This is a genomic window from Streptoverticillium reticulum, assembly GCF_047456005.1.
Lineage (GTDB): Bacteria > Actinomycetota > Actinomycetes > Streptomycetales > Streptomycetaceae > Streptomyces > Streptomyces reticulum.
Genome location: NZ_CP179755.1, coordinates 7,928,958 through 7,982,647, shown reverse-complemented (window position 1 = coordinate 7,982,647; position 53,690 = coordinate 7,928,958). Strand labels below are relative to the sequence as shown.

Annotated in this window: 60 protein-coding genes, 1 pseudogene and 1 riboswitch (2 of these 62 cut by a window edge); of the genes and pseudogenes, 35 read left to right on the top strand and 26 right to left on the bottom strand. The window is 72.6% G+C overall.

What is annotated here, in order from left to right:
- Window positions 1-1,507 carry the 3' portion of an alpha/beta hydrolase gene (locus tag ACMATS_RS36360; RefSeq protein ID WP_414170436.1) on the top strand. 101 nt of this gene lie to the left of the window's left edge, so only the last 1,507 of its 1,608 coding nucleotides appear in the window; its start codon lies beyond the left edge, outside the window; the stop codon is at window positions 1,505-1,507.
- 62 nt (window positions 1,508-1,569) lie between these two features.
- On the opposite strand, the gene metE is transcribed toward ACMATS_RS36360, so the two are convergent.
- A complete protein-coding gene (gene metE / locus ACMATS_RS36355) occupies window positions 1,570-3,894 on the bottom strand; it encodes a 5-methyltetrahydropteroyltriglutamate--homocysteine S-methyltransferase (protein ID WP_414170435.1) in 2,325 nt (774 codons plus the stop codon).
- Window positions 3,895-4,062: 168 nt separating this feature from the next.
- A riboswitch (cobalamin riboswitch) is annotated at window positions 4,063-4,228 on the bottom strand.
- Window positions 4,229-4,680: 452 nt separating this feature from the next.
- Here metE and ACMATS_RS36350 point away from each other — a divergent pair.
- On the top strand, window positions 4,681-5,277 hold the full coding sequence (locus ACMATS_RS36350; RefSeq protein ID WP_414170434.1) for a dihydrofolate reductase family protein: 597 nt from the start codon (window positions 4,681-4,683) through the stop codon (window positions 5,275-5,277).
- Between the two features lie 7 nt (window positions 5,278-5,284).
- Here ACMATS_RS36350 and ACMATS_RS36345 read toward each other — a convergent pair whose 3' ends face one another.
- Window positions 5,285-6,715 carry a helix-turn-helix domain-containing protein gene (locus ACMATS_RS36345; protein ID WP_414170433.1) on the bottom strand — a complete coding sequence of 477 codons (1,431 nt, stop codon included), beginning with the start codon at window positions 6,713-6,715 and terminating at the stop codon, window positions 5,285-5,287.
- Between the two features lie 134 nt (window positions 6,716-6,849).
- On the opposite strand from ACMATS_RS36345, the gene ACMATS_RS36340 reads away from it, so the two are divergent.
- The 3 genes from ACMATS_RS36340 (at window position 6,850) to ACMATS_RS36330 (ending at window position 9,307) form a co-directional block, all read left to right on the top strand.
- Window positions 6,850-7,407, top strand: coding sequence for a GNAT family N-acetyltransferase (locus tag ACMATS_RS36340; protein ID WP_414170432.1), 558 nt, complete (start codon window positions 6,850-6,852; stop codon window positions 7,405-7,407).
- Window positions 7,408-8,031, top strand: a complete 624-nt coding sequence (locus ACMATS_RS36335) for a LysE family translocator (RefSeq protein ID WP_414170431.1) — start codon at window positions 7,408-7,410, stop codon at window positions 8,029-8,031.
- Window positions 8,032-8,113: 82 nt separating this feature from the next.
- The gene (locus ACMATS_RS36330; RefSeq protein WP_414170430.1) at window positions 8,114-9,307 is read left to right on the top strand and encodes a GDSL-type esterase/lipase family protein; all 1,194 of its coding nucleotides are present in this window, start codon (window positions 8,114-8,116) and stop codon (window positions 9,305-9,307) included.
- A gap of 241 nt (window positions 9,308-9,548) precedes the next feature.
- Here ACMATS_RS36330 and ACMATS_RS36325 read toward each other — a convergent pair whose 3' ends face one another.
- The gene (locus tag ACMATS_RS36325) at window positions 9,549-10,064 is read right to left on the bottom strand and encodes a mycothiol transferase (RefSeq protein WP_390779482.1); all 516 of its coding nucleotides are present in this window, start codon (window positions 10,062-10,064) and stop codon (window positions 9,549-9,551) included.
- Between the two features lie 200 nt (window positions 10,065-10,264).
- On the opposite strand from ACMATS_RS36325, the gene ACMATS_RS36320 reads away from it, so the two are divergent.
- Window positions 10,265-11,167: an alpha/beta fold hydrolase gene (locus tag ACMATS_RS36320; protein WP_414170429.1), complete on the top strand. Its 903-nt coding sequence runs from the start codon at window positions 10,265-10,267 to the stop codon at window positions 11,165-11,167.
- Between the two features lie 47 nt (window positions 11,168-11,214).
- Here ACMATS_RS36320 and ACMATS_RS36315 read toward each other — a convergent pair whose 3' ends face one another.
- Both ACMATS_RS36315 and ACMATS_RS36310 read right to left on the bottom strand, forming a co-directional pair.
- The gene (locus tag ACMATS_RS36315) at window positions 11,215-12,738 is read right to left on the bottom strand and encodes an AMP-binding protein (RefSeq protein ID WP_414170428.1); all 1,524 of its coding nucleotides are present in this window, start codon (window positions 12,736-12,738) and stop codon (window positions 11,215-11,217) included.
- A 94-nt stretch (window positions 12,739-12,832) separates the two neighbouring features.
- Window positions 12,833-13,471, bottom strand: coding sequence for a DUF1275 family protein (locus ACMATS_RS36310; protein WP_391153485.1), 639 nt, complete (start codon window positions 13,469-13,471; stop codon window positions 12,833-12,835).
- Between the two features lie 343 nt (window positions 13,472-13,814).
- Between ACMATS_RS36310 and ACMATS_RS36305 the strand changes: the two genes are divergently transcribed.
- The 6 genes from ACMATS_RS36305 to ACMATS_RS36280 all read left to right on the top strand — a co-directional run bounded on the left by ACMATS_RS36305 (window position 13,815) and on the right by ACMATS_RS36280 (window position 17,652).
- A complete protein-coding gene (locus tag ACMATS_RS36305; RefSeq protein ID WP_390779486.1) occupies window positions 13,815-14,153 on the top strand; it encodes an ArsR/SmtB family transcription factor in 339 nt (112 codons plus the stop codon).
- The gene (locus ACMATS_RS36300) at window positions 14,150-15,883 is read left to right on the top strand and encodes a SulP family inorganic anion transporter (protein ID WP_414170427.1); all 1,734 of its coding nucleotides are present in this window, start codon (window positions 14,150-14,152) and stop codon (window positions 15,881-15,883) included. The genes ACMATS_RS36305 and ACMATS_RS36300 overlap by 4 nt, the downstream gene beginning before the upstream one ends.
- Complete coding sequence (locus tag ACMATS_RS36295; RefSeq protein WP_390779488.1) at window positions 15,880-16,341, top strand: pyridoxamine 5'-phosphate oxidase family protein; 462 nt, start codon at window positions 15,880-15,882, stop codon at window positions 16,339-16,341. Before ACMATS_RS36300 ends, ACMATS_RS36295 begins: the two co-directional genes overlap by 4 nt.
- A complete protein-coding gene (locus tag ACMATS_RS36290) occupies window positions 16,338-16,790 on the top strand; it encodes an ATP-binding protein (protein ID WP_414170426.1) in 453 nt (150 codons plus the stop codon). The genes ACMATS_RS36295 and ACMATS_RS36290 overlap by 4 nt, the downstream gene beginning before the upstream one ends.
- A gap of 14 nt (window positions 16,791-16,804) precedes the next feature.
- On the top strand, window positions 16,805-17,224 hold the full coding sequence (locus ACMATS_RS36285) for an anti-sigma factor antagonist (RefSeq protein ID WP_390779490.1): 420 nt from the start codon (window positions 16,805-16,807) through the stop codon (window positions 17,222-17,224).
- A 74-nt stretch (window positions 17,225-17,298) separates the two neighbouring features.
- Window positions 17,299-17,652: a zinc ribbon domain-containing protein YjdM gene (locus ACMATS_RS36280; RefSeq protein WP_390779491.1), complete on the top strand. Its 354-nt coding sequence runs from the start codon at window positions 17,299-17,301 to the stop codon at window positions 17,650-17,652.
- Window positions 17,653-17,743: 91 nt separating this feature from the next.
- On the opposite strand, the gene ACMATS_RS36275 is transcribed toward ACMATS_RS36280, so the two are convergent.
- The 4 genes from ACMATS_RS36275 to ACMATS_RS36260 form a co-directional block, all read right to left on the bottom strand.
- Window positions 17,744-18,211: an ATP-binding protein gene (locus ACMATS_RS36275; RefSeq protein ID WP_414170425.1), complete on the bottom strand. Its 468-nt coding sequence runs from the start codon at window positions 18,209-18,211 to the stop codon at window positions 17,744-17,746.
- A complete protein-coding gene (locus tag ACMATS_RS36270) occupies window positions 18,208-18,333 on the bottom strand; it encodes a hypothetical protein (RefSeq protein WP_414170424.1) in 126 nt (41 codons plus the stop codon). The genes ACMATS_RS36275 and ACMATS_RS36270 overlap by 4 nt, the downstream gene beginning before the upstream one ends.
- Window positions 18,334-18,670: 337 nt before the next feature.
- Window positions 18,671-20,803, bottom strand: a complete 2,133-nt coding sequence (locus tag ACMATS_RS36265; RefSeq protein WP_414170423.1) for a glycoside hydrolase — start codon at window positions 20,801-20,803, stop codon at window positions 18,671-18,673.
- Between the two features lie 75 nt (window positions 20,804-20,878).
- Window positions 20,879-21,637, bottom strand: coding sequence for a 3-hydroxybutyrate dehydrogenase (locus ACMATS_RS36260; RefSeq protein ID WP_390779495.1), 759 nt, complete (start codon window positions 21,635-21,637; stop codon window positions 20,879-20,881).
- A 202-nt stretch (window positions 21,638-21,839) separates the two neighbouring features.
- Between ACMATS_RS36260 and ACMATS_RS36255 the strand changes: the two genes are divergently transcribed.
- Window positions 21,840-22,247, top strand: a complete 408-nt coding sequence (locus ACMATS_RS36255) for a hypothetical protein (protein WP_414170422.1) — start codon at window positions 21,840-21,842, stop codon at window positions 22,245-22,247.
- Window positions 22,248-22,390: 143 nt separating this feature from the next.
- Entirely contained in the window at window positions 22,391-23,152 is a 762-nt protein-coding gene (locus tag ACMATS_RS36250) for an SDR family oxidoreductase (protein ID WP_414170421.1), read from the top strand.
- Window positions 23,153-23,344: 192 nt separating this feature from the next.
- On the opposite strand, the gene ACMATS_RS36245 is transcribed toward ACMATS_RS36250, so the two are convergent.
- A complete protein-coding gene (locus tag ACMATS_RS36245) occupies window positions 23,345-23,992 on the bottom strand; it encodes a response regulator (RefSeq protein ID WP_414170420.1) in 648 nt (215 codons plus the stop codon).
- A 172-nt stretch (window positions 23,993-24,164) separates the two neighbouring features.
- Here ACMATS_RS36245 and ACMATS_RS36240 point away from each other — a divergent pair, with 172 nt between their 5' ends.
- The 6 genes from ACMATS_RS36240 to ACMATS_RS36215 all read left to right on the top strand — a co-directional run bounded on the left by ACMATS_RS36240 (window position 24,165) and on the right by ACMATS_RS36215 (window position 28,000).
- Window positions 24,165-24,728: a LysR family transcriptional regulator gene (locus ACMATS_RS36240; protein ID WP_414170419.1), complete on the top strand. Its 564-nt coding sequence runs from the start codon at window positions 24,165-24,167 to the stop codon at window positions 24,726-24,728.
- Between the two features lie 9 nt (window positions 24,729-24,737).
- A complete protein-coding gene (locus tag ACMATS_RS36235; protein WP_414170418.1) occupies window positions 24,738-25,079 on the top strand; it encodes a hypothetical protein in 342 nt (113 codons plus the stop codon).
- 64 nt (window positions 25,080-25,143) lie between these two features.
- Window positions 25,144-26,058 carry a hypothetical protein gene (locus ACMATS_RS36230; RefSeq protein ID WP_414170417.1) on the top strand — a complete coding sequence of 305 codons (915 nt, stop codon included), beginning with the start codon at window positions 25,144-25,146 and terminating at the stop codon, window positions 26,056-26,058.
- The gene (locus ACMATS_RS36225) at window positions 25,953-26,249 is read left to right on the top strand and encodes a sensor histidine kinase (RefSeq protein ID WP_414170416.1); all 297 of its coding nucleotides are present in this window, start codon (window positions 25,953-25,955) and stop codon (window positions 26,247-26,249) included. The genes ACMATS_RS36230 and ACMATS_RS36225 overlap by 106 nt, the downstream gene beginning before the upstream one ends.
- A 387-nt stretch (window positions 26,250-26,636) precedes the next feature.
- Window positions 26,637-27,005 carry an MFS transporter gene (locus ACMATS_RS36220; RefSeq protein ID WP_414170415.1) on the top strand — a complete coding sequence of 123 codons (369 nt, stop codon included), beginning with the start codon at window positions 26,637-26,639 and terminating at the stop codon, window positions 27,003-27,005.
- The gene (locus tag ACMATS_RS36215; RefSeq protein ID WP_414170414.1) at window positions 26,996-28,000 is read left to right on the top strand and encodes an FUSC family protein; all 1,005 of its coding nucleotides are present in this window, start codon (window positions 26,996-26,998) and stop codon (window positions 27,998-28,000) included. Before ACMATS_RS36220 ends, ACMATS_RS36215 begins: the two co-directional genes overlap by 10 nt.
- A gap of 504 nt (window positions 28,001-28,504) precedes the next feature.
- On the opposite strand, the gene ACMATS_RS36210 is transcribed toward ACMATS_RS36215, so the two are convergent.
- The gene (locus ACMATS_RS36210) at window positions 28,505-29,200 is read right to left on the bottom strand and encodes a PP2C family protein-serine/threonine phosphatase (protein WP_414170413.1); all 696 of its coding nucleotides are present in this window, start codon (window positions 29,198-29,200) and stop codon (window positions 28,505-28,507) included.
- Entirely contained in the window at window positions 29,145-29,507 is a 363-nt protein-coding gene (locus tag ACMATS_RS36205) for a hypothetical protein (RefSeq protein WP_414170412.1), read from the bottom strand. The genes ACMATS_RS36210 and ACMATS_RS36205 overlap by 56 nt, the downstream gene beginning before the upstream one ends.
- Before the next feature lie 201 nt (window positions 29,508-29,708).
- On the opposite strand from ACMATS_RS36205, the gene ACMATS_RS36200 reads away from it, so the two are divergent.
- Window positions 29,709-29,900, top strand: coding sequence for a hypothetical protein (locus ACMATS_RS36200; protein WP_414170411.1), 192 nt, complete (start codon window positions 29,709-29,711; stop codon window positions 29,898-29,900).
- Window positions 29,901-29,916: 16 nt separating this feature from the next.
- Here the strand turns inward: ACMATS_RS36200 and ACMATS_RS36195 are convergent, their stop codons facing one another.
- Window positions 29,917-30,552 (bottom strand): hypothetical protein, encoded by a 636-nt coding sequence (locus ACMATS_RS36195; RefSeq protein ID WP_414170410.1) that lies wholly within the window; start codon window positions 30,550-30,552, stop codon window positions 29,917-29,919.
- Window positions 30,549-32,018 carry an alkaline phosphatase family protein gene (locus ACMATS_RS36190; RefSeq protein ID WP_414170409.1) on the bottom strand — a complete coding sequence of 490 codons (1,470 nt, stop codon included), beginning with the start codon at window positions 32,016-32,018 and terminating at the stop codon, window positions 30,549-30,551. The genes ACMATS_RS36195 and ACMATS_RS36190 overlap by 4 nt, the downstream gene beginning before the upstream one ends.
- Before the next feature lie 252 nt (window positions 32,019-32,270).
- Between ACMATS_RS36190 and ACMATS_RS36185 the strand changes: the two genes are divergently transcribed.
- Complete coding sequence (locus ACMATS_RS36185; protein WP_414170408.1) at window positions 32,271-33,035, top strand: hypothetical protein; 765 nt, start codon at window positions 32,271-32,273, stop codon at window positions 33,033-33,035.
- Between the two features lie 178 nt (window positions 33,036-33,213).
- Here the strand turns inward: ACMATS_RS36185 and ACMATS_RS36180 are convergent, their stop codons facing one another.
- Window positions 33,214-34,311, bottom strand: a complete 1,098-nt coding sequence (locus ACMATS_RS36180; protein WP_414170407.1) for an isochorismate synthase — start codon at window positions 34,309-34,311, stop codon at window positions 33,214-33,216.
- An 80-nt stretch (window positions 34,312-34,391) separates the two neighbouring features.
- Between ACMATS_RS36180 and ACMATS_RS36175 the strand changes: the two are divergent.
- Window positions 34,392-34,784, top strand: a pseudogene (locus tag ACMATS_RS36175) (FAD-dependent monooxygenase); the annotation flags it as partial.
- Between the two features lie 95 nt (window positions 34,785-34,879).
- Complete coding sequence (locus ACMATS_RS36170) at window positions 34,880-35,458, top strand: rhodanese-like domain-containing protein (RefSeq protein ID WP_414170406.1); 579 nt, start codon at window positions 34,880-34,882, stop codon at window positions 35,456-35,458.
- Here ACMATS_RS36170 and ACMATS_RS36165 read toward each other — a convergent pair.
- Window positions 35,427-35,894 carry an SRPBCC family protein gene (locus ACMATS_RS36165; RefSeq protein WP_414170405.1) on the bottom strand — a complete coding sequence of 156 codons (468 nt, stop codon included), beginning with the start codon at window positions 35,892-35,894 and terminating at the stop codon, window positions 35,427-35,429. The two genes, ACMATS_RS36170 and ACMATS_RS36165, sit on opposite strands and share 32 nt — an antisense overlap.
- A gap of 116 nt (window positions 35,895-36,010) precedes the next feature.
- Window positions 36,011-36,682: a maltokinase N-terminal cap-like domain-containing protein gene (locus ACMATS_RS36160; RefSeq protein WP_414170404.1), complete on the bottom strand. Its 672-nt coding sequence runs from the start codon at window positions 36,680-36,682 to the stop codon at window positions 36,011-36,013.
- Window positions 36,683-36,864: 182 nt separating this feature from the next.
- On the opposite strand from ACMATS_RS36160, the gene ACMATS_RS36155 reads away from it, so the two are divergent.
- A complete protein-coding gene (locus ACMATS_RS36155) occupies window positions 36,865-37,059 on the top strand; it encodes a hypothetical protein (RefSeq protein WP_414170403.1) in 195 nt (64 codons plus the stop codon).
- Window positions 37,060-37,121: 62 nt separating this feature from the next.
- Window positions 37,122-37,682, top strand: a complete 561-nt coding sequence (locus ACMATS_RS36150) for a CGNR zinc finger domain-containing protein (RefSeq protein ID WP_414170402.1) — start codon at window positions 37,122-37,124, stop codon at window positions 37,680-37,682.
- A gap of 22 nt (window positions 37,683-37,704) precedes the next feature.
- Here ACMATS_RS36150 and ACMATS_RS36145 read toward each other — a convergent pair whose 3' ends face one another.
- Together ACMATS_RS36145 and ACMATS_RS36140 are read right to left on the bottom strand one after the other, a co-directional pair.
- Entirely contained in the window at window positions 37,705-38,334 is a 630-nt protein-coding gene (locus ACMATS_RS36145) for a response regulator (RefSeq protein ID WP_391153447.1), read from the bottom strand.
- Window positions 38,331-39,617, bottom strand: a complete 1,287-nt coding sequence (locus tag ACMATS_RS36140; protein ID WP_414170401.1) for a sensor histidine kinase — start codon at window positions 39,615-39,617, stop codon at window positions 38,331-38,333. Before ACMATS_RS36140 ends, ACMATS_RS36145 begins: the two co-directional genes overlap by 4 nt.
- Window positions 39,618-39,772: 155 nt before the next feature.
- Here ACMATS_RS36140 and ACMATS_RS36135 point away from each other — a divergent pair, with 155 nt between their 5' ends.
- Window positions 39,773-40,330, top strand: a complete 558-nt coding sequence (locus ACMATS_RS36135; RefSeq protein WP_414170400.1) for a GlcG/HbpS family heme-binding protein — start codon at window positions 39,773-39,775, stop codon at window positions 40,328-40,330.
- A 124-nt stretch (window positions 40,331-40,454) separates the two neighbouring features.
- Window positions 40,455-40,742 (top strand): SHOCT domain-containing protein, encoded by a 288-nt coding sequence (locus tag ACMATS_RS36130; RefSeq protein WP_390779515.1) that lies wholly within the window; start codon window positions 40,455-40,457, stop codon window positions 40,740-40,742.
- 19 nt (window positions 40,743-40,761) lie between these two features.
- Here the strand turns inward: ACMATS_RS36130 and ACMATS_RS36125 are convergent, their stop codons facing one another.
- A complete protein-coding gene (locus tag ACMATS_RS36125) occupies window positions 40,762-41,922 on the bottom strand; it encodes an MFS transporter (protein WP_414170399.1) in 1,161 nt (386 codons plus the stop codon).
- 102 nt (window positions 41,923-42,024) lie between these two features.
- Window positions 42,025-42,621, bottom strand: coding sequence for a TetR/AcrR family transcriptional regulator (locus ACMATS_RS36120; RefSeq protein WP_391153441.1), 597 nt, complete (start codon window positions 42,619-42,621; stop codon window positions 42,025-42,027).
- A 239-nt stretch (window positions 42,622-42,860) separates the two neighbouring features.
- Between ACMATS_RS36120 and ACMATS_RS36115 the strand changes: the two genes are divergently transcribed.
- The 3 genes from ACMATS_RS36115 (at window position 42,861) to ACMATS_RS36105 (ending at window position 47,471) form a co-directional block, all read left to right on the top strand.
- Complete coding sequence (locus ACMATS_RS36115) at window positions 42,861-43,160, top strand: hypothetical protein (RefSeq protein ID WP_414170398.1); 300 nt, start codon at window positions 42,861-42,863, stop codon at window positions 43,158-43,160.
- A gap of 133 nt (window positions 43,161-43,293) precedes the next feature.
- Entirely contained in the window at window positions 43,294-44,664 is a 1,371-nt protein-coding gene (locus ACMATS_RS36110; RefSeq protein ID WP_414170396.1) for a pyridoxal phosphate-dependent decarboxylase family protein, read from the top strand.
- Complete coding sequence (locus ACMATS_RS36105) at window positions 44,661-47,471, top strand: pyridoxal-dependent decarboxylase (protein WP_414170395.1); 2,811 nt, start codon at window positions 44,661-44,663, stop codon at window positions 47,469-47,471. The genes ACMATS_RS36110 and ACMATS_RS36105 overlap by 4 nt, the downstream gene beginning before the upstream one ends.
- On the opposite strand, the gene ACMATS_RS36100 is transcribed toward ACMATS_RS36105, so the two are convergent.
- Together ACMATS_RS36100 and ACMATS_RS36095 are read right to left on the bottom strand one after the other, a co-directional pair.
- Window positions 47,440-47,976 carry a hypothetical protein gene (locus ACMATS_RS36100; RefSeq protein ID WP_391153437.1) on the bottom strand — a complete coding sequence of 179 codons (537 nt, stop codon included), beginning with the start codon at window positions 47,974-47,976 and terminating at the stop codon, window positions 47,440-47,442. The genes ACMATS_RS36105 and ACMATS_RS36100 overlap by 32 nt on opposite strands.
- Before the next feature lie 171 nt (window positions 47,977-48,147).
- Window positions 48,148-48,537, bottom strand: a complete 390-nt coding sequence (locus ACMATS_RS36095; RefSeq protein WP_390779522.1) for a VOC family protein — start codon at window positions 48,535-48,537, stop codon at window positions 48,148-48,150.
- 197 nt (window positions 48,538-48,734) lie between these two features.
- Here ACMATS_RS36095 and ACMATS_RS36090 point away from each other — a divergent pair, with 197 nt between their 5' ends.
- The 3 genes from ACMATS_RS36090 (at window position 48,735) to ACMATS_RS36080 (ending at window position 50,805) form a co-directional block, all read left to right on the top strand.
- The gene (locus ACMATS_RS36090; RefSeq protein WP_391153434.1) at window positions 48,735-49,082 is read left to right on the top strand and encodes a hypothetical protein; all 348 of its coding nucleotides are present in this window, start codon (window positions 48,735-48,737) and stop codon (window positions 49,080-49,082) included.
- 83 nt (window positions 49,083-49,165) lie between these two features.
- Window positions 49,166-50,026, top strand: a complete 861-nt coding sequence (locus tag ACMATS_RS36085) for an aminoglycoside 6-adenylyltransferase (RefSeq protein WP_414170858.1) — start codon at window positions 49,166-49,168, stop codon at window positions 50,024-50,026.
- A gap of 287 nt (window positions 50,027-50,313) precedes the next feature.
- Window positions 50,314-50,805, top strand: a complete 492-nt coding sequence (locus ACMATS_RS36080) for a hypothetical protein (protein ID WP_390779526.1) — start codon at window positions 50,314-50,316, stop codon at window positions 50,803-50,805.
- Between the two features lie 10 nt (window positions 50,806-50,815).
- On the opposite strand, the gene ACMATS_RS36075 is transcribed toward ACMATS_RS36080, so the two are convergent.
- Window positions 50,816-51,139 (bottom strand): nuclear transport factor 2 family protein, encoded by a 324-nt coding sequence (locus ACMATS_RS36075; protein ID WP_336415572.1) that lies wholly within the window; start codon window positions 51,137-51,139, stop codon window positions 50,816-50,818.
- A gap of 81 nt (window positions 51,140-51,220) precedes the next feature.
- Window positions 51,221-51,943, bottom strand: a complete 723-nt coding sequence (locus ACMATS_RS36070; RefSeq protein WP_391153427.1) for a TetR/AcrR family transcriptional regulator — start codon at window positions 51,941-51,943, stop codon at window positions 51,221-51,223.
- A gap of 196 nt (window positions 51,944-52,139) precedes the next feature.
- On the opposite strand from ACMATS_RS36070, the gene ACMATS_RS36065 reads away from it, so the two are divergent.
- Window positions 52,140-53,159, top strand: coding sequence for an alcohol dehydrogenase (locus ACMATS_RS36065; RefSeq protein ID WP_390779528.1), 1,020 nt, complete (start codon window positions 52,140-52,142; stop codon window positions 53,157-53,159).
- A 70-nt stretch (window positions 53,160-53,229) separates the two neighbouring features.
- Here the strand turns inward: ACMATS_RS36065 and ACMATS_RS36060 are convergent, their stop codons facing one another.
- A protein-coding gene (locus tag ACMATS_RS36060) for a hypothetical protein (protein WP_414170394.1) crosses the window boundary here: on the bottom strand, window positions 53,230-53,690 show its end. Its footprint extends 694 nt past the window's final position; the window shows 461 of its 1,155 coding nt (coding positions 695-1,155); its start codon lies off the right edge, out of view; the stop codon is at window positions 53,230-53,232.

The following is a 53,690-nucleotide window of genomic DNA, read 5'->3' as shown; positions in this document are numbered from 1 at the left end:
CCAGGGGAAGCTCACATGGAGCTCCTGCAACGACGCCGCCACTCCCGCGCTGCAGTGCGCCATGCTCGACGTACCCCTGGACTACGCGCACCCGAACGGCACCAGGATCAAGCTCAAACTGAACCGCCTCCCGGCCACCGCACCCAGGAGCAAGCAGCAGGGGCCGATCCTGCTGAACCCCGGCGGCCCCGGCGACTCCGGCCTGTGGATGCCCGCCTACATCTCCGGGAAGATCCCCCAGGACGTCGCCTCGACGTACGACTGGATCGGCTTCGACCCCCGCGGCACCAACGCCAGCGAGCCGCACGTCACCTGCGACGCGCACTACTTCGACGCCGAGCGCCCGGACTACCAGGTCAGCAAGGGCACTTCGCAGGCGTGGCTGGAGAAGTCGGCCAAGTACGCGGCCGACTGCGCCGCGCACTGGAGCTGGTTCCTCCCCCACATGACCACCGTCGACAACGCCCGCGACATGGACAGCATCCGGCGGGCCCTCGGCACCCAGAAGATCAACTTCTATGGCGGCTCGTGGGGGACCTCACTGGGCTCGACGTACGGCCAGCTCTTCCCCTCGCACGTGCGCCGGATGGTCCTCGACAGCATCGTCGGCCCCACCATCAGCTGGTACGACCACAACATCCTGCAGGACAAGGAACACCAGCGCCGGTTCGACGCCTTCGCGGCATGGACCGCCAAGGCCGACTCCGTCTACCACCTGGGCACCGACGCCGCCACGGTGAAGCAGAAGTACTACCAGGTCGAGGACGCGCTGCGCACCGCCCCGGTGGCCGCCGCCCCGGCCCCCGGCAGGATCGGTCCCGCCGAGTTCGAGGACACCTTCTACGGCGGCGGCTACAACTTCCTGCGCTGGCCGCGGATGGCGACCGTGCTGTCGGCCTACCTCACCCGGCACGACACCCGCCCGCTGGCGATCGCCTACAACAGCTACGCGGCACCCGGCGCCGACGACGGCACGTTCCCGGCGTACAACGCGGTTCAGTGCACCGAGAACAACTGGCCGCGCGACTGGGAGTTCTGGAAGAAGGACCAGGCCGAGGTGGACGCCGTCGCACCCTTCTACACCTACAACAACATGTGGTACAACGCCGCCTGCATGTTCTGGCCCTACCAGGGCGACCGGGCCGGCCGACTGAAGATCACCGGCAAGGGCCTGCCGCCCGTCCTGCTCTTCCAGGCCACGGAGGACGCAGCCACTCCGTATGAAGGCGGCGTGGCCATGCACAAGGCACTGCCCGGATCGAAGCTGGTCGTCCAGAACGGCGGCAGCTTCCACGAGATCCTCTTCCACGGCAACGCCTGCCTGGACGACGCCTTCACCGCCTACCTGCGCGACGGCAGCCTCCCCTCCGGCAAGGGCTTCGTCGCCAGGACCTGCGCTCCCGAGCCCGACCCGGCACCGGTCTACGTGACCCCGTCTCCTACCTCGTTGACGGCCGGGACCACGCTCGCACCCACCGACCCGCAGGCCGTGCACGGCGTCCGGTGAAGCTGCTCAAAGCCGGCTGACGGCCTGGACCGGCACCGCCCGCCGGTCCAGGCCTTTCCCGTTCAGGAGACCGTGCCGTCCAGCTCCTTGCGCACCACACGGGCCGCCGTCACCAGGTTCTCCAGAGACGCCCGCACCTCCGTCCAGCCGCGGGTCTTCAGACCGCAGTCGGGGTTGACCCACAGACGCTCGCCCGGGATCGCGGCCAGGCCCTTCCGCAGCAGGTCCGCCGCCTCGGCGGCACCGGGGACGCGGGGCGAGTGGATGTCGTAGACGCCGGGGCCGACTTCGCGCGGATACCCGGCCGCGGCCAGCTCGCCGGCGACCTGCATGTGGGAGCGGGCGGCCTCCAGGCTGATGACGTCGGCGTCGAGGTCGTCGATGGCCGTCAGGATGTCGCCGAACTCCGCATAGCACATGTGCGTGTGGATCTGGGTGTCCGGCCGGATGCCGCTGGTGGCGAGCCGGAAGGCCTCGGTGGCCCAGACGAGGTACGCCGCGCGGTCGGCCCTGCGCAGCGGGAGGGTCTCGCGCAGGGCGGGCTCGTCGGCCTGGATCACCGAAGCGCCCGCCGCCTCCAGGTCGTTCACCTCGTCGCGCAACGCGAGGGCGACCTGCCGGGCGGTCTCGGCAAGCGGCTGGTCGTCGCGGACGAAGGACCAGGCGAGCATGGTGACGGGTCCGGTCAGCATGCCCTTGACCGGCCGGTCGGTGAGCGACTGGGCGTAGCGGGTCCAGCGGACGGTCATCGGTTCGGGGCGGGAGATGTCGCCGGCGAGGATCGGCGGGCGGACGTAGCGGGTTCCGTAGGACTGGACCCAGCCGTGCTGCGTGGCCAGGTAGCCGGTGAGCTGTTCGGCGAAGTACTGGACCATGTCGTTGCGTTCGGGCTCGCCGTGGACGAGCACGTCGATGCCGGCCTCCTCCTGGAAGGCGACGACCTCGCGGATCTCGGCCTCGATGCGCTCCTCGTAGGCGGCCGTGCCGATGCGTCCGGCGCGCAGGCCGGCGCGGGCGGTGCGCAGCTCGCTGGTCTGCGGGAAGGAGCCGATGGTGGTGGTCGGCAGCAACGGCAGTCCGAGACGGTCGCGTTGGGCCGCTGCGCGCAGGCCGTAGCGCTGCGAGCGGTGCGTGTCGGCCTCGGTGACGGCGGCACTGCGGGCGCGCACGGCAGGGTCGTGGGTGATGGCGGATCCTGCCCGGGAGGCCAGATCCGCTCGATTGGCGGCGAGTTCGGCCGCGACGGAGTCGGTGCCGCGCTCCAGTGCGCGGGCCAGCGTGACGATCTCGCCCGTCTTCTGGCGGGCGAAGGCGAGCCAGCGGACGATCTGCGGGTCGATGTCCCGTTCGGCCGTGGCGTCGAGCGGGACGTGCAGCAGGGAGCAGGAGGCCGCGACGTCGACGCGGCCTGCGAGGCCGAGGAGGGTGCCGAGGGTGGCCAGCGATTTCTCCAGGTCGTTGATCCACACGTTGCGGCCGTTGACCACGCCGGCGACCAGGCGTTTGCCGGGCAGACCGCCGACGGCCGCGAGGTCGTCGAGGTTGGCGGCCGCGGACCGGGTGAAGTCGAGGGCCAGGCCCTCGACCGGAGCCTTGGCCAGGACCGGCAGGGCCTCGCCGAGGCGGTCGAAGTAGGAGGCGACCAGCAGCTTCGGCCGGTCGGTGAGGGCGCCCAGTTCGCGGTAGGCGCGGGCGGCGGCGTTCAGCTCGGCCGGGGTGCGGTCCTGGACCAGGGCGGGCTCGTCGAGCTGCACCCACTCGGCGCCGGCGGCCCTGAGGTCCGCCAGCACTTCGGCGTAGACGGGCAGCAACCGGTCGAGGAGCGTGAGCGGTTCGAAGCCGGGCCCGACGCCGGGCGCGGGCTTCGCGAGCAGGAGGTAGGTGACGGGACCGACCAGGACGGGGCGCGCGGCCAGGCCCAGGGCGAGGGCCTCCTCGAGCTCGGCGAGCTGCTTGGCGGAGTCGGTGGTGAAGACGGTGTCGGGGCCGAGTTCCGGGACCAGGTAGTGGTAGTTGGTGTCGAACCACTTGGTCATCTCCAGCGGCGCCACGTCCTGGGTGCCGCGGGCCATCGCGAAGTAGCCGTCCAGGGCGTCGGCTTCGACGGCCGCGCGGTGCCGGGCGGGGATCGCACCGACCATGACGCTGGTGTCCAGGACGTGGTCGTAGTACGAGAAGTCGCCGGTCGGCACCTCGTGGATGCCGGCCTCGGCGAGCTGCCGCCAGGTGGTGCGGCGCAGTCCGGCGGCCGTCTCCCGGAGGGCGTCGGCGGTGACGCGGCCCTTCCAGTAGCCCTCGATCGCCTTCTTCAGTTCGCGGTTGCGGCCTTGGCGGGGGTAGCCGTACACGGTGGCGCGGGCTGCCGCGGCTGCGGACTTGCTGGTCACAAAACTCTCCTTCGCGAGCTGCATCCTGGATCTCGGAACGCGGCGAGAACGCGAAGGGGTTGGCGGACGGACCACGCCACAGCCGTGGAGCGCCCGTTCGATGGATACGCCGACCCGCCCTCGAGGTCACCGAGATCTCCGCGCACGATCGGTCGCGCGCGGGCAACGGGCAGGTCTTCGGACTCACGGGCACATCTGCCGAAGGCAGACACCTACTGGCCGTCGCTTCCCGGACCCGTCACAGGGCCCAGTGCGTATGACGGCGGTCGTTCCCGCTCACCGCTGCGGGGCAGTCCCGGATTCCCACCGGGTTCCCTCTTACGACGCGCCTGCCTGGCGAGCAGGGCGAACCAGCTGCACGCGCCACCCTAGGGCGGGGATCCGGTACTTGAACAGCGGTGTTCACATGCCGGTCACGCAAGTCCGTGTGTCATGAACCACGTTTGGGCTCTCCTTGTGCCCGGCACCGAAGCGCCCCGTAAGGGGCGCGGGGAACTGCGCGACCGGCCACGACGCGCCCGCAGCCGAGGTTCTCGGGGCTGCGCCCCGGACCCCTGGGGTGGTGCGTCGGCTGCAGGCCGTCGGTGGCCGGTCGCGCCCACGCGGCGGAGCCGCATATGTCAACAGCCCCGCGCCCCTTACGGGGCGCACACCCGCACCCACGAGCGAAGATCCGCCGGACAGGCCCTGGCACCGCGGCGTTGTCAGTGGTCGGTGCGACGATCGTCCCGGCGGCGCGAACACGTGCCGCGTCCTGCGGTTTCGAAGAACGAGGAGTGAAATCCCGTGCGCATCGTGGTCAGTGAATTCATGAGCCTGGACGGCGTCGTGCAGGCACCCGGCGGAGCCGAGGAGGACACCGACGGCGGCTTCGCCCACGGCGGCTGGTCGCACCCGTTCTTCGACCCGGAGGTGATGGGCGGGGCCATCTCCGAGGCCCTGGGCAGGACCGAGGCACTGCTGTTCGGGCGCCGCACGTGGCAGACGATGGCCGCGGCGTGGCCGGAGCGGGCCGGCGATCCGTTCGCCGACCGGATGAACTCCCTCCCGAAGTACGTCGTGACCGGGACCCTGGGGGACGCCGAGCTGACGTGGAACAACACCACGCGCATCCCCGGCGACCAGGCACTGGCCCGCATCCGCGAACTGCGCGCCGCCGACGGCGGCGACCTGCAGGTCATGGGCAGCCCCACGCTCGTCCGCACCCTCCTGGGCGAGGGCCTGGTCGACGAGCTGCGGCTCATGATCACGCCGGTGCTCCTCGGCGGCGGGAAGCGGATCTTCACCGACGACGGGGTGCTGCGCACCTTCGAGCTGGTCTCCTCGGTCACCAGCGGCACGGGCGTGCACATGTGCACCTACCGGCCGGTCCCCCAGGGGTAGAGGTCGGCTACCTCCGTGCGTAGTCGGGCAGCGGCTCCCACACCTTCTGGTCGAACCGCCAGGTGTACTGCGGCCGGTCCTTGACCGCGGTCGTGCGGAACGGCTGCCCGTGGTCGTCGATCTTCAAGGTCCCGGACCGGCCGCCGCTGCTCCACTCCAGCTCCAGTTCCCAGGTCACGTCGTGGCCGGTGGTGCGGGCGACGATGTCCAGCGGCTGCGGGTCCGTCGAGGAGACCTTGTACGGGAAGTCGGTGGCCGGGATCTTGATGTCGCCCTGCTCCCCCGCCGCGGGACGGGCGGTGGGCCGGTCGCGGTCGAGGTCGACGTCGAAGAAGGCCGGGGTGAGACCGCCACCGCAGCCGTCGCCCATCGAATACCCCGACCAGGCCAGGGGCGCCGTGCTCTTGAGGACGCGTACGTGCAGGGCCCGCAGCACGACGGCCTGGCCGTTCTTGCCCTGCACGTCGACGGTGATGTGCATGCTTCCGCCGGGCACGGCCCGCAGCCCGGTGACCCAGGCACGCGCGTCCCTGTCGTTCGGCGGTTCGGGCACCTCTGCGGGTTTCCGTCCGGAGACGTACATGATGCTGCAGCGGTTGGCGAAGTCGTAGGGCTGGACGTCGGCGGTCAGCGGCTCACCGGAGTCGCTCCCGCGCCCGCCGCCGTTGTCCTTGCCGTCGGAGGTCCCCGCCTCCGGCGCACCGCTGTTGCCGTCGGCCTTCTTCCCTCCGGCCTCCGCCTTGCCGGTCCCGCCGGTCGGCGTGCTGCCGCCGTCCGGCGACGCAGTGCCATCCCGGCCCGGGCCGGTGCTGCCCGGGGCTCCGGACGGTGCGAGGGGTGCGCCGGAGACGTTCGGCCGGGCGCGGTGCGCGTCCGTCTCGTCCTGGCGCGCACCCGGCGGCGTCGTGGCCGCCCAGGCGACGAGGGCGGTGGGCACGGCTATGCCGACGGCTGCCGCGGCGACGACGCCCAGACGCACGCGGCGCGAGCGGCGGCCGCCGGCGGCGGCGGGTGCCGGTTCGGCGGACCGCGGCCGGGGCGCGGGCTCGGACTCCGGCGCGGGCGCGGGGAGTTCCCCCGCCACCGACTCCGGCTCGGCCGCGGGTGCGGGCTCGGGCAGTTCTGCCGCTACCGGCTCCGGCGTCCGCTCCGGCGGCTTCGCCTCCGCTTCGCCCGGCGCTCTGGACGACGAGCGTCGTGCGTCGTCCGCCAGGATCCAGCGGCGGTGCAGCTCCACCAGCTCCTGCGGGGTGGCTCTGCAGAGCCGGGCGAGGCGCTCGACGGGGGCGTAGTCGGCGGGCACGGCACCGCCGTTGCAATAGCGGTGGACGGTCGACGTGCTCATGTGCAGCCGCTTCGCCAAGGCCCCGTAGCTGAGCCCTGAACGGTCCTTCAGCTCGCGCAGCTGCTCCGCGAATTCCTCGATCCCCCCGGCCATGCCGGCATCCCCCTGCTCCGGAGCCGCGTTCCGGACCGCGGCGATTCATCAGGTCAGGCTATATGAGGGGATTACCGTGAGAGGATCCCGACGCGCTGTACACGGCGGCATCGGTTCGGCAGTGGAAGGTGAGCATGTACGCGATATCCCTGGGCGACGACGGCGCGGAGCTGTGCCCGCTGGAGCCCTGGCAGGCCGAGGAGTTCCTGGCCCACATGGACCGGGGCCGGGAGTTCATCGGGCAGTTCATCAACCTGCCCGACATCGTCACGGACCTGGAGTCGTGCCGGGCGTATCTCCAGCGGTACGCGGACAGGGCGGCGGCCGACGCCGGGCGCCTGTACGGCATCCGGACGGACGGCAGGCTCGTCGGCGGGGTCCTCTTCCGGACGATGGACGTCGGACAGGGCACGGCCGAGGCGGGCTGCTGGCTGGAGCCGTCGGCGGCGGGCAAGGGGCTGGTGACCCGGGCCGCGCGCGTGATCATCGACTGGGCCGTCGAGGAGCGGGGCATCCACCGCGTGGAGTGGTGGGCCGCCTCGGAGAACACGGCCAGCATCGCCGTAGCCCGGCGGCTCGGCATGACGAGGGACGGCGTGCTGCGGGAGAACTTCCTGCACCGGGGGAAGCGGCACGACGTGGAGATCTGGTCGGTGCTCGCCCCGGAGTGGCGAGCGGCCAGGGCGGCCTAGATGTTCACCTGGTTCCTCGCCTTTCTCGGGGCGTGCACGCTGATCGCCGCCTCGCCCGGCCCCAGCACGATGCTGATCATCCGTCAGTCCCTGCACAGCAGGCGGGCCGGCTTCCTCACCGTGCTGGGCAACGAGACCGGCGTGTTCGTCTGGGGCCTCGTCGCCGCCTTCGGGCTCACGGCGCTGCTCGCGGCCTCCCGGCTGGCCTACGACGTCATGCGGATCGGCGGTGCCGCGGTCCTCATCGGCTTCGGCGTCCAGGCGTTGCTGGCCGCCCGCCGCGGACACGCGCAGCCCGCGGAGCCGGAGGGGGCACCGGCCGTGCGGTCCGGATGGCGCGCGTACCGTTCCGGCCTGTTGCTGAACCTCGCCAATCCCAAAGCCGCGGTGTTCGCGATGTCGTTCCTGCCGCAGTTCGTGCCCGCCGACGCGCCCAAGCTGCCCACGATGGTCGGTCTCGCCGCGATCTGGGCCGTCTACGAGGTCGGTTACTACGGGCTGTACGTGTGGTTCGTCGGCCGGTTGCGGGGCCTGATCTCGCGGGCGAACGTGCGCAAGCGCCTGGAGCAGGTCTCCGGGGGCGTGCTGTTGCTGCTCGGCATCCGCATGGCCGTCGAGGGCTGACGGTGCACCGGGTCGGTCCCGCCGTGCCCCGGGGCGCGGCGGGACCGCGGATAGGGTGGCGGTGCCCGTTGCCCTCCGCACGATGCCCCCACCCCGCAAGGACGCCGACGTGCCCGACTGGATCACCCTCCCCGTCGACCCCCGTCTCCTGCGCGGTGCCCTGGACGTGGAGCGGACCGAGCGCGGCATCGTGCCGCACCGGCTGCCCGCCTGGGTCCGGGAGCAGTACCCCGACCCGTACTTGTGCAGGGCGGAGGCCCAGGCCTCCGGTGTGCGGCTGGCCTTCCGCACCCGGGCCACGGCGATCGATCTGGACGTGCTGCCCACGAAGACGGTCTTCAAGGGCGCGCCGCCCCCTCCGGAGGGCCTGTACGACCTGCTCGTCGACGGCCGTCCGGCGGGCGGTGTCAGCGTGTCCGGCGGCAACGTCCTCACCGTCGACCTGGTCACCCAGTCCGAGTCCGTCCACCCCGGCCCGCCCGTTACCGTCCGCTTCACCGGACTGCCCCCGGACGAGAAGGACATCGAGATCTGGCTGCCGCAGACGGAGGCGGTCGAGCTGATCGCCCTGCGCACCGACGCCCCGGTCGAGGCGGCGCCGGACCACGGCCGCAGGGTGTGGCTGCACCACGGCAGTTCGATCAGCCACGGCACCACGGCCGGGAGCCCGACCACGACCTGGCCGGCGCTGGCCGCCGGCCTGGGCGGTGTGGAGCTGGTCAACCTGGGCCTGAGCGGGAACGCCCTGCTCGACCCGTTCACGGCGCGGGTCCTGCGGGACACACCCGCGGACCTGATCAGCGTGAAGCTCGGCATCAACGTGGTCAACGCCGACCTGATGCGCCTGCGGGCCTTCGCCCCGGCGGTCCACGGTTTCCTGGACACCGTTCGCGAGGGGCACCCGACCACGCCCCTGCTGGTCGTCTCCCCTGTGCTCTGCCCCGTCCAGGAGGACACCCCCGGTCCCCTCCTGCCGGACTTCGGCGGCGGGAAGGTGCGGTTCCGTGCGCTCGGCGACCCGGCGGAGCGCGCCGAGGGGAAGCTGACGCTCCGTGTCGTCCGGGACGAGCTGGCCCGTATCGCGGCGCAGCGGGCGGCCGGCGACCCGAACCTGTACTACCTCGACGGCCGTTCGCTCTACGGCGAGGCGGACGCCGCCGAACTGCCGTTGCCCGACGGGCTCCACCCGGATCCGGCCGGTCACCGTCGCATCGGCGAACGCTTCGCCGCGCTGGTCCTCGCCGACGGGGGTCCGTTCGCCGTCGAGGGCGGCTGAGCCGTAGGGCCTGTCCGGCGGATCTTCGCCCCGTAGGGGCGCGGGGAACTGCGCGAGCAACCACCGACGGCCTGCAGCCGACGCACCACCCCAGGGGTCCGGGGCAAAGCCCCCTGGGGGTACCTCCTGGGGGTACCCCCAGCGGTAGCTGGGGGAGGTAGCTGGGGGACTCGACTGCGGGCGCGTCGTGGCTGATCGCGCAGTTCCCCGCGCCCCTTACGGGGCGCTGCGGCGCCGCGCGTCAGCGGCGCGCCAGCGCGCCCTGGACGAAAGCGGCCTGGCCGACGTGCTGGAGGTCGTCGTCCAGGATGCTGACCAGGCGGACGCCGAGGGTGACGGGCGGGTCCCAGGCGTCGTCGACGACGCGGGCGTAGTCCTTCTCGTGCAGGGTCCTGAGGTAGCCGACGGTCTGCTCGTGCACGGCGTCGTAGTAGCCGGTCAGTTTGCCGGCCGGGGCGGAGAAGGCGCCCACTTCGGTGCTGGAGGCGCCGTAGCCGTTGGCATCGGCGGGGTAGGGCAGGGCGAAGTCCTTCTGCCAGCCTTGCGCGTGCCACACCTCCGGCAGCCCGGCGACGTCGGCGATCTGGCAGTCCTGGACCCGTGCGAGGTGCCAGACGAGCCAGCCGATGGAATTGGCCCCGCCGTCCTCGCCGCGCCACGTCAGCTCCTCGGGCGCGAGCCCGTCCAGCACGCCGTGCACTCCCTCGCGGACCCGGCCGAAGCCGTCGATCAGCAGCTTCGCGCTCGTCGTGGTCATGGGCGGGCTCCTCTCGCCGTCGTTGCCCGTCGACCCGAGTCTCCCCCGCCGGCCGAAAGCCCGCCAACTCCCCCGCAATTCCAGTGTATGGCTTTTCTTTCCCCCTGTCCAATTCCAAAAAATTCACCACCCCATAGGCATTCCGATATCAATTCCCGCTATATTTTCTTTCTCTGCTTCGGTGAGGAGATGGTGCGGCAGTGGACGAAAAGAAGGCCTTCGGCGTCGGCCCGGCGGGGATCGAGATGGCCTACGAGAGTTTCGGTGACCCGGGGGCACCGCCGGTGCTGCTGGTGATGGGCGGCGGAGCCCAGATGATCAATTGGCCGGACGGTTTCTGTGCCGAACTGGCCGGCCGCGGTGTGCACGTGACCCGGTTCGACAATCGCGACGCCGGGCGGTCGACGCATTTCCACGACGCACCGGCGCCCGATGTTCAAGCGGCGCTGGCGGGCGATTTCTCGTCGGCGTCCTACACGCTGTCGGACATGGCCGCCGACACCGTCGGCCTGCTCGACGTCCTCGGGATCGGCAGTGCGCACTTCGTCGGCGCGTCCCTGGGCGGAATGGTCGCGCAGATGGTCGCGATCGAACACCCCGGACGGGTCCGGTCGCTGACGTCGATGATGTCCTCCACCGGGGACCCCGCCGTGGGCCGGGCGGATTTCGGCGCGCTGGGAGAGCTGGGGCCGCAGCCGGAGGACCGCCACGGCTCCATCGACTGGCAGGTGAGGGCCATCCGGGCGATCGGGTCCCCCGGCTTTCCCTTCGACGAGGCCGCCGTGGCCGAGCGGGCGGCACTCGCCTACGACCGGGGCCACGACCGCCTGGCCATGGCTCGTCAGGCCGTCGCCACCCTGGCCACCGGCGACCGCACGGAACGGCTGCGGTCGCTGGACGTCCCCACGCTGGTCGTCCACGGCAGCGACGACATCATGTGCGACGTCAGCGGCGGGCGGGCCACGGCGGCTGCCGTCCCCGGTGCCGAACTGGTCGTCATCGACGGCCTCGGCCACGGCTTCCCCCGCGGGGCGTGGTCCCGGCTCACCTCCCTGATCGCCGACCACGTCCACCGCACCGAGGCTGCCCCGAGCGGCAGTTGACCGCACGCCACGGTGTTCCGGCAGCCGCGGCGGCTGCCGGAACACCGTCACAGACCGAGTTGTTCCCGTGCCGCCTTCCGGTCCGGCTTGCCCACCGTGGTCAGCGGGACGGCCTCGACCACGTGCACCGCACCGGGCACGTACATCGGGCCCTTGTGGGTGGCGACGAACGCGCCGAGGGCACCGGGGTCGATCCTGTGCCCCGCCACGGGTACGACCGCCACGTGGACCTGCTCCGTCTCGTCGGCGCCGCGGACGCCGAAGGCCACGCAGGCGGCGACGTCGGGGTGGGTGAGCAGGAGCTCTTCGAGCTCGGCCGGGTAGACGTGGCCGCCCACGACGATGATCATGTCCTTGATCCGGTCGACCACGTACAGGTAGCCGTTCCCGTCGAGATACCCGACGTCGCCGGTACGGACCCGGCCGTCCTGCACCACCTCGGCGGTGAGTCCGGGCTGCTTCCAGTACCCGCGCATCACGCCGTCGGAGCGCACGGTGATCTCGCCCTTCCGCCCCGCGGGCAGGAGGGCGCCGTTCCCGTCGCGGATGGTGACCTCCACGCCGGGCAGCGGACGGCCGACGGTGATCTGCCCGTCGCGGCCGGTCACCGTGTGCTCCTGCGGGGCGACTTCGGCGATCGCGAGCGTCTCCGACTGACCGTAGACGCCGTAGAGGACGGGCCCGAACGCGTCGAGGGCCTCGCGCAGGCGGGTCGCGGAGGCGGCGGCGCCGCCGTAGGTGATCCTGCTCAGGCTCGACAGGTCGGTGGCAGCCCGGTCCGGGTGGTCGAGCAGCCGGTACAGGAGCGGCGGCACCAGCCAGACGTGGGTGATCCGTTCGCGCTCGATCGCGGCGAGCACCTCGCCGGCGTCGAAGCCGGGGAGCAGCACGACGGAACCGCCCTGGGCCAGGCACCAGTCGGAGAACATGCCCGCGAGGTGGCCGAGCGGGGTGCAGGCGAGATGCCGGGGCGGATCGCCCATCGCGGACCGCGGCGCGTCCATGGACCGCCGGTAGGAGCCGTGGGCCAGGCGGATTCCCTTGGGGATTCCGGTGGTTCCGCCGGTGTAGCGGATGGCGTAGTCGTCGTCGGGACCGACCACGGGTTCCGGCCGTCGCGCCGCGCGCCGCGCCGACCGGGCCAGGAGGTCCTCCCCGAACGGGGCGGGGCCGAGGGTGAGGACGGAGGGGACGGTGACCAGGGGCAGGAGCCCTTCGGCATCGGCATGCCGGAGGGAGTCGACGACCAGCGCCGTGGTCTCGGTGCTCTCGACGATGCGGGCCAGCGCTTCGGGGGCCATGCCGTCGTAGAGGAACACCACGCGCGCCCCGGCCAGGTTCGCCGCGTACCGGGCGCCGAGCGCTCCGGGGGTGTTGCCGGTGAGCAGGGAGACGGTCGCGCCGCGGCCGATGCCCCGGTCGGCCAGCTCCCCCGCCATGCGGTACACGGCGTCGCGGAACTCCCCAGCGGTGACGTGCCGCCCGTCAGGGCCCGTCAGCACGGTCCGGCCGGGGGTGCGCGAGAGCACGTCGAGGACCGTGGTGGCGTAGTCGGTGAATGGCTGTGTCATGTGGGCACATCATCGGTCAGAACTCGTGGCGGGCCCGGTCCGCGGAGCCGTGACCGACGCGGTTCACCCGATGGCCGGAGCCGGGCCGTGCCCTCTACGGCACCGCTGCGGTGAGTACGGCCGCCGTGACGAGCACGGGAGGCAGCGCGCCCGCCCAGGCCGGGACGGCCCGGTGCAGGGCCACGGCCGCTGCCGCCCCCGCGATCAGTGCGGCGAGGCGGACGGGCACCCACGGGCCGGAGCGCGCCGAAGTGCCGCCCGGTGCGCGCACGATGTACGTGGCGAGCGTGCCGGTGAGGTAGGTCGTGGGGGCCGCCGCCCGGCCCGCCGCGACCATCGCCGCGCACTGGCCGCCCATCGCCGCTGCCGCCCCGCACTGCAGCACGTCCCGGGTCACGCCGCCGGGCGCGCCGCCCGAGGCGGCCCACACGCCCGCGCCCACCGCGAGCAGCACCGCCTCGCCGACGAGGCAGGACAACACCGGTGCGGACCAACGCTCTTCGTCCTCCTCCCCGCCCCGGGTGACCCAGGCGCCCGCCGCCGTACCGGCACCGAAGCCTCCCAGGGCCAGCAGGGCCGCGGTCACCCCGGCGCCGCGGGCCTGGCCGGCCGCCATGCCCAGCAGGGCGAGGTTGCTGGTCATCACTCCGGCGAAGACGTGGTCGAGCGCGGTGAAGGACAGGGCTTCCACCGCCCCGGAGGCGGCCACCAGCACGACCACCGCGATGCGCATGCGCTGCGCGGACCTTCCGTCACGCTCCCGACCGGGCCGCATCACGTCTCCTTCCCGGACCGAGAGCGGGCTCACGCCGCGGAGGGACCCGTCGGGCCGGGTCTGCACCGTCGACGAAGCCCTCCCGGGCATCCCGAACGGCCGCTCGCAGGCGGCCATCCTGCCATCGGCCGCGGTGCCGGACGGGGACCTCGGCTTCGCCTCACCCTCACCACGGCTTGCAAATTGCACAATTCTTCAATTCGCTACATGATGTATCGGTCGTGCCCGCAGGTAGCCGCGGGCACGACACCCCGGTGTGCCGCCCCGCTCGGGGCTTTCGGACGCAGAGATCGAGGTCGTGGTGTCGGTTCCGCTGTATCAGGCGAAGGCCGAGTTCTTCCGGATGCTGGGGCATCCGGTACGCATCCGGGTGCTGGAGCTCCTCCAGGACGGGCCGATGCCGGTGCGGAAGCTGCTGGCCGCGATGGAGATCGAGCCGTCCGCGCTCTCCCAGCAGCTGGCCGTGCTGCGCCGCTCGGGCATCGTCACCTCCGCCCGTACCGGTTCCACGGTCGTCTACCAGCTGGCGGGCGGGGACGTGGCCGAGCTGATGCGCGCCGCGCGGCGGATCCTGACGCACATGCTCGACGGGCAGAACGCACTTCTGGAGGAGCTGCGGGAATCCGAGGGCGCCCGGTGAGCACGACGGCTGCCCGGTCCTGGTCCAGGGTCCGTTCCCTCCTGCCCGGCCGCGACGACGTCGCGGCGGCACGCCGCGATCCGAAGCGGGATCTGCTGGCGGGCCTGACCGTGGCGATCGTGGCGCTGCCGCTGGCGCTGGGTTTCGGTGTCTCCTCCGGCCTCGGCGCGGAAGCCGGGCTCGCCACCGCCGTGGTCGCCGGTGCCCTCGCAGCCGTCTTCGGCGGCTCGAACCTTCAGGTGTCCGGGCCGACGGGTGCCATGACGGTGGTACTGGTGCCGATCGTGGCCCGGTACGGCCCCGGAGGCGTCCTCACGGTGGGTCTCGTCGCGGGCCTGATGCTCATCGCCCTCGCGCTCGCCCGCGCCGGGCGCTACATGCAGTACGTCCCGGCCTCCGTCGTGGAGGGGTTCACGCTCGGCATCGCCGGGGTGATAGGGCTGCAGCAGGTGCCCAACGCGCTGGGAGTGCCCAAGCCCGAGGGCGACAAGGTCCTCGTGGTGACCTGGCGCGCGATCGAGGCATTCGTGCGCGCGCCGAACTGGGCGGCCGTCGCGCTCGCGGCCGTGGTGGCCGCGGTCATGCTGCTGGGCGCGCGGTGGCGGCCGACGGTCCCGTTCTCGATCATCGCCGTGATCGCCGCGACCGCCGTGGCCCAGGTGTTCCACCTGGACGCGGCCAGGCCGATCGGAGACCTTCCCTCCGGGCTGCCCACCCCCTCACTGTCCTTCCTCGAACCGGGCGCGCTGGGTTCCCTGCTCGCCCCCGCCCTCGCGGTCGCCGCCCTGGCCGCGCTGGAGTCGCTGCTGTCCGCGTCCGCCGCCGACGCGATGACCGTCGGGCAGAAGCACGACCCGGACCGGGAGCTGTTCGGCCAGGGCCTGGCCAACATCGCTGCACCGCTCTTCGGCGGCGTCCCCGCCACGGGCGCCATAGCGCGGACCGCCGTCAACGTCCGCACCGGCGCGGGCTCCCGTCTGGCGTCCCTCACGCACGCCGCCGTGCTCGCGGTCATCGTCTTCGCCGCGGCACCGCTGGTCTCGCGCATCCCGCTCGCCGCCGTGGCCGGCGTGCTGATCGCCACGGCGATCCGGATGGTGGAGGTCGGCAGCCTGCGGGCGATGGCCCGCGCCACCCGCTCCGACGCCCTCGTCCTGTTCCTCACCGCTGCCGCCACCCTCGCCCTGGACCTGGTCTACGCCGTCCTGATCGGCCTGGGCGTGGCCGGCATCCTGGCGCTGCGGGCCGTGGCCAAGCAGGCCCGCCTGGACCAGGTCCCCATAAAGGCCGACCTGCCCGGCGACCACAGCGCCGAGGAACACGCGCTGCTGGCCGAGCACATCGTGGCGTACCGGATCGACGGGCCGCTGTTCTTCGCCGCCGCCCACCGCTTCCTGCTGGAGCTCTCCGAGGTCGCCGACGTGCGCGTGGTCATCCTGCGCATGTCCCGCGTGTCCACCATCGACGCCACCGGTGCCCTGGTCCTCAAGGACGCCGTGACGAAGCTCGACCGTCGCGGTGTCGTGGTGCTGGCCTCCGGTATACGGCCCGGTCAGCGACAGACCCTCGAGTCCGTCGGCGCGCTGGACCTTCTCCGGCACGAAGGCCGTGAGTTCGCCACCACCCCCGAAGCCATCGCCGCTGCCCGCGCCCACCTCCAGGGCGCCGGGGTGCTGCCCCTCCCCGCGCAGAAGCCCGCCGCCGTCACCGAGGAGAAGCCCGCCCGATGACCCACCCGTCTCCATCGCCCCGCCGCATGCTCGACGTCTCCGGCGAGGAAGCCTGGTACCTGCTCGGCGGCGCCTCGCAGGGGCGGATGCTGTACGAGCAGCGCGACACCATCGCGGTCCGGCCCGCCTCCCACGTCCTGGAGTACGGGCGCCTGATCGTGCGCACGCCGGCTGCTCACACCGCGCTCACGAACCGGGTGAGCGTCACCTACCACTGCGACTGCCTCCACCCGAACACCGGGACCGGCTGGGCCGTGACCGCCACCGGCCCCGCAGAGCCGATCACCGACCCCGACGAGGCCGCCCACTACCGGCGCACCCTGCCCGGCTGGGCCCACGGCCCCCACGACGCGCTCCTGCGCATCCACCCGCAGAGCGTCACCGCGTTCCGCTTCGCCCACGCCCCCGATGACGCACCGACAGGCGCCGGCGGGACGAGCGGGCCCGTCGCGCCGTGAGGCAGCCCGTCGCCCTGCCGCACCGGCACGTGCTGACCAGCGATGCGGTCCCCGCAGCAGTGTCCCTGGCACGCCGCACGGCCGAGACGGCGTACGCCTCCTGGGGCATCAACCCCGGCCACCCGGTCATGGGGCCCGCTCTGCTGCTCCTCAGCGAGCTGGTGACCAACAGCGTCCGGCACGCCGCCACGGTGTCCCGGCAGCTCACCGTCATCTACGCCGCCGGGTCCGGCACGCTCGCCTTCGCCGTCCACGACCGGCACCCCCACCGCCCCGAACCGGCGCATTTCGCCGACAGCGCGGGCGGCCTCGCCACCGTCGCCGAACTCCTGGCGGAACTCGGCGGCGCCTGCACCGTCGTACCGGACGCCGACGGCGGCGGCAAGAACATCTGGATCACCCTGCCCCTGTGGCCCAAGGGCCACCGAACAGCCCGTCCCCGAAGCTGAGCGCGAGGAAGAGCATGACCATCGAATGGCGCTACACCATCCACGACGAGCTGAGCGTCCTGTCGGTCTCCGGCTTCCTCGGCGAGCAGGCCGTGGCCCGTTTCGGCGGAGCCGTCGGCTGGGTCGAAGCACGCGGCACCGGGCCGGTGATCGTCGACCTGAGCGCGCTGCACGGCTGGTCGGCCGAAGGCCAGAGGGCCATCGCCGAGGCCGCCGCCCGCCTCGCAGCCCTCGGGCGCCCGCTGGAGCTCGCCGCCATCCCCGCCGACGGCTCCCTCGTCCCCGACGCCGGGCAGCCGCACATCCCCGTCCACCCCGACCTGCTCTCCGGCCTGGCCGCCCACCACGTCCACCCGGGCAGGGCGGGCCGGCAATGGCGCTCCGGCACCTGGCCCGCGGACACGCCGACGCAGGTCGAAGCCCCGGCGGGCTGACGGCATTACACCTTTGCAACGGGCTCGAACGGCCCGCAACCCCCCATCCCGACCCTGAGATCGAGGCTGTCACCGTGAACGAGAACCTTCCGCCGTGCCCCCAGTGTGCCGGCGTGTACACCTACGAGATGGGCACGCTCCTGGTGTGCCCCGAGTGCGGCCACGAGTGGACGCCTGCGCCCGCCGAGGCCGCGGAGGAGACCGGGGAGAAGGTGATCCGGGATGCGGTCGGCAATGTCCTCGCCGACGGCGACACCGTCACGGTGGTCAAAAGCCTGAAGGTCAAGGGCCACCCGACCGGCATCAAGGCGGGCACCAAGGTGCGCAACATCCGCCTCGTGGACGGTCCGGACGGCCATGACATCGACTGCAAGGTCGACGGATTCGGCCAGATGCACCTCAAGTCCAGCGTGGTCAAGAAGGCCTGATCCACGGCGCGCACCTCCGCGCAGGCCGATGGCCCGGGGCGTCGGCCCCGGGCCATCGCGTTTCCGCACAAGGCCGTTGTGCGTGGATCCGTCAGTCGTCGGGGAGTGCGAACCAGACCAGCATCGTCTTGCCGCAGTGGTGCACGGCCGCCTCGACGCTGAGGCCACCCCCGTAGGCGGCGGTCAGCTCCGTCACCCCCTGCAGCCCCTCCCCCATCGCCGACCGCGCCAGGTCCGGCAGGCGCGGATCCTGGTCCGCGACGCCGATCACCAGACGCCCCGCCGCGAAGGCAAGGGTCACATCCACGGTGGGCGAGCGGTCGGCGGCGTGCCGCACGGCGTTGGTGACCAGCTCGCTGACCACCCACAACACGGCATCGGCGAAGGCCGAGTGGGAGCGCAGCCCGTACTCCCACAGTGCCATGCCCGTATCCCGCCGCACCTGGCGCACCGCCTCCGGTACCAGCGGCAGGGTGAGAAAGCGCCGCCACACCGGCGTAGCGGCCGGCCTGCATACGGTCGCCTGGACGGGGGCGTTGTGGCGGTGCCGCCGCTTCACCGCACCGCCTGCTGCAGCTCGGCGCCTTCGAGGAGCTCTTCGAGGAGCTCGTTCTGTCCGGCGAGCATCTGGGTGAGGATCCGTCGCGCGGCCCTCGCCCTCCGCAGCCACACCGTGCTCACGGGCCACGCGCAGGGCATCCTCCAGCTCGTCGGCTGCAACCGACACCGCGTACGCATCATCGACTTCATGCGCGGCATCCAGGGCAGCCTGTGCCCGGCTCACCCGTTCCCGTGCCGCTTCGACGAACCCGCCCACCCGAGACCTCCGCATCCGGCTTGACCATCATGACAAGTAATGAATTGAAAACTTCTTCAAGTCTAGGGCATCGGGATGGCCCCGACGCAGGAGAAGTGGTGAGGGGCTCCGAGGGGTCTATTACGCGCCCTTCTCCGCCGGCCGGAGGGCTCGCGGGAGGACGGTCGCCCTCCACCGGTCGGTCGGCCGCCTGTCGGCTGCTTACGAGATCACCTTGCTGGGGCACAGCCGTTGGGCCGGCTTCCCCTGCAGCTTCGCGTCCACGCAGCCGCCCGGCAGCCCGTCGTGGGCCTTGGAGCCGAAGTTCGCGGTGACGGTCAGCGTGCCGTCGCCGAAGACGGTCCGCTGGACCATGTGGTCATCGGTCAGCCGGCGGAAGGAGGTCAACTTGCTGGTTCCCGCCGCTTGGTGGAGCGGGGCGAAGTACTTCTGCAGTGCGGCCAGTTCGCGCAGGTTCTGGTCGTTGCGCTGGTCCTTGTCGCTGAGGACGAAGTTCAGCGGGGTATTGTACAGCATCGCCAGCAGGGCCCGGTTCTGCTTCTGGTCGGGGAGCTTGCTGAACGGCAGTTCCCAGCGTTCGGCGTTGACCAGCGAGCCGTGCAGCGCCGTTTCGTACAGCGGGACGCGGTACGCCGGGTCGTACATGGCCTTCAGTGTCGCGGCCACCCGGGCCCGGTGCTCCGGCTTGAAGTCGCTCACGCGCACCGGCTTGAAGAAGGTGGCGGCGGCCCCTTCCGGCATGTAGCCGCCCCAGGCGTCGTCGTCCTTGGGGTCTTCCTGCCTGGAGTCGAAGTGGCCCGTCTCCATGCCCCACAGCCGGCCGTCGACGGGTGTGGCCGAGCCGTGGCTGAAGGCCAGCACCTCGTTGGCCCAGGAGACGGCGGACTCCGAACCCAGGACCAGTGGACGGGGCTTCTTCGCGGACGGGTCGTAAGTGCCGTCCGCCAGGCGCTTCATGCGGGCGAGCCGGTTGGTGCGGTCCTCTGCCTTGGTCATGGGGTGCTTGGCGTCGAAGTCCTGGAAGAGCTCGCCGGCCGCGTCCACGTCGAGGAAGTAGCTGTCGGCCCCGTTGGCGACCAGCGGGCGGGTGCGGTCGGCCAGGTAGTGCTTCTTCCGCTCGGCCTGTTCGAAGGCCTGCGAGCTGAGGTAGCAGCCCTTCTTGCGGAAGCCGGGCTGCGGCTTCCCGTCGGCCTTCTGCACGCAGAAGGTGGGGTAGACGTCGTCGGGCCAGACGGTGTTGGGCGAGGAGTCGGGGGTCTTCTGCTGGCCGTCGGCGTAGGAGTCGTACGGGCTCGCCAGGTACCCGGCGGACCTGGCGGCGTCGACGTCCGCCTTCGTCATCGGCGCGTCGTCCGAGTCGTAGCCGAGCCAGAGGCGCGAAACCCCCAGCTCCTTGAGCCGCTTCACGTAGTCGGGCCGCCGGGCGCCGCCCCAGGCGTAGGCGTGGAAGGCGCCCAGCAGCTTCCCGGTCTCGGGGTTCTTCTTGATCTTCTCGCTCAGGCTGCCCAGCTGCCCGTGTTCGGAGAGCCAGTTGCGGTAGTCCACGGCCGGGGCCACCGGGGAACCGTCGGTGAGGGAGAGGGCCACGGTGTACTCGCGGGTGCCGCCGCGCGCGGAGAACTCGTGCTTGGCGGTGGCCCGCAGTCGCCCTGCCTGGGAGGTGAAGGTCAGCGAACTGCCGATGTCGGTCGGGGTGATGTAGCTGACGCCGCCGTGACCGGAGCGCAGCGAATGGCCCCACAGGGGCAGGGAGAGCTGCGAGCTGATGTCCTGCTCGTCGCCGACCAGGCCGCCGTCGGCGGAGTTCCAGAAGGCGTCGGCGACGGGGAGCGACAGCCCCTCGCCGCGCGGGAACTGGATGCTCTCGGCGGCCGGGTCGGTGGCGGTCACCGGCCACTGCAGGGAGGTGTTGCCGCCGGTGGCGGTGAAGGTGACCAGCAGCCGGCCGTGGTCCGCGCGGGCCTCCGCCTTCAGTCCGCTGCCCGGATACGACCAGGTGGCGCCGTGCTCCGTCCTGGCCAGGCCCGTCGGCTTGCCGGGGGCCCGGAGCGCGGGGGCGGACAGCAGGACGGTGCGGCCGTCCCGGGTACGGGCCTCGGCCCGCAGGGTGGCCGGGTCGATCGTGGCGGTGCCGCCGGCCATCGGAACGGCGACCCGGCCGTCGTGGATGCGCACCTCGGTGTCGGCGGAGGAGTGGGAGGCGGGCACCAGGCCGATGGCGGCCTCCACGGTGGTGGCCGCCAGGGCGGTGGCGATGGCGAGGGCGAGGACGGTGCGCCGGCCGTACCGGCGGGACGGACCTGCGGCGGGCGAGTTCCGGGGGGCGGAGTGCATGACACAGTGATACGGAGTGCTTCTAAGAGGGTTTTAAGAGGCGTCAGTTGCTGTCCGACATGTCCTGACTGATGGTCAACGTGCGGTGTGGCCGCCGTCGATGACGAGGGAGGATCCGGTCATGGCGGCGGAGTGCGGGCCGCACAGGAACAGGACCGCCTCGGCGACCTCTTCGGGCTCCACGAGCCGTTTGACCGCCGCACCCTCCAGCATCACGGTGGCGAGGACCTCGTCCTCGCCGATGCCGTGCACCCGGGCCTGCGCGGCGATCTGGCCGTCGACGAGCGGGGTCCGTACATAGCCGGGGTTGACGCAGTTGGAGGTCACCCCGCGCGGGCCGCCCTCCAGGGCGACGACCTTGGACAGGCCCTCCAGGCCGTGCTTGGCTGCGACGTAGGCGCTCTTGTACGCGGAGGCGCGCAGGCCGTGCACGGAGGAGATGTTGACGATCCGGCCCCAGCCCTGCGCGTACATGCCCGGCAGTGCGGCGCGGATGATCCGGAACGGTGCTTCGAGCATGATGCGCAGCATGAGCGAGAAGCGCTCGGGGTCGAATTCCTCCACGGGGCAGACGTGTTGGAGCCCGGCGTTGTTGACCACGATGTCGGCGCGCAGGTCCAGCGCGTCGAGGCGGCCGAGGTCGGACAGGTCCGCGACGAGCGCCTCGCCGCCGGTGAGTGCGGCGACGTCGCGCACGGCGTCGGCGTCGAGGTCGAGCGCGCGGACATACGCTCCGGCCTCGGCGAGTCGCAGGGCTGTGGCGCGGCCTATACCGCTGGCGGCGCCGGTGACGAGGGCGGTGCGTCCGCCCAGGTCGAGGGAGGTGGGGGCCATGGAGTGCTCCATTCGGTAGTGGTGAGGGCCAAGTGAAGCAATCGTGGACGAGTTTGGGGTGGGACGGAATGAGATGGGAGAGACCGGTGGTCACCTTGTCCCGGATGGCGAGGAGAGCCGGCAGACCCGACTAGTTTCTCCGGAACAGGGAAGAATGTCGCCAAGAGCAGGATCTGAACGGCATTGCTCCAGGGGGAATTTCATGCCGGACGACGACGCGAACGCGACACAGGGCAGCCCGGTCCGAAGCGAAAGCCCGGACTCCGCGGTGGACCGGGTGGCCGACTTCTACGGGGCGTACATCGACGCCGTCGACGACGGCACCGACGACCTGTCCGACGAACTGCGCGCCCACTACCTGACCGAGGACCTCCGGCAGCGGCTGGCCGCCTGGGAAGAGGCCAACCACGCCGACGGCGTCCTGCGCGCCCAGGACGTACCCACCCGCTGGGAGGTCCGCTACCACGACTCCGGCGCCGGGCACCTGTTCACCACGGTCACACTCACCTGGGGCATCGGCCCGGACGCCGGGCACACCCGACTGGCCGTGCAGAGCGACCTGAGCACCAAACTCGTCTCCGACATCGAGGACGCTCCCGCGGGGGGCTGAGCGGCCCGCGCGGTGCGTGGCGGCACGTCGTGCGCTTGCGACCCTCACCGCGGCGGCCAAGCCTGGTGAGGGTGGGGGCGCATGCGTCCGACGTTGCCGTTCGCCCCCTTCCGCAGGCGTTGCCGATGCCGGAGGAGGCAGCCGTGACCGGTGTGCTCGACGGCAAGACCGCCATCGTGACGGGGGCGTCCGCCAATCTGGGCCAGAAGTTCGCCACTGCCCTCGCGCAGGACGGCGCCGACGTGATGGTGCACTACAACAGCGACCACAAACGCGACCAGGCCGCGCAGGTCGCCAAGGACCTCGCCGCCCACGGCGTGCGGACCGCGACGTGGCAGGGGGACCTGACCGAGGTCGGCCGCGTCACCGCGCTGGTGGACGCGGCCCTGGAGGAGTTCGGGCAGTGGGACATCCTGGTCAACACCGCCGGAATGATCGTCCGTAAGCCGATCGCGGAGTTCACCGAGGACGAGTGGGACCGCATGTTCGCGATCAACGCGAAGATCCCCTTCTTCCTCATGCGCGAGGCCGCCACGAAGATGGCCGACCACGGCCGCATCCTCAACCTCATCACCACGATCGTGGCCGTCACCGCTCCCGCCTACGGCGGCTACGCCGGGAGCAAGAGCCCGCTGGAGCACTACACCAAGGCGCTGGCCAAGGAGATCGGCGGCCGGGGCATCACTGTCAACTGCGTTGCCCCGGGGCCGCTGAAGACCAGCTTCTTCTATCCGGCCGAGACGGCCGAGAACATCGCCTGGCTCAAGAGCATGAGCGTCAACGGCGACATCGGCGATCCCGACGACGTCGTCCCCCTCGTCCGCTTCCTCGCCTCCCCCGCGGCGAAGTGGATCACCGCCCAGACCGTCTACGTCAACGGCGGCCTCGTCGGCACCGCCAGCTGAGGGCCGCGGCTCATCGGCTTCGGCGGCACCGGCCGCCCGCTGGTCGCGCTCCACGGGCGCTCCACGGACACCACTGCGAAGGCGCCACATGGCCGACCGCCGCCCGGGCACCGTCACGGCCCCGGAGGCCTTCGCCACCGCGGTTCGCACCTTCCTGGCACTGGCAACGGTCCGACGCCTCAGGCCCGTTCGTCACTCCAGCAGGCCGTGCCGCATCGCCTCCGCCACGGCGGCGGCACGGTCCGACACCCCCAGCTTCTCGTAGAGCCGCTGCGCGTGCGTCTTCACCGTGCTCACCCCCAGGTACAGCTCCGCGGCCAGCTCGGGAATGCTCTGCCCCTTCGCGAAACCGCGCAGCACCTGGCGTTCGCGCTCGGACAGCACCACGGCGCCGTGGTCGGCGCGGAGTCGGATCTCGTCCGCCAGGCCGTCCGTCAGGTCCTCGGCCACCACCCGCTTGCCGCGCGCCACTTTGAGGACGGCGTCGACGATCTCGGAGCGCTTGGCGTCCTTCGCGAGGTAGCCGCAGGCCCCTTCCTCGATCGCCTTGTAGACGACGGCGCTGTCCGTCGTGGCGGACAACAGGAGGGGGCGGGTGCGCAGTCGGTCGCGGACCACCGCGTGGACGACGGCGATGCCGTCCAGTTTGGGGATCCGGTAGTCGATGAGCGCGACGTCCGGCTCGTGTTCACGGATCGCCTCCAGCGCGGCCTCGCCGTCGGCGGCCTCGGCCACGACCTCCACTTGTCCGCTCTGCTCCAGCCCCCGCGTCATGCCCTCGCGGAAGACGGGGTGGTCGTCGGCCACGACCACCGTCACGCGCGCATCGGAACGGGGCACGCCGACACCGCCTTCCTCGTGGACCGGGCCCGGTTCGACGATAGGCAGATTCCCGCTGCGCCGCACGAGGGAGGGACAGGCCCTCCGGCCCCTCCGCCGATCGGCGGACATCCGTGCGCGGCGGGCGGCGGCAGGCCGGCCGGGTGCCCGTGCGCGGAGGAGGTGAACGGCGGTGCGCGAACCCGAGGGCGTCAACGGCGCCGGCAGCCTCTCGCTGCGCCGGCTCGCATACCTGGTCGTCACCGTCGGCGAGGGCCGTCCGACGCGTGCCGCACAACGCCTCCACGTGACCGAACCGACAGTGTCGCAGCAGCTCAAGGCCCTGGAAGGCGCCGTGGGCACCCCCCTGCTCGTACGCGGCCCCGACGGCGTCCGGCCGACGCCCGCAGGCGAGGCGCTCCTGCCGCACGCCCGGACGGCACTGCGCAGCGCCGGGCAGGGGCGTGCGGCGGCCCTGGCCGAGGCCGGCGGTCACGAGGAGACCGTGCGGGTGGCCACGCTGCCCCCGCTCCTCACCGGTCTGCTCCCCGCCCTGCGCGCCTGGGCACTCGCGCCCGGGCGCCCGCCTCGTCGTCGGCGTGCACGAGAGCCGGCGGCTGCTGCAAGAGTCCGTCACCTCGGGCGTCGCCGACCTGGCCGTCGGCCCCCGGCCGGCGCGGTGGGACGGGCCGGTATGGCCCTGGCGCATGGAAGAACTCGTCGTCGTGTGCGGCGAGGACGATCCCCTGCGCGGTGAGACGGGCCGGTGCGGGATCTGCTCGACCGCCGCCGGATCCACTACCCGGGTGACGGACGGGCACCGCTGTCGCTCCTCGGCGAGGCCGGCACGGGTGACCCGGTTCCCCGCCCGGCGGCGCTCTGCGTGCCCACCGCGGACGCCGCGGTCGCCCTCGCCGCGTCCGGTGCCGGTCTCACCGCCGTTCCGCTCGGCTCCCTGCCGGCCCGGCTGCGCTCGCAGACCGTGACCCTCGTCCCGCGGGCCACCACGGACATCGTCCTCTTCGCGGCCCCGGGCGCCCCGGCCGGAACGCTCGCGCACGCCGCCGCCCTCTGCCGCTGCGCGGCGCAGGAGGCCCCGGACGGGTAGCGTCACCCGGGTAATGCGCCGGTGCCGCATGGGTGGTGCCCTGCGTGCCGTTCCGGATGGTGCGATGACGACTCGGTGGCGAGAGCAGCAGATCGGCAACGTGGTGGAGTTGTCGACGCGCTACGTGGCGTGGCTGCGGCTGCCCTTGCTGGTCCCGATCCTGCTCTCGGCCCTGGAACCGTCGGAGCCCGTGACGGTCCCCTGGTTCTACGTCGCTCTTGCGGCGTACGCCGGCTGGTCGGTCGCGCGGCTGGTCGGTGTGCACCGGCATCCGCTGGCCGGGGTGCACGGCGCGGTCCGTGCGGCGGCCGTCGACGTGGTGGCCGTCGGCGTCCTCGCCACCCTGTCCGGCGGTCCCCAATCGGCAGTGCGCTACGCCTACTTCGTCCTGCCCATGGCCAGTGTGCTGTGGCAGTGGCCGGCAGTCACCGCCTGGCTCGGCGCGGCCTGCATGTACGCCTACGCCGTCATGGCCCTCCCCCACCTGTTCTCCGACGCCACCCCGTCCGTCTGGCCGGTCGTCGTCGACGAGGCGTACCTGCTGTGGGACGTCGGAGCCGCTGTGCTGATCGCCGCGCTGCTCAAGCGCCGGAGCATCCGGGTGTCCGAACTCCTGGACAACCGGGAGGTGTTGCTGCGGAATTCACTCGCCGCCGAGGAGCGGGAACGCGCGGACCTGGCGGACGCGCTGCACGACAATGCCGTGCAGAACCTGCTCGCCGCCCTGCAGGACGTGGAGGAGGAGGCGGAACGGGCCCCGTCGGACACCCTGACGCGTGCCGCGGCCGAAGTCCGCGGCACGGTCCGAGAATTGCGCGAGGCCATCTTCGACCTGCACCCGCAGGTCCTCACCTCGGTGGGGCCGTCCAGGCGTTGCTGTACTCGACGGCCAGGGAGCTCCTCGCCAATGTCGTCAAACACGCCGGCGCCGACCACGTGTGGGTGTCCCTGGTGCGGGACGGAGGCGACACCGTCCTGACCGTGCGTGATGACGGCCACGGATTCGACACGGGCATCGTCCGGCAGCGGATGGCGTCCGGCCACATCGGGCTGGCCGGCCACTACGTGCGGATCGAGAGCGCAGGCGGCCGGTTCACGGTGGACAGCGCTCCGGGGCGGTCCACGACGGTCGAGGTCCGGCTGCCCTGCGAGGACGCCGGCCCGCTGTAGGCCGTGTCCGGCGGACCTTCGCGCCCCGAAGGGGCGCGGGGAACTGCGCGAGCAACCACGACGCGCCCGCAGCCGAGGTCCCCCAGCTACCGCTGGGGGTGCCCCCAGGGGCTTCGCCCCGGACCCCAGGGGCAGTGCGCCGAGTGCAGGCCGTCCGTGGCTGGTCGCGCCCACGCGGCGGAGCCGCATATGTCAACAGCCCCGCGCCCCTTCGGGGCGTACCGAACCCACGAGCGAAGATCCGCCGGGCAGGCCCTGGGCCCCTCTCCCCCGGTCCGTCCACCGCTCGGGGGACGGAAGAGGGCCGGTGCGACTGCCTACGGTCGAGGACGGGACCCGGATCCGGGTCTCGTCCGCCGATTCCGCAGCCGGACGGGAGGTCCGCACGTGATCACGCTGGATTCCGCCCGGGGCAGGCTGGTGCTGACGGTCAGCTGCCTGGCGACGCTCATGGTGGGGATCGACAGCACCGCGGTCGGCGTCGCGCTGCCCGCCCTGGAGAGGGGCCTGCACGCCTCCGTGTGCGGCATGCAGTGGGTGATCGACGCCTACAACCTGTCCGTGGCCTCGCTGATGCTGCTCGCGGGCTCGCTGGGCGACCGCTTCGGGCGCCGCCGTACGTTCCTGGCCGGGTTCGGCGTCTTCGTCCTCGGCTCGGCGCTGTGCGGCCTCGCGGCCCGGCTCGCCCCGGCCGTGCCCGGCCCGTCCGCACGGCCCTGCGGGAGGACCGCGGGTACTGTCGCACCGTGGCCGTGACTCCGCGCGGGCGCCGCCTGCGGCGGGCTGTCGGCCGTTGGGCGAGCGCGTTCGCCGCGCTCCTGCGCCCCCAGGGGAAGCCCGCGTACGCCGACGGCATCGCTGCGGGCGTGGCGCTGGCCGGTCCCCTGGTGTTCGGCCTCCGCACCGGCCGGCCCGGCATCGGTGCCACGGCCGCACTGTGCGCCGTGCTCATGGCCATGCCCCTGCCTCCCGGGGCCGGGACCGCCGAGCGGGCACGGCACCTGGCCGCCCGCGGCCTCTGGACGACGGCGGCCGGAATCTACGTGGCCCTGGCGGGCCGGTCCGTGGCGGCGCTGGCTCCCGGTGTGGCCGTGGCCGCTTTCGCCGGGGCGCTGCTGCCCCGGGTGGGGACGACGGCGGCACTGGCCGTCCTGCTCCTCGGCATCAGCGGCGACGGCGGAAGTCCCCTTCCCTGGCCGGGAGTCACGGAGGCGGCGGGCTGCGCGTGGACGGCCCTCCTGCTGCTGCCGCGCCCGGGGAAAGCGGTGGGGGACCGGCAACGCCCGAGCGCCGCTCCGCTCCGGCACGCGAGCCGCACCGGCCTCCTGACCGGTGCGGCCACGGCGGCCACCGGCTGGGAGGGCTCCCTGTGGGGCCAGGGCCACTGGCTGGTCACCTCACTCCTGCTCAGCCTTCGGCCCACCCGCGGGGAGACCCGCACGAAGGCCGTCAAACGACTGATCGGCAACGCGCTGGGCGGCGTGGTGGCGGCCTTGCTGCTGCTCGGCCACCCGGGCCCGGCGGCCGTCGCCGCCGTCGTCGGGGTGTCCGGCGCGGTGGCCTACACCTTCCGGCCGGCCAACTACGCCTACTGGTCGCTGGCTTCGCCCGTCCTGCTCCTCCTGCTCAGCGACTACGGCCGGCCTCTGCCCTGGTGGGCGGCCGCGGTCAGGGCGGCGATGGTCCTGGCCGGGGGCAGCCTCGCCGTACTGGCCAGCCGGTGGCTGTGGCCTGCGGAGGAGGGTGGGTAGGCCCGGACGCCACCTTGTCCGGCCACCGACACCCATCGAACATGTTGCCGACCCGCGAGTGTCTTGGTAGAACTCCAACTCGCCCTGACCGAGGCGCTATTGTGATCAGCGGCGCACCTGGTGCGCCTCCCTCCACGGACCTTCGTTTCCGGACCCCGCGCCTTCGGGGCCCGGCCCGAATCCAAGGAACAGCCGCCGACCGGGACTCTTGGCGGCCGGTCTGGAGGGAGGCGCCGATGGGGCGTCACCGGAGGAAGTCGTTTCTCGAGCGTTGCCTTGCGGCCATCCGCGAGCTCGGGAGGTGGTTGAGCGGCCGGTGACCCGCCGATCCCTATACCTGGTAGGGACCGACGGGTAGGCCGTCTTCGGTCGGGCCCTCGCCTCGGTGGTTCGCGCCACCGTGGTGGGGGCCTCTCTGCGCGGTCGGGGGCGCCCGGCCGGTCGAACATCAAGCTACCAGTCCCACCGGGCGCGCGGGGGGCACCCTTGCCGTACGAGGGCCCCTCAGCTCGACAAGGCCCCGCCCTCGTAGCGCAGGCACAGTGCGGCCGCGTCGTCGTCCGGGGCGTGACCGGCATAGGCCCGCACGTCGGCGTGCAGGCGCTGCAGAACGTCCGCGGGCTCGCCCGCACCGGCGTCCAGTGTCGTCAGACGCCGGGCCAGGGGGTAGAACTCCCCCTCGGCGTCACGCGCTTCGGTGATGCCGTCCGTGTAGAGCAGCAGGCTGTCTCCCTCCTGCACGAGGTGCCGCAGCAGCGGAGGACGGACATCCGCGGGCCGGAGCACGCCCAGCGGCGGGACCCTCTCGGGTGGTACGAGGGCCAGCGGGGCACGGCCGGGCCGCAGCAGGAGCGGTGCGGGATGTCCGCAGTTGACCACCTCGGCGCAGGAGGCCCCGGCCCGGACCGTCCCGGTGAGGCCGATCACGGCCAGCGTGACGAACTCCTCGGTCCCGGCGGGCAGATCGCGGTCGAGCGCGACCGCGATGCGGTGGACGACGCCGGTCAACTGCCGTTCGTCGTGGGCCGCCTCGCGGAAGGCCCCGAGCACGGCGGCCGCCGTGGCCACCGCCGGCAGTCCCTTGCCCCGTACGTCACCGATCAGCGCGCGCACCCCCCACCGGGTCATGCGCACGTCGTACAGATCACCGCCGATGCACGCGTGCGCGGCCGCCGCTGTGCAGTCGACGGCGATGCTCACGGGGGCCGAGGTGAGCGGGAACCGGGCGCAGCAGAACACGCTGGGCCAGATCGGCCGTTGTGCGGACCTGCGCCAGTTCGGCTTGCCTGCGCGCCCGGGAGGGCGCGATGGCCCAGCCGGTGAAGCTGGTCAGAGTGATGCCGATCAGGGTGGCCAAGTGGATGTCGGCCAGGACGTCGTGGTTGCGGCCGGCATTGATGAAGCTGGCGGCCAGGGTGACGGCGCCGGCCTCCAGCGGGTATCCGGGGCGGCGCCCCACGGCCGCGGCCAGGGCGGGCACCGCCGCCAGGGCGGGGGCGAGGATCATCCAGACCGGCAGCGCGTCATGTCAGCCTGGCCGGGCCCCGCGGATTCCGGCCTCGGCCACGGGTACGACGATGCGGTCCCGGCGGCGCTCCCCCGGTCGGCTGCCCCCGCGCCGATCGGAGGACGTCCACAGCGTTCCACGGGCGGTTACGCGCCACTCTCCCTGTTCCCGTTGTCGCCCGGTCGCGGAACGGATCCGCCGGTGCCCGCCGCCGGACCGTGCTGCGCCGACGGGGGAACCTCCACCTTCTCGGTCGAGGTGACGACGCGCGCATTGCGGGCGGCGCAGGACGCCTTCTCGTCCGCGGTCATGGGACGCGACTTGACGACCACGGCGCTCGTCCCGCCCGCCGGGAAGGACGAACCCGACCGGGGTGCCGCCCTCGCTTCGTGACCCACGGCTCGCGTCCTCAGTCCAGCTCGATGCTGAAGTCCCAGACGGCCACGGTCTTCCCGTCGTGGCGCCAGGTCAACTGGGCGGCGCCCGCTGCGAAGGTGCCGGTGAGCGCGAGGGTGGCCGGGTGGCCGGGGGTCGCGGTGGCGGTCGTCGCCCCGGACGGGGTCAGGGTGATGTCCTTGCCGTCCTCGTCGCGGGAGGTGAAGTCCCCGGCCTGCACGGTGAGCGGCGCCGTGGCCTGGTCGAGCGTGATGGTGAGGGCGCCGGTGACGTGCTCGGGAGGCTTGCCGCCAGGGGTGGGGTCGGGGAGGTCCTCCGTGGGTCCGGACGCGCGGACCACCGCGGTGGCTTCGGGGAGTTGGGCGCGGACCGGCGATCCCACGGCGACCAGCTGCAGGTGCTTTTCGTCTGCGGTGGGGGTCGCCCGGTCGGACGGGGGCGACGGGATCGGGACGGCGCCCAGGTCCTGAACGGTGCGGGAGCCGTCGTCGGCGGACCGGGAGGACGCGGCGTGACCGCCGCCGCAGCCGGCCGCGGCGGTGAGGACGGCCGCCGCCAGGGCGAGGCGGCAGGCCGTGCGGGTGAGGCGGCGGAGGCCGGGCAGGCCGAAGCCCGCCCGGCTCGGCGCCGTGCGGCGCGGGGTGTTCATCGCTTCTGAGAGCTCCCGGACGGGGACGGGTTCACGATCGGGTGCTCCGGTTCACCGGCCCGCGCGACGGCCGGGTAGACGATGCTGCCCGAGGGCGCGGGCGGCAGGGCGCGGCCGGAGGGGTTGTTGTAGACGTCGGCGCCGAAGGGCCACAGTCCGTCGGCGGCGGCGTAGCCGAGGTGTCCGTGCCCGTCGGTGCCACCGTGGCGGATGCCGAAGAGGTCCTCCATGCTGCGCAGCCAGCTGTAGTGGTTGTAGGGCTGGTCGCTGATCGAACCGGGCTTGACGAAGCGGGAGATGACCACGGAGCCCGTGATGCCGCCGCCGGGCGTGGTGTCCTGGCCGTACAGCTGGTGTCCCGGCTGGGCGGTGTTGGGCCCGGGCAGCTCGTTGCAGCAGGCCACGATCGACTGGGCGGTGTCGGTGGGCGTGTTGAGCTTCGGGTCGGCGTTGCCGGTGTAGTCACCGATGGAGTCGCCGTACATCTTGTAGGGCGGGACCGCCTCGTCGAAGATGATCTGGATCATGCCGTCGTGCTGGAAGGCCGGCGAGGACATGATCTGCGGGACGACCTTCTCCAGGAACTTGTCCGCGGCGTACAGGCCACCCTGGTGGTTCTTCGGGTCGCCGGAGAGGTTGTCGCCCTTGCACGTGGCGTCGTGGGCGTCGGAGCAGTTGTTGGGCGTGATCCAGTTGAAGCGCGGGGTGGTGGACTCCTTCTTCAGGTCCTGCGCCAGCCCGGTCAGGGCGGAGTGCCCGCCCTGCGCGGGCCTGCCGTCCAGCGGGACGACGCGGGCGCAGTCCTTCGGGTTGTCGATCACCGAGTGGAACCAGACGGCCGGGTTGTGCTTGGCCACGTACTGGTCCTTCGGCGTGGCCCCGCCGGGGCTGGGGACGCCGGATCCGGCCGGGTTCCCGGGAATGCCGCACTGGTAGGGCATTTCGCGCTTGTCGTCGTTGCCCATGTCCTGTGCGTAGACCTTCCACGGGACGTGGCGGTCGTCGAGCTGGTTGAACAGGGTCTTCACCCGCTTCGGGTAGACGCATCCGTGCGGGGCGAGGGTCTGTCCGTCGGCGGCCGGCGTACCCGGGGTGATGTCCTTGTACTGCGGGCAGTCGTCCATGTTGTCCGGGGCCGGGGACTGGCCGGAGACCGCGCTGATGTAGTTGTCGAGGCTGTAGTGGCCGGTGCCGTAGTACTGCCGCAGCAACTCCCCGTAGCCGGGCAAGGTCTTCCACAGGTAGCTGTTCTGGTTCAGGCCGGTGAACGTGGCCTCGTAGGACTTGTTCTCCAGGATGATCGTCCACACATGGCCCGGCCGCTTCGGGCCGTTCCCGTGCGAGCCGGTTGCGGACGCGGGCGACGCTGCGGGACCGGCGAACGCCAGCGCGGCGGCCGCGGCGGTTGCCGCAGCTGCTCTGAACGCCCCGGCTGCCGGCCAACGGCGGCGTGGGGAAGCTGACATGTGAGTGCTCCGAACTCTCCGATGGGCGGGGTGAACGTGACATGAACGCTACATGACAACTCTGCCCTGACCAGCGGCCCTGTATCCGTGTACGACCGCCCGATGGTCCCCGCCCACGATGCCGGATGTCCAGCCCGGCGCCGTCGAAGGGGAATTGCCGTGATGGCGGCTTGATCTGATAGGAATCCGGTCCGGTAAGGAAGGACCCGGATCCGAATGACTCTTCTGCTCGACCGCCTGCGGATTTTGTCCATGCGGCAGCGACTCTTGACCCGCCCTTGGTTCGCAGGACTGTCCGCTGCATGGCAGTGGCGCCTCACTTCTCTTCCGGTCGTCGTGGTCGGGGCGCTCTTCGCCGTCGTGGCGACGGTCGCGGTGCTCTGCGCGGGCACGACCGACCAAACGCTGGCAGCTTCCTCGCTGTTCGCCGTCTGGGGATTCAACTTCTCCGGCGCCGGGCTGGCGGAGCCGACCGACTTTCCCCTGCACCGCCTGCGAGGACGGCTGGTGCGGGCGGCCACGGCGCGGGTCTTCGCCCTGTGGTGCGGACTGGCCGGGCTGCTCCTGCTGACGTCGAGCAGCCATACCGCCCACACGTACCGGCCCTCCATGTTCGCCGCGAGTACGACGCTGATGGTGGCCGGAACAGCAGCCTCACTGAAGATCTTCGCCCGGGTGCGGAAACTGTCGACCGAACTCCACCGGCGTGCCCAGGACGTGATCCGCTCGCTGGAGGAGATCCGGGACGCCGCAGAGCCGGACGAAAGACGCAAGCTCCGGCCGGGCGCCCGCCGTTCCTGGGACGCTCTGCACGTCGTCCTGCGCAACCGGATAGAGACGGGATTCCATCTCCAGGGGACGTTCGTCCTGCCGGGCCCGGCGATAAGGAGCCTCGAAACGGCCGTCATGGCGGCGATCGATGCGCCGGAATTCGATGCCGTGAAACACCGCGTCGCGCTTTCCCGTCTCCGGGTGATCAGGGCGGCGTGCATCGGTCACATCGACACGCTGGTGTGAACAGGTGACCGCGTCCCGAAGGGGCGCGGGACGGTTACTCCCCCAGCTACCTCCCCCAGCTACCTCCCCCAGCTACCGCTGGGGGTGCCCCCAGGAGGTACCCCCAGCGGCTCCGCCGCGTGGGCGCGACCAGCCACAACGCACCCGCAGCCGACGCACTGCACTTCCCGCGGCCCGCTCAGCGCAGCGCCAACACCCCCAGCAGCGTGGAGAGTTTGACATCCGTCTCGGCGAGCTCCGCCTCCGGGTCCGATGCCGCGAGGATGCCCGCTCCGGCGTGCAGGAGAAGCCCTTGCGGCGAGAGTTCCCCGCAGCGCAGGGCGATGACCCACTGGCCGTCCCCGTGCCGGTCCATCCACCCCACCAGCCCGGTGTAGTAGCCCCGCGGCCCGGACTCCAGAGCCTCGATGAGGCGCCGGGCCCCTTCGCGGGGCGCCCCGCACACGGCCGGGGTGGGGTGCAGGAGGTCGGCGAGGGCGAGGGCGCTGGGGGCGGGGTGGCGGAGCCGGGCGCGGATCGTCGTGGACAGGTGCCACAGCTGACCGGTGGCCTTGAGCGAGGGCCGGGCCGGTATGTGCAGTTCCGTACACAGGGGATCGAGTTGCCGCCCGAGCTCCGTGACGACGATGCCGTGTTCGCACCGGTCCTTCGGTGAACCGAGCAGGGCACGCGCGGCTGCGGCGTCCTCGGCCGGATCGGCGTGGCGCCGGGCACTGCCGGCCAGGGGGTTGAGCAGCAGCCGGTTCCCGGTACGGGAGAGAAGGAGCTCGGGCGAGGCACCGATCAGCAGCCGGAGGTTTCCCACATCGACGCAGAAGACGTAGGCATCGGGCTGCTGCCGCAGGAGGCGGTCGAGCAGAGCGGGGGCGTCGTCCGGAGTCGGACCGGGAATCAGCAGGCTGCGCGCCAGGACGACCTTCTGCACGGTACGGGCCCGGCACGCGTCGATCGCCGCGCCGACGGCTTCGAGGTATCCGGGGTCGCCCCGGAGGTCCACGGCGGCGGGACCGGGTGCGTGACGACCGGCCGGAGGGCGCGGTCTGCACCTCGGGCGCGCCAACGCCAGGATCGCCGCCGTGCGTTCGTCGAACGGAAGGGCTCCGACGACCGCGCAGCCCGCGGGCGCGTGGCGGAGCGCCTCCTCCGCTGTGCGCGCGGCACGGGCGAACTGCCCGGGCCGGGGTTCGGCAGCAAGGGGCAGCGGCCGTCGCTGCTCGGCGTACAGGACGGCGCGCGGGGTGGCGAGCATCCAGGAGGCCGTGGGCATAGGGGGCATGGCCGCCAGTGGAGCACCGGCCCTGGTCCGCCGCCAGAGGAGGGGTCGCCTGTGCTCTCCCCCGCGGGCAGGATGCGGCCATGACTCTGCCGAGCATCACACCCTGCCCGCCGCCCGGCCCGCACCCCGAGGTGATCGTCGTCGGCGCGGGCCCGACCGGTCTGCTGCTCGCCTGCGAGCTGGCGCCGGCCGGCATACGCACCCGGGTCGTCGAGAAGCGCACCGCGCCGCACCGCGACTCCAGGGCACTGAACCTGCACCCGCGCAGCATGGAGCTGATGGACCAACGGGGGCTGGCCGGCCGCTTCCTGGCCGTCGGCCGGACGGTGCCCGGCCGGCAGTTCGCCGTCTCCCTCGGCACGCGTCCGGACTTCGCCGGACTGGACACCCGGCACCCGTACGCCCTGCTGCTGTCCCAGGCCCGCACCGAGGCCCTGCTGGAGGAACGGGCCGCAGAACTGGGCGTGCGACTCCGTGACTGCCAAGCCTGCTGGGCCGTTCGGCTCGGACGCAATGCCCTTGCCGGTACCCTGCACCCGGGCAGTCCAGGGAAGGAAAGGGGAAACCCGTGACCACCACCGCCGCCCTCACGCCGGAGCAGGCCCGCGCCCGCCTGCACGAGCTGACCGTCATCGACGTGCGCACCCCCGGCGAGTACGCCTCCGGCCATCTGCCGGGCGCCCACAACATCCCCCTCGACCAACTCGACCGGGCCGTGCACGTCTTGAGGCGCACCGCCCTGCGCGGCAGCCTCCTCGTCGTCTGCGCCGCCGGCGACCGTTCCGCCCGGGCCTGCAGTCGCCTCGCCGCGCACGGCGTCAGTGCCGCCACCCTCACCGGCGGTACGACTGCCTGGGCCGGGCGCGGTTACGACGTCGACCGCTCCGAGGGCGCCCGCGCCGTCTGGGCCATGGAGCGCCAAGTACGCCTGGCCGCCGGTTCCCTCGTCCTGTGCGGGCTGCTCGCCGGGCACCGCCTGCCGAAGGCCCGTCTCCTGTCCACGGCGATAGCGGGCGGCCTGGTCTTCTCGGCCCTCACCGACACCTGCGGCATGGCCCAGGTCCTCGCCCGGCTCCCCTGGAACCGGCCCCGGGCCGCCGGCCTCGACGCCGCCCTCACCGCCCTGGCCGGGCCGTCTTCCCCGTGAGTGCCGTGTCGGCGGCGTCGAGGATCCTGCCGAAGACGTGGCAGACGACGGGGCCGGCGAGCGCGCGCGTGACGGCCGCGCCCGCGCCGAACGGCAGACGGACCTCGGTGGTGGTCGTCCAGACGACGAGCGTGCCCTCGGCGACCTCGGTGAAGGTCATGCGGCCGAGCTCGTGCCGGGCGGGCGGGAAGCTGCGTTCGACGACGTAGTCGAAGGCGTACGGCGGGTTGTAGGCGGTGATCCGCTCGCGGAACCAGCCGATCAGCCACGTGTGCAGCCGGACGGCGCCCACCCCGTAGGGCGCACCCGCGCCCGGCCGGGCCAGGCGTGCCCTGAGGACGTACGGGGTGCGGGTGTAGTGGGTGCTGACGGCGCACCAGTCGAACACGTCGGCGATCGGTGCTGCAATGACACGTCGTACCGTCACGGTTTCCATGCCTCGTCCCTTCGCGTGTCCGCCGCCCCTGAGGCGGCCCGGCTCACAGGGGAGACGTCACGCGGCCCGGGACTGTGACACCGTCGCCGGTGACGTGCGTCACTCCGCGGGCACGCTCAGGACGTGCTCAGGACCGTGCTCAGGACGGCGAACAGGCCGCGGGCCCGGGTGGTGCCGTCGGGAAGCCGCCACCAGGACGTGACGTGCCCGGTGGCGCCCTGCGGGAGGGCCTCCGGGCCGGGGCGCAGGACGCGGTTCAGCCGGAGGGTCACGCCGTGGGCGGCGGAGGCGAGTCCGGTGGCGTCCTGGATCTCCTGGACTTCGGTGCCGGTGGCGAAGCCCGCCGGGACCGGGGTGTCGCCCGTGTACGCGAAGGCGACCTCGTGGTCGGGGGTGTTGCTGGCGCTCTGGGCCTGCGGCTGGGTGCGGCCCTCGATGAGGGCGAGCAACTCGGCGACGAGCACCGGGTCGTGACAGCCGTCGTAGGCCCAGCGCTTGCCCAGCACGCCGTGGTCCATCGTCCCGACGAGGGCGTCCTCGGCACCGTCCAGCGGGGCACCGCGGTAGGAGAGCGGCACCAGGTAGGTGACCGGTTCCGCGCCCGCGGTGTCGGTCACCGCCATGAACTCGATGCCGACCTCGCCCTTCGGGTCGTCCAGCCGGAAGCCGCCGGCCCTTTCCAACTGCGGCGCGCCGGCGCCGGGGCGGTACCACGGCCGGGTGGGCAGCCAGGAGGCGAGCAGTTCGTCCTTGGTGGGCGTGAGGGTGGTCCTGTGCACGACGGCCATGCCGGGAGGTCTCTTTCGTCGAGGGGGGTACTTCCGCTGACGCTTCATCATGCACAGCGGAACGGGGGTGCGGTCAAGCACCCCTGGCGTGCGAAGAGTTGGCGCGCGTCACCTGTTTGACTGGTGACGCATGCTGTGTCACAGTCGCCTGGCAGGCTGCCATTCCATGACGGAGGCCGACCATGCAGGACCGCAGCACCCAGGACAGCAACTCGGCGGCGCGCCATGCACGGTTCGGCGCCCTGCCCGAGCGGATCGCCTACGCGGACATGGTCGAGACGAAGGAGGCCTCGCCGCGGGACCCGGAACGGGACGCCTGCGCCCCCGGAGGGGCGAGGAATCTCCTCGCTTGTGCGGCATGGGACATGGTCCTCTGAAGCCCCCGTGGTGACGGCCGACGACCCTTGCGAGCACCACAGTCACCCGTCAAGATGGTGACGTGAACCTTGATCACGTCTTTATGTGCGGCAATCCGGCCCTGGACTTCGCGGCCACGCTCCGGGCACGCCGCACGGCGCGATACGAGATGTTCGCGGCACCGGACCGTCTGGACGCGTGGTACGTGGAGTCCGGCATCGTCGACTCCGTCTCGCCCGCCCGGCAGGCCGACGTGGGGCGGGCGACGACCGTACGGGAGGCCGTCTACCGGCTGATCACGGCCCGGCGTCTCGGCGCGGACTTCGACGACGAGGCGCTGGCCGTGGTCAACGACGCGGCCCGCAAGGCGCCCGCGGCACCGCAGTTGACCCGCTCCGGCCGCTGGACGGCGGCGACGCAGCGAGAAGCGCTGTCCACCGTCGCCCGGCACGCAGTGGAACTGCTGAGCGGCCCGGACGTCCCCCTGCTGAAGGAGTGCGGCAACCCCGAGTGCACCCGCGTCTACCTCGACCGCTCGCGCGGCAACCGACGGCAGTGGTGCGGCATGGAGTCCTGCGGCAACAGGATCAAGGCCGCCGCGTACCGCGCCCGCAGAAAGACCGGCGTCGCTCTCGCGGAGTGACCGCGGGTCACGACAGCAAACGTCACGGCAGCAGGCGTTGTTCCTTGGCCACCGCAACGGCCCCCGCCCTGGTGTCGACTCCGAGCTTGTCGTAGATCCGGCCCAGGTGGGTCTTCACGGTGGCCTGGCTGATGAACAGCGCGCGGGCGATGTCGCGGTTGCCGAGGCCCTGGGCGAGCTGGGCGAGGATGTCGAGTTCGCGGGCGGTCAGGGCGGGACGGGCCGCACCGCGCATGTGGCTCATGACGCGGCTGGCGACGGGCGGCGAGAGGGTGGTGCGCCCCTGGGCGGCGGAGTGGATCGCGGCGAAGAGCTCCTCGGGACGCTCGGCCTTCAGCAGGTAGCCGGTGGCGCCCGCGGCGATCGCACGCGTGATGTCGGCGTCGGTGTCGTAGGTGGTGAGGACCAGGACGTGCACACCGGTGGCCGCGATGCGCCGCGTGGCCTCGACCCCGTCGATCCCGGGGCCGAGTTGGAGGTCCATGAGCACCACGTCAGGCCGGAGCTTCGCGGCCGCGGCCACCGCCTCCTCGCCGCTGCCCGCCTCGCCCACCACCTCGATGTCGGGTTCGCTGCCGAGGAGGGCGAGCAGCCCGGCGCGGACGACGGCGTGGTCGTCGCAGAGCAGGATGCGGACGGGGGTCTGGGTCATGAGGGGGGTTCCAGGGGGATCGCGGCGGATACGACGGTGCCCTCGCCGGGCGCGGACTCGACGGTCAGGGTGCCGCCGAGCTGCCGGACGCGGGCCTGCATGGCGGGGAGCCCGTGCCCCCGCGGGCCGCGGGCGGGTGCGGTGGCGGCCGGGACGTCGAAGCCCCGGCCGTCGTCGGCGATGTCCAGGACCAGCTGGTCGCCGAGGAAGGTGAGGGTGAGCGTGGCCGTGCGGGCGCCGGCGTGCTCGCGGACGTTGGCAAGTGCGCCCTGGGCGATGCGCAGCAGCGCGGAGGCCGTCCGGCCGGGCAGGGGGAAGGCGGGGGCGCCCTCGACGATGCAGCGGACGGCGAGTCCGCCGGACTCCTGCGCGGCGCGGGCGGCCAGCGCGCGCAGGGCCTGCTCCAGGCTGCCGCCGTCGGCGAGGTCGGCGGGGGCGAGGTCGTGGACGAGGCGGCGCGCCTCGGCGAGGTTCCGGCCGGCGATCGAGGCGGCGGTGCGGACGTGCCGGTGGGCGGTGTCGGGCTCCGCCGTCCAGACCCGGTCGGCCGCCTGGAGCAGCATCTGCTGACTGGACAGGCCCTGGGCGAGGGTGTCGTGGATCTCCATGGACAGGCGCTGCCGCTCGGCGAGCGTGCCCTCTCGGCGCTCGGTGGCGGCCAGGTGGCGCCGGGTGCGGATGAGGTCGTCGATCAACTGCCGCTGCCGGTCGGCCTGGCTCTGCATGTGGACGAAGACGGCGGTGGCGATGGCGGCGACGGCGGGCGGGGCGAGGACCAGGTTCGGGTCGAAGCCGCCCGTCGACAGCTTCAGTTGGGCGGCGACCACGAAGGCGGTGAGCATGGCGACGAGGGCGAGCGCCGCACGCGAGGGCAGGGTGCGCAGGCCCGTGAAGAACAGCGGCACCGCACACCAGGCGAAGCTCGGCGCGAGCACCACCAGCACCATCCAGACGGCGACGACGGCTCCCAGCCAGGCGAGCCGGCGCGGTGTGGGCCGCGCGAGCGGTGCCGGGCCGAGCAGGTACAGCAGGGCCAGGACGGCGGAGAGCCCGATGATCCACGAGGTGTGGGGGTTGCCGGGGTGCCGGACGAGGAACCGTGCCAGCGAAGCGCCGAGCAGGAGGAAGAACGCGGCGTGCATGACGAGCGCGAGGAGGCGCTCCCCGGACCCCGCGGCCTCCTCGGGACCGTCACCGCCGGAGCCGTCGGGGCTGTCGGGGCTGTCGGACGCCGCCCGCACCGGATCCGCGGCCTCCTCCGCCGACGGCGTCGCCTGCCGCATCGCACTCTCCTCACCTGCGCATACGCACCCATCCTCGGTCGGTGCGGCCATCCTCGCATCAACCGATCGGTTGACAGGGGTGTCGGCCGTCGGGCACGGCACGAGCAGCCCGCAGGCCGAGGCACCACGAGAGGAACCGGCCGGAGGATCGGATCATGACCGACACCAAGAAGTTCAGCACCGCGAAGATCGTCACCACCGCCGCCGCCGTCCTCGCGGCCGGAGCCGTCGGCGCCGCTGCCGCGAGCGCCGCCGCCCCGGCGGCCGCGGCCAAGTCGACGGTCAAGGCCGACGCGTCCGACCGGAACCTCACCCAGTCCACCCACCTCACGATCGCCGCCGCCACCAAGGCCGCGCAGGCCAGCCTGGACGCGGCGGCGAAGGAGGGCCAGAAGGTCTCCGTCGCCGTCGTCGACCGCAACGGCAACACCCTCGTCACCCTGCGCGGCGACGGTGCGGGCCCGCAGTCGTACGAGTCCGCCGAGAAGAAGGCCTTCACCGCCGTCTCCTGGAACGCACCGACCTCGGCTCTGATGGGCCGCCTCTCCCAGACCCCGAACCTCAAGGACATCCCCGGCACCCTCTTCCTGCCGGGCGGCGCCCCGGTCCAGGCCAAGGGCGCCCCGGTCGCGGCCGTCGGCGTGGCCGGCGCACCCAGCGGCGACCTCGACGAGAAGTTCGCCCAGGCCGGCGTCGCCGCGCTGAACGGCTGACGTCCTCGTCCCGAAGGCCACCGGGCCGGACCGGTCCGGTGGCCCCTGCAGTGCGGCCGTTCCCGAGGCACAGTGGCAACAGGACGTCGAAACGCTCCGAATGGAGGTATGGAGGTGACACGCGATGATGTCCTGGTACGGCCACCACGTCGGCGGCTGGGGGCTGGCCGCCATGTCGATCAGCATGATCCTCTTCTGGGGAGTGATCATCGCTGCCCTCGTGCTGCTCTTCCGCGCCTTCGGCCGCCCCCGCGAGCACACCCGGCCGACCTCGTCCACGGCGCCCACGCCCACTCCCACGCCCGAGCAGATCCTCGCCGAGCGCTTCGCCCGTGGCGAGATCGACGACGAGGAGTACCGGCGCCGCCTCTCCGTGCTCAAGTCCCCCGGCGGACCCGCTCCACCGCCCTGACCCGCCGGGATGCCCCTGCTCAGGCGGCCTTCGGCACCCTCACCCGCGCCACCCGCACCACGTCCGGTATCAGCGTGAGCAGCCCGAGCACCGCCATGCCCGCGCCCAGCCACAGCGGTGCCCGGAGCCCGTAGCTGTCGGTGGCGGCGCCGCCGAGTCCGGAGCCGATCACCACGCCGAGCGTGATGAAGGACGAGTGGACGGTGTTGACCAGCGGGCGCGCGTTCGCCGTGCGCTGCACCCGGCTGATCATCGCCGGGTTGAGGGTGACCCCGACGAGCCCGATGCCCGTCATGGCGGCGACGGCGGGCGCCTTGAGGTCCGCGAGCAGTGCGAAGGCCGTGAGGAACACCGCGTTGAGGGCGAGGCCCGTCACGAGCACCCGGATGGTGTGGGAGTCCGCGAGGCGGGCGACGACCGTGTTGCCGACGACCGTTGCGGCGCCGTAGCCGAGGAGGAGCAGCGGGACGGTGCCGCGGGAGAAGCCGGTGACCTCGGTGAGGATCGGCGTGAAGTAGGAGAACGCGGCGAAGGTGGCGCCGATCACGAGCATCGAGGTGCACAGGACGAGCCAGAGCCTGCCGTTGCGGAAGACGGTGAGCTCGTCGCGGAAGTCGCCTGCTCCGTCGGCGTGTTCGAGGGACGGCACGGCGACGGCCGTGGCGACGGCGGCGACGACGGTGATGGCGCCGACGGCGACGAAGCCCGCGCGCCAGCCCCACTGCTGGCCGACGAGCGTGGAGAGGGGCAGCCCGAGGAGGGTGCCGACCATGAGTCCCTGCATGGCGACGCCGATGGCGCGGCCGCGCACCTCCGGCGAGGTGATCTGGGCGACGACGGAGAGCGAGACGCCGAAGAACGCGGCGGAGGCCGTGCCGGTGACGACGCGGGCGGCGAGCATGACGCCGTAGCCGGTGGCGGTGGCAGCCAGGACGTTGCCGGCGAGGAAGACGGCGAAGAGCGTCATCAGCGCGGTCTTGGGCCGGAGTCTGAGGACGGCGACCGTGGCGAAGGGCCCACCGAGGGCCATGGCGAGGGCGAATGCCGTGATGAGGTAGCCGACTTGGGCGATGCCGACGTGAAGGTCGTCGGCGATCTGCGGCATGAGGCCGCCGACCAGGAACTCGCTGGTGACCATGGCGAAGATGCCGAGCGCCATGAGATGGACGGACTTGGGCATGCGAAAGAACCCCCCTTGATTTTGTACTGATCAGACCAAAAAACGGATGTGAAAAAGCCGGCCCGCAGGAAGTACGGGCAGACAGCGGCCGAACGTCGAACGTCAGCGACCGAGGGCGTCGATCCCGGCAGCGGCGATCTGCTCCAGCGCGGCGCGGTCGGCACCGGACTGGGCGGCGACCCGCATCCCGGCGATCACCGAGCTCAGGTACCAGGCCAGTCCGGCGGGGTCGCGCGGCGAACGGACGGATCCGTCCCGCCTCCCCTCCTCGATCACGGCGCGGAACGCACCGAGACGCCGCTCCAGATCCTTGGCCAGGATCTCCGCGACGCCGGGGTCGTCCGCGGCCGGACCGGTGACGGTGTTCACGGTGAAGCAGCCGGAGCCGTGGCCCAGGCGGCGGTTCTCCATCTCCCCGTCGACGACCACCTCGAACAGGGCGCGGATCTTCTCCACGGCACTGCGCCCCTCCTCGCCGAGCAGGGCGAGCTGACGCGCCGTCATGGTGTCGGCGTAGTGCGCCAGGGCGCGCCGGAAGAGGTGGTCCTTCGAGGTGAAGGTGTTGTAGATGCTGCTCCGGCCGAGGCCGGTGGCCTCGCAGAGGTCCTGCGTGGACGTGGCCTCGTACCCCTTCGACCAGAAGGCGCCGCACGCCGCCGCCACCGCCTGCTGCTCATCGAACTGTCGCGGTCGACCCATGATCGTCACCGTAGCATGTTATGGAACGCGTGGACCAAAACAACGCATGGACCGGAACAGGGCCCGGCAGGCTCCGGCCCGAGGGGCGCGAGGGATCCGCACGGCGAGCGCCTGCACGCGCTTCAGCTCCCGGCGCTCCGACGAGCCTCCCCGCGCGCCATTGCCGCCGCCGTCGGGGCGGGGAGACCGTGAGGCGGCGTCCGCCGAACCCGGTGGAGAACGGACAGGAGCACCCGACCATGGCCCTCATCGTCACCTTCGACATGGAAAACACGCCTGCCGCCCAGGAGTTGTACGACAACTGCATCGACCGCGTCACCGAAGGCCGGGGCTTCGCCTCGCCGGCCGACCTGCCCGTGCCCGGACTGATCGCCCACATCGCCGGTCCCGTCGGAGGCTGTTGGCGGGTCACCGACGTGTGGGAGTCTCCCGAGTCGTTCGAGGCCTTCGCCAAGATCCTCGGACCCATCATCGCCGACCTGGGCTACGCGGACCTCCAGCCGGACGTCTCGACCGCCCACAACGTCGTCCTCCGCTGAGTCCGACGGCCGGGGAGGGGCGGTTCGTACACCCCTCCCCGGTTCGGGTGAGGCGGCGGCCGGTGGCCGCGGGCGGCGGAGAGCCCCGGCTACGGTTGCCCGGTCGGGTGGGCCGTGGCGCCGGGGGGCGGGCATGGAGCTGAAGCGATGGCTGGACCGTGGGGTCGACGCCTTCGAGGCGTGGGCCCGGTCGTACGAGGAGTACGCCGCCCACCCGGCCATGGCGGTCGGCGCGGAGGCCTGTGCCGCCGCGTTCGACGAGCTGACCGGCCGGCTGCACGGCAGTTACCCGTTCTTCCACCCCTGCTACGCGGGGCAGATGCTCAAGCCCCCGCACCCGGTCGCCGTCGCCGGGTATCTCGCCGCGATGCTGGTGAACTCCAACAACCATGCCCTGGACGGCGGTCCGGCCACGTCCGCGATGGAGGAGGAGGCGGTGGGGCAACTCGCCGCGATGGCCGGCCTGGAGACGCATCTGGGGCACCTCACCAGCAGCGGCACCCTGGCCAATCTGGAGGCGCTGTTCGTCGCCCGGGAGAGCCGGCCCGGCCTCTCCGTCGCGGTCAGTGCCGAAGGTCACTACACGCATGCCCGGATGTGCCATCTGCTGGGCGTGCGGGTGCACACCGTGCCGGTGGACGACCGGGGGCGGATGGATGTCCCCGCGCTGGAGCGGCTGTTGGCCACGGGGGACGTCGGCACGGTCGTCGCCACGACCGGGACGACGGCGCTGGGCGCCGTCGACCCCGTGCACCGCATCGTCCCGCTGGCGCGGCAGTACGGTGCCCGCGTCCACGTGGACGCCGCGTACGGCGGCTTCTTCGCACTGCTCGCCGACGACCCGCTCACGGAGGAGACCACCGGGCAGGCGCTGCGGGCCGTCGCGCAGAGCGACTCCGTGGTGATCGACCCGCACAAGCACGGCCTCCAGCCCTACGGCTGCGGCGCGGTGCTGTTCGCCGATCCGGCGGCCGCCCGGTTCTACCGGCACGACTCCCCCTACACCTACTTCACCTCCGACCGTCCGCACCTGGGCGAGATCAGCCTGGAGTGCTCGCGCTCCGGCGCCGCCGCGGCCGCCCTGTGGCTCACCCTCCGGCTGCTGCCGCTCACGCAGCAGGGACTGGGCGCCGTCCTCGCCGCCGGGCGCCGGGCCGCCGTACGCTGGGCCGGCCTGCTCGACGGCTCCCCGCACCTGGATCTCTACCAGCCGCCGGAGCTCGACATCGTGACGTACTACCCGCGCACGGAGCCCGCCGCGCTGTCCCGGGTGGATCCGGCATCGCACGAAGTGATGCGCAGAGGCATGGAGTCCAAGGAGCATCCGGTGTTCCTCAGCGTCGCCCGCGTCGACGCGCAGGCGTTCACCGGCCGCCACGGGGACGTTCTGCCCGACCTCGACCACGCGCACATCCTGCGCAGCGTCCTGATGAAACCGGAGAGCGAACCGTACCTGGAGCGACTCCACCACCGCGTGGAGGACCTCGCCAGGGGTGCGGCATGACCGCCTCCGAGGAATCCGGGCATGCCGAGGACATCGAGGGCGTCGACGCCCTGACGGGCCGGCGCCTGCTGGACGAACTGCTCGACGAGGCCGTGTGGCTGGACCACTGCCCGTTCGTCAGCGCCTCGTTCGGCCCGGCGCCGGCCTGGCTCCGCCATGAACCGGTCTCCGCGTTCCAGCCGTTGCCCGTACCGCCGCCCGGCGGCCCCCGGGAGCCTGCGGGCACCCCGGGCCCGCGCCGCGTCTGCGTCTCGTTCGCGCCCGAGCACGGCCCCAACGCCCGCACCTGGGCACGCACTCACGGCTACCGACTGCTCGCCCCCGACCCGGGCGTGACCGCCTGGGCGGCGGACAAGATCAGCGTCCTGGAGCTGTTCGCGGAGGCAGGGGTGGCCGCGCCGCCGTCCGTGATCGTCCCGGCGGCCGGGCGGGCCGCGGCGGGGGCGTACTGGAACGGCCGGTGGCCCGGGGCCGTGGCCCAGCGCAGGGAGAACAACCTGATCGGCCGCGGCACCGTCCCCGTCGACTCCCGGGAGGAACTGGCGCGTTGCCTCGCGGCCTGGCCCGACGAGCCGGTCCGGCTGAGCCGTCGGGCCCCCGGCATGTCCCTGACCGTGACGGCGTGCGCCGGGCCGGACCGCACCGTGGTCTCGGCCGTCTCCCACCAGCTGGTCGGGCTTCCCGAACTCGCCGCCTCCTGGGGCACGCACTGCGGCAACCAGCTCGTGCACCCCGGCGACCTGCCGGACGGACTGTACGCGCAGGCCCGCCGGGCGGCGCGGCGCGTGGGCGAGGTGCTGCGCGGCCGCGGCTTCCGGGGCATGTTCGGCATCGACCTCGTCGAGGAGGACGGGCGGCTCCTCGCCGTCGAGGTCAACCCCCGCTTCCAGACGGTGGTCTCCCTGGTCCAGGCCGCCGAGCGCGCGGCCGGGCTGCTGCCGTCGCTGGGGCTGCATCTCCTCTCCTTCCTCCTGCCCGCGCTGCCCCCGTCCGTGCCCGCGGCCTTGCCTCCGGGCTCCCGGCGCCCGAGCCAGCTCGTCGTCCACGCCGCCGAGGACACCGTGCTGCCCGGCCTCGCCCCCACCGGGCGCTACCGCCGCGACGGCCGGACGGCGACCGGCCCGCTGCCCGCAGCATGCGACCTCGCCGAACTCCGCGACGACGAAGCCCTGCACTGGGCCGTCGCCCGCCCGGGCCCGGTGACCGCCGGACAGGAGCTGGCCCTGCTCCAGTTCGGGCACACCGTGGCCGCCCTCGCGCCCCGGCCCCGCCCCGGTCCCGGCGCGCGGGCCTGGATCGCCGCCTTCCGCGAACGGGCCGACGTCGCCCCGCCCCTGCTGCGGCTCGCCGAGGAACCGATGCGCGAGGCGGGACGGCATGCGCTCGAACTCGTCATCCAGCGGTTCACCGCACCGCGCGAGCGGCCGCCCTTCCGTGTCCCCTCCCCCGACGCCCTCCGCGCCGCGCTGGACGAACCCCTGCCCGAGGACGGCACCGACGACCTGTGCGCCGTCCTCGACCGCGTCACGCGCGAGGCCCTCGGTGAGGCGACCCGCCTCGACCACCCGCGCAGCTTCGCCTTCACCCCCTCCACCGGCAACTTCCCCGCCGTGCTCGCCGACGCCCTCGCCTCCGCCCACCTCTCGGTGCCGGGGGCGTGGCTGGTCGGCGCCGGGCCCACCCGGCTCGAACTCACCACCCTGGACTGGCTCAAGACCCTCCTCGGCCTTCCCCGGGAGACCGGCGGCCTCTTCGTCAGCGGCGGCTCCGTCGCCAACCTCACCGCCCTGGCCGTCGCCCGCGACCACCACCTCGGCGACGACACCTCCGGCGCCCGCCTGTACTGCTCCAGCCAGGCCCACCCCTCCGTCGCACGCGCCGCCCACCTCCTGGGCCTCCCCCGCACCCGGCTCTCCGTCGTACCGGCCGACCACGACCTCCGCCTCGACCCGGCGGAGGTCGCGCGCCGCGTCACCCGCGACCGGGCCGCCGGCCTGCGCCCCTTCGCCGTCGTCGGCACGCTCGGCACCACCGGGACCGGCGCCGTGGACCCCCTCGACGACCTCGTCGGCCTCTGCGCGCATGAAGGCCTCTGGCTGCACGTCGACGGCGCCCACGGCGCGGCGGCGGCCGCCACGGCCCGGGGCCACGCGCTGCGTGCCGCCCTGCGGCGCGCCGACTCCCTCACCGTCGACCCGCACAAGTGGCTCTTCCAGCCCTACGAGATCGGCTGTGTCCTGCTGCGCCGTCCGGAACTGCTGCGCGCCACCTTCGACCTGGAGCGCCACGCGCTGGACACCGGCTACCTGGACCCCACCGCGTCCCGGGGCGCCGAGGTGAACCTTTCCGACCACGGGCCCCAACAGAGCCGCGGACTGCGTGCGTTGAAGCTGTGGCTGTCCCTCAAGGCCTTCGGCGCGCGGGCGTTCCGGCAGGCGATCGAGCACGGCATGGACCTGGCCGAGCACGCGGCCGCCCTGGTCACGGCCCACCCCGAGCTGAGGCTGGTCACGCCGCCCAGCCTCGCCGTCCTCACCTTCCGCTACGAGCCGGCCGATGTGCCGTCCGGCTGGGATGCCGACGCCGCGCAGGAGGAGATCAGCCGGGCGGTGTGCACGGAGGGCGAGGCCCTGCTCCTCACGTCCCGGGTGCGCAAGGCCACGGTGCTCCGCATGTGCACCGTCAACCCCGCCGCCACCCGGGACGACGTCGCGTACGTCCTCGGCCTGGTCGCCCGGTACGGCCGCCGGTCGCTGGACGCGGCCGAGGCCGAGGTCAGGGAATCAGCAGCGCCGACGGACCGCTGATCCGCTGCACGCCCCGGTCCGTCGCGCACGATGGGACGTCGAGGGCGAGCTGGACCCCGGGAGAGGCGACCGTCCGCCCGTGGAACCTCCCCGACACCACCTTGCCGACCACCAGCACCACGGCCTGTGCGGCGACTTGCCGGACGTCGCCCATGGGGTAGACCACCACGCTCCGCTCACCGGTGCTCCAGGTGATCTTCTCCACGGTGGTGGCGTCGGAGGCGAAGCAGCCGTTCACCCCGCCGCCGCTGATCTCGGACGTCCCGGCGGTGAGCCCGGGGTCGGCGGCGGACGTGCAGCGGTAGGAGCCCGTCCCGGTGATCCTGGTTCGTCTCGCCCGCAGACTCAGCCCCGGGGAGAACCCGATGGTGTTGGTTCCCGCGCAACTGACGCCGCCTGTCGGTGTGTTCGCCTCGACCGGTGCCACCGCGGGCCCGGCCGCCACCATCCCCACGGCCAGGGCCGCACTCCCGTACGCCCTCGCCCACGACCACATGCTGCGCATGGCCCACGCTCCCGTTCCAATCCGACAGACCCGACTCCCGGAATCGGAATTGTTCCGGCCGTGCGGGGCTGCGGGAGCCGAACTCCCCTCTGTTCACCGGGGAATCGGCAGCACGGGCGGAGCGAGGGGCGCGCGTGGAGCGGTTTCGCATCGGGTCGGGTGCATGCCCGACTACCGGCCCGGCCCCTCACCGACCGCGGGCGGCGCGTCGGGGAGCGCGAAGTGGGGATTCTCGATCAGCCCGACGACGGAGCCGGAGGGGTCGGCCACGGCTGCGACGCGGATCGCGCCGCCGACCTCGCGGACCTCCTGACGCACCGTCGCGCCGGCGGCGAGGAGCTTCTCCAGCGCCTTGTCGGCGTCCGGGACGCCCCAGTAGGTCACCGGCCCTGCCGAGGGGTCGGCGTGCGGGTCGAGCGCCAGCTCGTATCCGCCGACGGTGAAGCCGACGTAGAACGGCTCGTCGAAATAGGGCTCGACACCGAGCACGGAGGTCCACCAGACCTTGGCGGCATCGAGGTCCGGGGCCGGATAGATCACGGTCCGCAAGCCGAGAAACATGTGACAACCCTTCAATCGAACACCCGTTCTGCATGCAAGGGTAGCGGACCACCGGCGCACGGACAGGGCGCAGACAGCGCCACCCATGGCGTTCCGGACGCGCGCTTTACGCCCTGATGCCGCTGCGGGACACGTCGGTAGCGTGTGGGGCGCTCCGGGGGAAGGAGCCCCGCATCCACACCGAGGAGGGCACGAGTATGGCTGATGCCAAGTTCCCGGCCGGTACCAGGATCGTGCAGAACCAGGCGCTGACCAACGGAAGGGGCGACTCGTCCCTGCGTCTGCAGGAGGACGGGAACTTCGTCCTCTATCAGGAGGACAAACCCACGTGGCAGGCCGAGAACGTCTACCCGAACGGGCGTGAGGCCCTCTTCGCGTACGACGGCAACCTCGTCGTCTTCGACGAGGACCAGAACGTCGCCTGGGAGTCGGGAACCGGGTCGGAGGACAACCGCGGCTCCATTCTGGCCCTGCAGGACGACCACAACCTGGTGATCTACAACCGGGACGGCCAGCCGATCTGGGCCACCGGCACCAACACCTGATCCCGTACGGGGGCGCAGGCCGTGGTGCGACGGACCGGATCCGTCGCACCACGGCCCGACGGGTCACGTAGGGTCGTGAGGTGATGCGTTCCACGACCCACGAAGAGGCCGAAGAAGAGTTCGTCGTACGGGTGCTGGAGTGGGCACGACCCCGGCCCGACGTCCGTGCCGTGCTGCGCACGGGCTCACGGGCCCGGCGCGACGGCACGGCCGACGCCGTCTCCGACCACGACATCGAGCTGTACACGACCGACCCGGAGCAGTACGCGGAATCGGAGGAATGGGTCGGCGCCATCGGCCCGGTGCTGGTCTCGGTCGGGCTGGACGGGCCGTGGGACAACCCGGCGCGGCTGGTGTTCTTCGAGGACGGTGTGAAGGCCGACTTCCAGATCCTGCCGGTGTCCCGGCTGGCCGAGTTGGCGACGGCAGGGCTGGACGACGTGCACGTGCGCGGCTACGAGGTGCTCTTCGACCGCGACGGGACCGCCGCCCGGCTGCCCGCGGCCCCGGGCACACCTCCGGCCGCCGCACTGCCCGATGCCCGGGAATTCCACGAACTCTGTGCGGAGTTCTGGTTCGAGACGGCGCACCTTCCGCGCTGCCTGGCCCGTGGTGAGCTGTGGGTGGCCAAGTCCCGGGACTGGACGGCAAAGGAGCTGCTGCAGACCATGATCGAGTGGCACGCCCTGACGCGGCACGGCGCCGGCCACGACGTCTGGTACGGCGGCACGCGCATGCGCCGGTGGGCGGCGCCGGGAGTGTGGGAGCGCCTGCCGGAGACCTTCGGCGGATTCACCGCCGAGGACATCCTCCGCAGCGCCCGCGCCACCGCCGACCTCTTCGCCGAGCTGGCCGCGGAAGTGGCCGGGGCCCACGGCTTCCCGTACCCGGAGAAGGCCGAGCGATCCATCCGGCCCGCACTCGACGAACTGCCCCCGCTCTGAGGCCGGTTCGACGGCACGCGGGGGCGGATCCTCAGTGGCCGCCAGCCGTCACGCTTTACAGCGTTCGGCTCGACCGAACCGGCCACGCCCGAGGCCCACTTGCCGAGGCGCGCATGCCGTACCGCGCGCCGTGCGGTCGGTACGTGCTGCCGTCCGACCCGGCTTTCCTCGCGAATCCCGCAGAACGCCCAAGCGGAATCGGCATGATGCGGAGCGGATTGCCGGTTCCCGAGATGAAAAGGTGGAATGTGAAGCGTTCTTGGCGCAGGGCCTGGGGATGTGTGGCCATGACTTCGGCTCTGCTTGCGGGGCCCGCGGTGCTCCTCGCGTCGGCCCATGACAAGCCCCACTCCGTGATGGCATGTGCAGGCAGCGCCACCGTCCGCTTCTCCCCGGGGCTGTCGCTGTGGACCAGACATTCGCAACTCGGCGGCAGCGCCCACTACACCTGCACGGGCACCGACCCCGACGTCAAGTGGGCCGAATCGAAGATCGAGGGCAGCGGGGAGACCAGTTGCCTTTCGATCTCCAGCACGGCGGTGGAGATGGTCACGTGGAACACGGGTGAGCACAGCAAGGTGCTCTACCGGCAGCAGCCCCTCGTCCAGACAGCGGGCGGCGAGGTCGTCTCGCTGGTCGACGGCACGGTGGTCGAGGGGAAGTACAAGGGGCGGTCGGTGAGTTCACCCGGGGCGCAGATCACACTCAACCCACTGGACTGCGCCACGAAGAAGGGCGTCGAGCTGATCGACGGCCCGACGACACTGGTGATCGTCTGAAACGCGGCGCTCACGCCTGCCCGGTCTCGAACCGGCCGACCTTCCCGCCGTCCACCGTGAAGCGCCAGGCGGTGCGCATCTCTCCCCACGTGTCGTTGCGGTAGTTGACGACCAGCCCGAGCCCGTCGCCGGTCTGCGACACGATGTCCATGTGTCCGGCGGAGGAGAAGATCTCCTTCTCGGTCCAGTCGTCGACGTCGCGGTCGCTGCCGTCGTCGGACATGGTGGCCCCGGGCGTGAGGGCCGCCGCGAAGGCCTCGCGGTCGCCTGCGTTGACGGCGGCGACGAAGGCTCGTACAGCCGGTTCGGTCAGCTTGTCGAGGGCGATGCTCACGGTGCCTCCAGGGGGTACGGGGTGCTCGCTCCCGCACCAGCACACCGCACGCGGTGCCGCCCCGCCACCGGGAGCCGGCTCTCAGTCGCCCGGAGCCCCGTTGTCGGTGATGCGGCGCAGCCAGTCGCGCAGCAGCAGCGTCTCGTTCGCGGTCAGGCCCGGCGCGTCGCGGTGGGCGAGGGCGGCGGCGAGGGTGGCGGCGGCGCTGTGCGGTCCGGCGTCGGACGGGCCCGTGCCGGTGCCCGCGGCGCCGGTCCCCGCGGTCGTGACGGCGTCGATGATCGCGTCGCGGGTGCGGCGGGAGAGCCGGTCGGCGTCGGGGGCGGGGTCGGCGATCAGGGACAGGGTGACGCCCGTGTTGGCGGCGAGCACCATCTGCGCGGCCAGTTCCGGGGCGGTCCGCAGCCGTCCGGCGAGGGCGATGCGGCGGCACAGTTCGAGCAGGGCGCCGTGGGCCTCCCGGGCGGCGGCCGGGGGCGGGCCGGGGCGCGGGGTGCCGTACATGAGGGCGTAGAAGGCGGGGTGGGTGCGGCCGAACTCGACGTGGGCGTCCCAGCCGCGCCGCAGGTCCTCGACCGGGTCCCCGGTGGATCCGGCGGCCTTCTTCCCGGCCAGGTACTGCTCGAAGCCGTGGGCGACGACGGCGTCGAAGAGGCCCTGCTTGTCGCCGAAGTGGTGGTAGAGCGTCGGGGCCCCGACACCGGCGGCCTCACAGACCGCGCGGGTGGACACGGGGGCCCCGCCGGAGGCGGCGAGCAGCCGGGCGGCGGCCTGGAGGATGCGTTCTCGGGGGCTGGCGGTCATATAGCAACGATATAGGGAGCCGGGGTGGGCCGGTAAAGAAACCCGCCCCGCGATATAGCGACGCTACACAGATGGGTGTACCGTTGATGCCACAGCGGGCGCCGCTACGCCCCTGCCCGGCCCGGCCCACAGCGGCCCGGCCTCCCCCTCCCCCAGCGCTTCATCGAGTGCTCCATCGAGGAAAGAGACCTCTGCCATGACGTCCATGCGTGTTGCCCAGGTGAGCTCCCCGGGCGGAAAGTTCGAGATCGTCGAGCGCGAGCTGCCCCAGCCCGGCCCCGGCCACGTCCGCATCACCGTCGAGGCGTGCGGGGTGTGCCACACCGATGCCGCCTTCGTCCACAACGCCTTCCCCGGCGTCGGGTTCCCCCTGGTCACCGGCCACGAGGTGGCCGGGCGCATCGACGCCCTGGGCGAGGGCGTGACCGGCTGGCAGGCCGGCGACCGGGTGGCGGTCGGCTGGTTCGGCGGCCACTGCGGCCACTGCCGCCCGTGCCGGGAAGGCGACTTCATCGACTGCGCCAACCTGCAGGTGCCCGGCTGGGCCTACCCCGGCGGCTACGCCGAGGCCATGGTCGCCCCCGTGAGCGCGCTCGCGCGCATCCCCGACGAGCTCTCCGCGGCCGAGGCCGCTCCCCTGGGCTGCGCGGGAGTGACCACTTTCAACGCGCTGCGGCACTCCGCCGCCCGCCCCGGCGACCTCGTCGCCGTGCTCGGCCTGGGCGGGCTGGGCCACCTCGGCGTCCAGTACGCGACCGCGCTCGGCCTCGACACCGTCGCCATCGCCCGCGGCGCCGACAAGAAGGACCTCGCCCACAAGCTCGGTGCCCGCCACTACATCGACAGCACCGCGACCGACGTGGCCGAGGCCCTCCAGGCCCTGGGCGGCGCGAAGGTGGTGCTGGCCACGGCGGCCAACTCCGCCGCGATGTCCGCGACCGTCGACGGCCTCGCCCACCGCGGCGAACTGGTCGTCCTCGGCGCCGTCCCCGAGCCGCTGGCCATCAGCCCGCTTCAGCTGATCATGGGAAGCCGCACCGTCCACGGCCACCCCTCCGGCACCGCCCAGGACGTGGAGGAGACCATGGCCTTCACCGCCCTCAGCGGCGTGCGTCCCATGATCGAGACGATGCCGCTGGAGGAGACCGGCGCCGCGTTCGAGCGGATGCTCAGCGGCGACGCCCGCTTCCGGATGGTCCTCACCACCGGCAAGTGACCGCCCGCCCCGGGGCCCGCAGCCGCGGAGCCGCGGGCCCCGGCGGTCGGCATGCGCGCCCTGCGGCACCTCAGCGGCACACCTCGGAAACCCCGGATCCGGTCAGCTGCGCCACCGTGGCCGTGGTCAGCTCGGTGACGAACACGCTGTTCTCCAGCGGCAGCAGCCGGTGCGCCTTGCACCGCTGCGTCGGCAGCGCCGCGTACTCCTCCCCCACGATCCGCGTCCACGACGGGTCGAACCGCACCCGGACGACGATGTCCCGCGCGGTGTCGGAGACGATGGACGACCCCAGCAGCCAGACGCCGGGCTCCCGTTCGCGCCGCGAGCCCGGCGGGTCGAACGCCAGGTGCAGCAACCCCGCCGCGTGTCCCTGCGGGTCGCGCAGCCGGTGCCAGGCGATCCGGCCGTCCGCGCCGATGCGGCCGAAGGTTCCCGTCCCCGCCTGCGCCGTGCCGAGCAGCACCACCCACACGCCGCCGGGCCCGGCGACCAGGCCGACCGGCGTGCTGCCCTGTTCCGCCGGGACGG

Excerpts from the sequence above, each read along its gene's own strand:
- ACMATS_RS36190 (WP_414170409.1), bottom strand. The coding sequence starts at position 32,018 with ATGTCAGCTTCCCCACGCCGCCGTTGGCCGGCAGCCGGGGCGTTCAGA.
- ACMATS_RS36090 (WP_391153434.1), top strand. The coding sequence starts at position 48,735 with ATGGCTGATGCCAAGTTCCCGGCCGGTACCAGGATCGTGCAGAACCAG.
- ACMATS_RS36310 (WP_391153485.1), bottom strand. The coding sequence starts at position 13,471 with ATGCGCATCGCGGTGGTCGTGCTGGTGGCCGCCTCCGGGGCGGTGGAA.
- ACMATS_RS36340 (WP_414170432.1), top strand. The coding sequence starts at position 6,850 with ATGTACGCGATATCCCTGGGCGACGACGGCGCGGAGCTGTGCCCGCTG.
- ACMATS_RS36095 (WP_390779522.1), bottom strand. The coding sequence starts at position 48,537 with ATGTTTCTCGGCTTGCGGACCGTGATCTATCCGGCCCCGGACCTCGAT.
- ACMATS_RS36335 (WP_414170431.1), top strand. The coding sequence starts at position 7,408 with ATGTTCACCTGGTTCCTCGCCTTTCTCGGGGCGTGCACGCTGATCGCC.
- ACMATS_RS36130 (WP_390779515.1), top strand. The coding sequence starts at position 40,455 with ATGATGTCCTGGTACGGCCACCACGTCGGCGGCTGGGGGCTGGCCGCC.
- ACMATS_RS36140 (WP_414170401.1), bottom strand. The coding sequence starts at position 39,617 with ATGCGGCAGGCGACGCCGTCGGCGGAGGAGGCCGCGGATCCGGTGCGG.
- ACMATS_RS36135 (WP_414170400.1), top strand. The coding sequence starts at position 39,773 with ATGACCGACACCAAGAAGTTCAGCACCGCGAAGATCGTCACCACCGCC.
- ACMATS_RS36065 (WP_390779528.1), top strand. The coding sequence starts at position 52,140 with ATGACGTCCATGCGTGTTGCCCAGGTGAGCTCCCCGGGCGGAAAGTTC.
- ACMATS_RS36125 (WP_414170399.1), bottom strand. The coding sequence starts at position 41,922 with ATGCCCAAGTCCGTCCATCTCATGGCGCTCGGCATCTTCGCCATGGTC.
- ACMATS_RS36185 (WP_414170408.1), top strand. The coding sequence starts at position 32,271 with ATGCGGCAGCGACTCTTGACCCGCCCTTGGTTCGCAGGACTGTCCGCT.
- ACMATS_RS36180 (WP_414170407.1), bottom strand. The coding sequence starts at position 34,311 with ATGCCCCCTATGCCCACGGCCTCCTGGATGCTCGCCACCCCGCGCGCC.
- ACMATS_RS36160 (WP_414170404.1), bottom strand. The coding sequence starts at position 36,682 with ATGGCCGTCGTGCACAGGACCACCCTCACGCCCACCAAGGACGAACTG.
- ACMATS_RS36120 (WP_391153441.1), bottom strand. The coding sequence starts at position 42,621 with ATGGGTCGACCGCGACAGTTCGATGAGCAGCAGGCGGTGGCGGCGGCG.
- ACMATS_RS36100 (WP_391153437.1), bottom strand. The coding sequence starts at position 47,976 with ATGCGCAGCATGTGGTCGTGGGCGAGGGCGTACGGGAGTGCGGCCCTG.
- ACMATS_RS36230 (WP_414170417.1), top strand. The coding sequence starts at position 25,144 with ATGACGACTCGGTGGCGAGAGCAGCAGATCGGCAACGTGGTGGAGTTG.
- ACMATS_RS36315 (WP_414170428.1), bottom strand. The coding sequence starts at position 12,738 with ATGACACAGCCATTCACCGACTACGCCACCACGGTCCTCGACGTGCTC.
- ACMATS_RS36325 (WP_390779482.1), bottom strand. The coding sequence starts at position 10,064 with ATGACCACGACGAGCGCGAAGCTGCTGATCGACGGCTTCGGCCGGGTC.
- ACMATS_RS36080 (WP_390779526.1), top strand. The coding sequence starts at position 50,314 with ATGACTTCGGCTCTGCTTGCGGGGCCCGCGGTGCTCCTCGCGTCGGCC.
- ACMATS_RS36205 (WP_414170412.1), bottom strand. The coding sequence starts at position 29,507 with ATGATCCTCGCCCCCGCCCTGGCGGCGGTGCCCGCCCTGGCCGCGGCC.
- ACMATS_RS36255 (WP_414170422.1), top strand. The coding sequence starts at position 21,840 with ATGCCGGACGACGACGCGAACGCGACACAGGGCAGCCCGGTCCGAAGC.
- ACMATS_RS36165 (WP_414170405.1), bottom strand. The coding sequence starts at position 35,894 with ATGGAAACCGTGACGGTACGACGTGTCATTGCAGCACCGATCGCCGAC.
- ACMATS_RS36195 (WP_414170410.1), bottom strand. The coding sequence starts at position 30,552 with ATGAACACCCCGCGCCGCACGGCGCCGAGCCGGGCGGGCTTCGGCCTG.
- ACMATS_RS36345 (WP_414170433.1), bottom strand. The coding sequence starts at position 6,715 with ATGGCCGGGGGGATCGAGGAATTCGCGGAGCAGCTGCGCGAGCTGAAG.
- ACMATS_RS36155 (WP_414170403.1), top strand. The coding sequence starts at position 36,865 with ATGCAGGACCGCAGCACCCAGGACAGCAACTCGGCGGCGCGCCATGCA.
- ACMATS_RS36105 (WP_414170395.1), top strand. The coding sequence starts at position 44,661 with ATGACCGCCTCCGAGGAATCCGGGCATGCCGAGGACATCGAGGGCGTC.
- ACMATS_RS36295 (WP_390779488.1), top strand. The coding sequence starts at position 15,880 with ATGACCCACCCGTCTCCATCGCCCCGCCGCATGCTCGACGTCTCCGGC.
- ACMATS_RS36070 (WP_391153427.1), bottom strand. The coding sequence starts at position 51,943 with ATGACCGCCAGCCCCCGAGAACGCATCCTCCAGGCCGCCGCCCGGCTG.
- ACMATS_RS36330 (WP_414170430.1), top strand. The coding sequence starts at position 8,114 with ATGCCCCCACCCCGCAAGGACGCCGACGTGCCCGACTGGATCACCCTC.
- ACMATS_RS36115 (WP_414170398.1), top strand. The coding sequence starts at position 42,861 with ATGGCCCTCATCGTCACCTTCGACATGGAAAACACGCCTGCCGCCCAG.
- ACMATS_RS36265 (WP_414170423.1), bottom strand. The coding sequence starts at position 20,803 with ATGCACTCCGCCCCCCGGAACTCGCCCGCCGCAGGTCCGTCCCGCCGG.
- ACMATS_RS36110 (WP_414170396.1), top strand. The coding sequence starts at position 43,294 with ATGGAGCTGAAGCGATGGCTGGACCGTGGGGTCGACGCCTTCGAGGCG.
- ACMATS_RS36260 (WP_390779495.1), bottom strand. The coding sequence starts at position 21,637 with ATGGCCCCCACCTCCCTCGACCTGGGCGGACGCACCGCCCTCGTCACC.
- ACMATS_RS36145 (WP_391153447.1), bottom strand. The coding sequence starts at position 38,334 with ATGACCCAGACCCCCGTCCGCATCCTGCTCTGCGACGACCACGCCGTC.
- ACMATS_RS36085 (WP_414170858.1), top strand. The coding sequence starts at position 49,166 with ATGCGTTCCACGACCCACGAAGAGGCCGAAGAAGAGTTCGTCGTACGG.
- ACMATS_RS36285 (WP_390779490.1), top strand. The coding sequence starts at position 16,805 with ATGACCATCGAATGGCGCTACACCATCCACGACGAGCTGAGCGTCCTG.